Genomic DNA, 57,671 nt, shown 5'->3' with positions numbered 1-57,671 from the left:
TCAGCCATACACTCGTTGAAATTTCATTAAAGATATTTCCTGCAATCCCGTCAATCACATGGAATGGAATGCTCAATAAAACGAAGATAAGCAGAATGAAGAAGCCGTAAATAAGCGCATCTCTTTTTCCTTTTGCTTTATTTTTATTTCCCTTCGTAAAGAACGAAACCGTTAATGGAATCATTGGGAAAACACATGGTGTCAGCAAAGCAATTAAGCCTCCGATAAAACCTAAGAATAAATAGGTCCAGTAGTTTTCATCTACTTTAGTGGATCCTGTTCCGCAATCTGTTAATGGATTTTTAAAGTCTAACGTTTCAATTTTTAGTTGCTTAGGATCTAATTTAGAAGCTTCAGTAATGGTTACTTCTTCCTTCTTAGGATTTTCAGTAACTGTTTCAACTGCTTTTACAGAGTCTTTTGCAGGAGCTGCGGTCTCTGCAGCAGTCTCTTCTGTGACTCCCTTCGGACTTATTTTTTGATTAAACTCTAAGGTATTTGGAGCCAGGCAAACTTTGTCATTACAAGTCTGGTAAGTGATTTCTGAAGTAACCTCTGCGGGTTTTGCAGGGTCTTTTAATTTAAATTTCTGTTTGAAACCGGCTGTGTTGGAATAAAAAACAATGGTTCCTCCGAATGCTTCTGAAAATTCTTCATGTTTTTTTCCGACTTCAGTAAACTTTCCGATCAGCTCGATATTTTTTCCTGAAACTTTATATTCTGTCGGAATTCCTGTTTCCTCAGGAAGATCCTTTGAATAAATATGCCAGCCACTCTCCATAGTGGCATTCAAAACTGCCTCATACTGGTTATTCCCCAGATCATTGATCGCAAATTTAAACTTTACGGGATTTTTTATTTGCGCATTAATCCCTGTTGCTAAAAATAGCAGAATTAATAAAAACCAATTTCTAAATTTCATTGTTCATTTCATTAAAAATTTTAAGACTCCACTCAGTCTTCTCATTCTTTGCATATCTTCTATCCTGTCTGAAAGGGATGATCCCAAGTACAGAATCATTACTGTCAGTTATTATCCAGATTTTTTGCCTCGCTAAAATAGATAATTTTTCGTCCCTAAAAAATTTAGAAACTTTCTTTTTCCCTGAAAAACCGGAAGGGTAAAACTCATCACCCTCCTTTTGTTTTCTTAAACACAGTGGAAACTGAAGTTTTTCCGCATCAAAATCCCAATCAAAACTTTTATTGATTCCATCAATGCTTTCCATATAATCTACGAAATTGATGTTGATTTGGTTTTGGGAAAAATCAAAATGATCAATCAGTACTATTTCCTCTTTAATTTCCGGCTTCACATTCTTATCCATAAAGATCAGTTCATTGCGGTTGACAATCAATCTGTATTCTTTGGAAAAAAAAGAACTGTTGTTTTCGGCTTTAAAAATTTTGGAAATTTCTTCCTTCCGGCAGAATCCGTATTTTTTTAAAATTTCAAATTTGACGAAATCGCTTTCCTGATCCAGCTTTTCCTTTGATAAGATTTTACAGTCCGGGTTAAATATACTAAGACGATTTTCTATTTCCTGAATTTGTTTCCGGATAAAATCCTTGGTTTGATTCAGGTATGAAGAGCTTTTTCTGAAGTTTTCCAGAAAGTGGTCGTTGGTTTCCATCAGCATTGGAACGATCTGATTTCTAATTTTGTTTCTCAGATAATCATTTTTTTTATTGGAAACATCTTCCCGGAATTCGATATTGTTCTGCTCCGCGAACTGATAGATTTCTTTTTTTGAAAAATCTAAGAAAGGTCTGAGGATATAATGATCACTGGATGGGATTCCGCTCAGTCCGTTGATCCCTCCAGCCTTTGAAAGATTAATAATGAATGTTTCCAGCTGATCATTCAGATGATGGGCCGTAACAAGATATTCCAGTTTTTCTTTTTCCTGGATTTCCTTAAAAAAACGATACCGAAGCTCTCTGGCCCAGAGCTGAATGGAATTCTCCGGTTTCTTATCCTGTTCAGAAACTTCATAAAGATTGAATTTTATATGATTTTTCTCACAAAAATACTGAACAAGTTTCTGATCCATATCGGAATCCTTCCCGCGAAGTTTATAATTGATATGAGCGATCTGAAACTGAAAAGATGTATTTTTATTTTCGTTCTTAAAATCCTGAAATAATGAGGCTAAAACCATAGAATCAGCCCCTCCGCTCACGGCCAGAAGATAGGTGTGTTTTTCAGGCTCTTGAACGAGATTTTTTAATTGTTGAATGAAGCTTGATTTTTCCAACATAGATGTTGAGAATTTCTTTTGTGCAAAGATAATCTATATAATTCAATTGAATTTTCCTAACTTTGATTGATCTAAAAATGATTATTTATGAAGATTTTAAAAATTTTAGCAGTTTCTGCAGTGGCACTGGGAATGACTTCTTGTGTGAGCAAGAAGCAATACGATGCGCTAAGCACAAACTATAAGCAGTGTATTGAAAATATAGGTGAAAGACAAAGAGAAATTCAGGATTTGAAATCTCAGAACTCAGCATTGGCAGGTGAAAATAATTTATTAAAAAGCCAGCACGATGCTTTAAAATCATCATTAGATGCCTGTTTGTCGAATACCGGAAAAAGCTCTTCTAATATTGATAAACTGGTAGGTGAGATCAATGCTTCGAATTCATATATCAAACAATTGATTTCCAGTAACGCTAAAAACGACAGTCTGAACCTTGCATTGTCTAATAAACTGAAGAGATCTTTAGATAATGTTTCAGATCAGGATGTTCAGGTAAAAGTATTGAAAGGAGTGGTTATGATCTCTCTTTCAGATAAAATGTTATACAAAACAGGTGACTACAACATTTTGCCTGCTGCACAGGAAGTTTTAGGAAAGGTTGCTAAAGTTATCAACGACTACGATAAATATTCTGTATTGATTGAAGGGAATACGGATAATGCTCCTTTAAATTCTCCAAACTTACCGAGAGATAACTGGGATCTTTCTGCATTAAGAGGAACTTCTGTAGCAAAGGTACTTCAGACTCAGTTTGGAGTAGATCCGGCTAGAATTACTGCGGGAGGACGTTCTGAATACAACCCCAAAGCAACAAATATGAGCGTTAGCGGCAGATCTGAAAACAGAAGAACGGAAATTATTATCATGCCTAAACTTGATGAGTTTATGAAACTGATGGATATTGCTCCAAAGAAATAAGATATATAATAAAACACATAAAAAAAATCCCGAATTTCTTCGGGATTTTTTCTTTAATCAAATTAATTCTTCTTTTTTCAATAAAGAAATAATTCGTTGCAAAAATGAATTGGATATTTCGTTTTTAGTTTTTCTTACAGAAGAATCTGTATTGCCTTTCAGCAAAATTTTTTTTTGATTCTCGCGGTTAGTTTGTTTTTCTCCTGCAATCATTTTGTTTCTCTTAGTGTTTTTACCCGTTGTTCTTTCGCAAAATTAATGCTAATATTAAGATCATACCATCCGTATTTTCACGGTATTTTATACGGGATTTCCCCTGAATGATTCTTTTTTTAATTTATTTTTCAGGTATAATGAGTTGATTAGTAAAAGAATATGTATATTTAAATCTCTATTGAAGGAAATAAAAAAGAGATGTCCGAAAATCTTAAAGAGTAGGAAATTAATACTAAACCCAATCATTATGAAAAATTCAAAAAAACTATCAAGAGGAGCAATGAAAAATGTAAAAGGTGCAGCAGCAGACTGTAATCCGCAGATTATCTGCCAAAAAACTACAGATTGCTGTCCGGGATGGGTATGTGCATCCAAAGGACGCTATTGTGTAGCTGTATAATAATGATTTTTCTGCTTATCGGCGGATATATCGGAAAGGAGAGAGTAAGTTCTCTCTTTTTTTATGCAGAATGCAGAACAGCAGTACTCAAAAAGAAGTTTTAAAATCCTTAAATTTGTTTAAATAAAAAAAATATGAGTTTTTTTGAAGAGAAAAATCCTGAAATGGATAGATATTTGGAAGCTCATGCTTCTTCGGAATCTGAAATTCTGAAAAAACTGAGAAGAGAAACTTACCAGAAAACAACACAGCCCCATATGATCTCGGGATATCAGCAGGGAAGACTACTGACTATTATATCCCAAATGATGAAGCCTAAAAATGTGCTTGAAATAGGAACATTTACAGGTTATGCTACTTTATGTCTTGCCTCTGGCTTAGCTAAAGACGGAAAAATTACGACATTAGATGTGAATGAAGATCTTGCTTATTTGCCCAAAAAATATTTTGAATCCAGCGAATATGCCAGTCAGATTCATTTTAAACTTCAGGATGCTAAAGAATTTCTGAAAGAAACTGAAGAGTTTTTTGATCTGATTTTTGTAGATGCTGATAAAGAAAATTATGCAGAGTATTTCAGATTGATTAAACCCAGAACCCAATCAGGATCTGTGATTCTTTTCGATAATGTTCTCTGGTATGGAAAAATATTGGAGGAGAATCCAAAACTTAAATCTACGCAATCTATTAAGGAATTAAATGATTTAGCGGCAAAAGACGAGGATTTCGAAAATCTTATTTTACCTTTGCGAGATGGAGTAAACTTCCTTCGCAGGAAGTAATAAAATATTTGGAGATAAAAGGATCTTATGGTATCACATCTTTTAATCTTTAAATCATTGATTAAATCTTTTAATCTTAATACATGAATAAAGGAATTTGTATAGTAACGGTAGCACCGGTTCGTGCTGAAAATTCTGACAGAGCTGAAATTGTTACGGAAATATTGTTTGGGGAAAGCATGGATATTTTAGAAGTGGATAAAAACTGGACTAAAATAAAAATGCATTATGACGGGTATGAAGGCTGGATGGATACAAAACAGATCAAACCGGTAACCGATGAAGAGCTGGCTAAAAGAAAAGTTACGGTCGTTACTGAAGACTTTTCTTCCGTATTAATGAATGATGGAAAGACGCTGCTTTCGATAGGATCTGAGGTAGAGTTTCCTGTTGTTGCTTCAAAAAGAAGTCATGATGTTCGGGAGAGTATTGCTTTAACGGCAAAAGAATTCCTTAATGTTCCTTATCTGTGGGGTGGTAAAAGCTTTTTTGCTGTAGACTGTTCCGGTTTTACACAGTTGGTTTATAAGGTTCATGATATTAAAATTCCAAGAGATGCTTCTCAGCAAGCGGAGGTAGGAGAGCCTTTAACTTTTGTGGAAGAGACTCAGCCCGGAGATCTCGCTTTTTTTGAAAATGCTGAAGGAAAAATTACACATGTAGGAATTATGCTGGAAAATCAAAAAATCATTCATGCTTCGGGAAAAGTAAGAATTGATACGCTGGATTCTACCGGAATTTTTAATAAAGAGATGAATAAACATACTCATAAACTGAGAGTGATTAAAACCTTACTATAATCTTTTAAATGCCCTCTGAAATGGAAAATATTTTCTTTGTAATATTTGATGTTTTTAATTTTGGGCTGGTGGCTTTTTTGTGGTGGCTGACAATAAAACATTATAACGATTTACCCCAAAGAATTCCTATTCACTTTAATATTATAGGAAAAGCGAACAGGTTTGGGGATAAAATGTATTCTTTTTTTATACCTGTATTAGGGCTGCTTCTGTATCTTGTATTTTTATACATCACAAGACATCCTGAAAATTCTAATTTTCCGGTAACTGTTACAGAGCATAATAGAGCGCTGCAATACAGTATGATGAAGATTTATCTGCGATGTCTGTTGGTGTTGGTTATCCTTACTTTTTTGAATACCCAGGACTATGTGTTCAGGTATTCTCCGGAAAATAATATAAAACCAAGAGTTCCTATATTTATTACCGTTTTGGCTATTATTATAAGTGTTCTTGTTATGTTTATCATTAGTAATTCGTTGAAATGATTTATTCTAAAAATAATTCGGAGCATTATACCTGGGGAAATTTTTGTGACAGCTGGATTCTTAAGGATTCACGAGGGTTATCCGTCAAACAGGAGAAAATGCCTGCAGGATCTTCTGAAAAAGCACATTTTCATCAGGTATCGGAGCAGTTCTTTTATGTTTTGAAAGGAGAAGCTGTTTTGTATATTGATGAAGAAAAGTTTGTGATGCAGCAGGGGGAATCAATTTCTGTCCGTTCGGGGGCGAAGCATTTTATTTCCAATGAGTCAGAAAATGAAGTGGAATTTTTAGTGATATCCAGCCCGTCTACTTATAACGACAGGATTGAAATTTAAAAAAAGCAGAATGGCTTTTCTATACAATATATTTATCAACCTTCTCATCTTCGGAATGAAGGTATTTTCATTATTTAATTCTAAAACTAAAAAAGGAGTTGAAGGAAGGAGGCAATCTCTACACAAGGTTAAATCTGTATTTTCAAAAACAGATAAAGTGATATGGATGCACGCCGCAAGTTTGGGAGAGTACGAACAGGGACTGCCTGTTTTGGAACAGTTTAAAGAAAGTTTTCCTACTCATAAAATTCTGGTGACATTCTTCTCTCCTTCGGGCTATGAAAATGTAGTTAAAAAGAGTCATATTGCTGATCTGATCTGTTATTTGCCTTTTGATAAAAAAAGCCTGGTAAAAGACTTTATATCACAGTTTAATACTGAACTATACTTTACGGTAAAGTATGATTACTGGTATAATCTGCTTTCAGCACTCAAAAGCCAAAATACAAAAGTCTATGTCATTTCAGCCTTATTTTATGAGAGACAGTCCTTTTTTACTTCTTATGGCAAATGGTTTGTAAAGCAACTCCGGAATAATGTTGATTGGTTTTTTCATCAGACCCGGTTTTCTCTTGCTCTTGCCAAAAGTGTAGGGCTCGTGAAGGCTTCAGTGACGGGTGATACGAGATTTGACCGTGTAAAACAGCTTCGTGAGCGAAATAATCACGTAGATCATATCTTGGATTTTAAAGGTGGAGAACGGGCTGTTGTTTTTGGAAGTTCATGGCAGGCTGAGGAAAAGATGGCTGAGATGATCTCCAGAAAGAATAAAGCCGTTAAAATGATCATAGCACCACATGATCTGAAAAGAGTGGAACACCTGCAAAATATCTTTCCTGATGCTTTGTTGTATAGTGAAATACAAAATAGTCAACGTTCAGATTTCAATACTCAGGTTTTAATTATAGACAGCATCGGGTTACTGTCAAAATTATATTCCTATGCTGATATAGCAGTCGTAGGAGGTGGGTTTCATGACGCGGGACTGCATAATATTCTGGAAGCTGCTACTTTTGGAGTTCCGGTGGTTTTTGGAAATCATTACAGCAAGAATCCTGAAGCTGACGGACTTATTGAGGCAGATGGGGGCAGATCTTTTACAGATGAGTCCGCGGCAGCTGAATTTGTTTTATTTCTTAGCAACCAGGACCATAAAGAAGAGTGGGAGACCATGTCTGCCAATGCAAAAAAGTTTGTTGATGAAAAGCCTGATTCTACGGCAATGATTCTCGAGAAGATTTTATCGTAAGTATCCCTGAGTTTTCATTTCTTTCATAAGTCTATCAATATCTTCCGGAATCTGATCGCATTCAAGCCATTGCAGATCCAGTCCGTTATTGATGCAAAGTTTTTGAAGATAATGATTTTCAGAGATCTTTTTTCGGGTGTCCTTCAGAAATTCATCAATTTCAATCCAGTAATCTTCATCCAGTTTTTTAATTAAAATCAAGGATTTGAAAACCTTATTGATGAGGTAAATATATAGCTTGTAGACATTGTCAAATCTTTGTCTGCTGAGGTCATTATTGTATTCTAAAATGGCATTGATCATAAGAAGGTTCAGAGAAACATCCCCGAATTTATCGGTAGTGATCTTAACATGTTCGGTAATTTCTGCACTTATCTTTCGGATAACCGTCAGGAAATATTTAGTATTTCCAATATATTTTGAAGCCAGAAGCACCTTTTCCGACACTTCTTCTTCCATAGCATTTCTTTTATCATCTGTGGTTTCAGGATCGATCAGTTCGAAATACAGCTTTTTAGACAATAACTTATCCTTTCTCAGAAGTCTGAATATAAGCTTGTCTTTCTCTGCTCCGGAAAATGCACTTAGTGCCGCTTTGAATTCTTTTGAATACTCCATTAATTGAAAATTTTAGAATATTTTAAAAATCCGTTTATTGCCCAATTAACGGTATAATATAAAGAAGTTAGGGTAGAAAAGCCCATGAAATCTTTATACACAAGATACTGGTCTTTGATAATGTTTTTTTTCTTTCTGGAAACACTATTCTCACGCATTCTGTATTTTGCCATCGTTTTATTAACAGGCATTCCCTTTGGGATTACTTTCAGTAGATTCAGCCACATGACATGATCTTCACGTTTGCTTTTTATAGGAAATAAAAATTTTCCGGCTCTTTTGGTGTCATACATTGTGGAAACCGGAGCCAGTCGGCATGTTTTCAGTAAGTTTGAAAAAGTGACTACCTTATCCGCCACGAAATCTTTTAAAACAGGCTGCAACTGCTCATTACATCTGGAATAATTACAGTAAACAAGTTCTGCCTGATGTTCTTCCATATAGCTGGTCATAGTTTCCAGATATTCAGGGTACCAGTAATCATCGGAATCAAGAAAAGCAATATACCTTCCGCCGGCTCTTTCAAGGCTATTGTTTCTGGCATTGCCTGCGCCACCGTTTTTTTCCAGTACGATCAGTTTTATTCTCGGATCGTTATATCGTCTGAGAATTTCTACCGTATTGTCTTTAGAGAGATCATCAGTAATCAGCCATTCCCAGTTCTCGTAAGTCTGGTTAAGTACTGACTGTATAGTTTCTTCAATAAATTCTGCGGAATTGTAACAAGGGGTAATAATGGAGACCAGGTCTTTCATTTATGCTTTTTAAATATATTCAAAATTATAAAAATCTTTTTTCATAAAGGTGCCATGAGCTAATTCCTATCCCAATGACAACGAGCATGCATATGACACTCATTACATAGGGATTGTAATCATCAAACAGGCCTAACGTCTGGAATACTCTGATGACAGGGAAATGGAATATATAAATTCCGTAGGTAAAGTCCCCGTATTTTCCGAAATTATTCAGAAATTTAAAAGAATAGGCAATGTACATAACGATAATGCTGATCATTATCGGAGAGAATAGTTTGATCTTGAAAATAAGATCGATCCATACGGTGAGGATGGCAATGATAAAGAGAATGTTCTTATGCTGAATAAACTTATTAAAGTTAAAATACAGCAGCATTCCGCCGATAAAATAGCATAATGAACCGGGCAATTGTCTTGAAATAGCTGCTCTACCTGTCATTTCAAAATAATTAAGGAAAATTAAAGAAAGAAAGTAGAGGACAATCAGACTGGTGTTTCTGTATTTATTATTTTTTCCAAACAGTAAAAACAGGAAAGGAACAGCGATGTAATAACACATTTCTATTTTTAAAGTCCATAATGCACCATTGACTGCCTGATTACCGAATACTCCCGGGAGTGACGGGGCTTTGAAATTCATGAAAAGAGAATTCCAGAACAGGTATTTATAAACCTGGGTATTGCTGAAATATTCACTAATGGGAAGCGTACTTACAAGGCTCAGTAAAGTGGCACAAAGAAACACCACCAATAAATAAGCCGGAACAATTCTGTTGAACCTCTTTTTTGCATAGCTTTTCAAACTGGAGGATCTCTCGTAGCTTCTTGCAATTAAAAAACCACTGACAATAAAAAAACCAAAAACAGCTACTTCTACCGGGCTGTGCATCAGGAAAGCCAGCTCAGGGGTGGCGCTTAATACGCCCAGATGTCCTACGAAGACAATAAAAGCGAGGAGAACACGGATGAAGTCAAAATTGTTTTTCGTTATATCTTGCATTGGTTTTGTTTCCTACAAAAATAACTTTTTTAATAGAATGTAAGAATTTTAGTGTGCTCAATATTTGTTAAATAAAGGGAATACCCCCTGTTTGTGTTTAAAATTATACATAAATAAATGTTCACTTAATAATTTTTCATAAAAAATAGTGATATAACTCAAAAAAATTATAATTTTAGCGCTTGAAAAAATTGATCTATGAAGAAATTACTACTATTATTTGCAGGTTTATCATTACTGGTAACTACAGGATGTAATAATGATAACGATACTATCAGGGAAGCACCGCTTATCGGTTTATGGCAGCCGATCAAAGAAGTGGTAACTGTCGTTGAAACCGGAGAACAGCCGGTCTCGGATCAAATTACATATTCAACGTGTCAGAAGACCTCCAGATGGTGGTTCAGTAATGAAACAAACGGAAAAAGAATAGATGTATCAGATCCTACCACATCAGGAGGATTATGTGTTATTTCTCCGGATAAAAATTTTACATATACTTACGATAAGTCCAGTAAAAATGTTGTCATGAAATACCAGGGAATTGTAGAGCCGGTTACCGCAAAGGTGGTTACACTGGATGATGTTACCCTCAATCTTGCTGTAAGAGAAGAGACTCAGGATCCGACTGTATTTAAAACAAGAACCTATACTTTTAAAAGAGTAAACCCTCAGCAATAATAAGTATACTTCAATATATAAAAACAGATCTCATCCCCGGATGAGATTTTTTATTGTGAGATGAACCGCAATTAATCATAATTTAAATTTCTATTTCTTTTAAAATCATTATTTTTGTGAATCTTGTTAAAAGAAAAAAACAATTCAATATTTAAAGTCTAACATATAATACATATAAAGTGTTTTACGATCATCAGCAGATAGAAAAAAAGTGGCAGAAATACTGGGAGGAAAATCAAACGTATAAAACTTCCAATAACACAGATAAACCTAAATTTTATGTACTCGATATGTTTCCGTATCCATCCGGAGCAGGGCTTCACGTAGGTCACCCGCTTGGATATATTGCATCAGATATATATGCGAGATATAAAAGACATCAGGGGTTTAACGTTCTCCACCCTGTAGGGTACGACAGCTTTGGTCTTCCTGCTGAACAGTATGCAATCCAGACAGGACAGCATCCGGCAATCACTACAGAACAAAATATCAACAGATATGAAGAGCAGCTAAGAAAAATAGGATTTTCTTTCGACTGGAGCAGAGAAGTGAGAACTTCAGACTCTTCTTATTATAAATGGACCCAATGGATCTTTATCCAGTTGTATCATTCATGGTATAATAAAGATACGGATAAGGCAGAAAACATCGATACCCTAATCAGACATTTTGAAGAAAAAGGAACAGATGGGTTAAATGCCAATCAAAACGACGAATTAAATTTCACCGCAGAAGAATGGAGCAATGCTTCTGATCTGGATAAGGAAGATATCTTATTAAATTATCGTCTTGCTTACAGAGCGGAGACTACCGTAAACTGGTGCCCTGCTTTAGGAACCGTATTGGCGAATGATGAAATAAAAGACGGAAAATCTGAAAGAGGAGGGTTCCCTGTATTCCAAAAGAAAATGATGCAGTGGAGCATGAGAATCTCTGCCTATTCCGAAAGATTATTGCAGGGGCTTGCTACTTTAGACTGGCCGCAGCCGTTGAAAGATTCTCAGGAATACTGGATCGGAAAATCTCAGGGAGCACAGGTTCAGTTCCATGTAGAGGGATATGACGAAATTGTTGAGGTATTCACTACAAGGCCTGATACCATCTTTGGAGCTACATTTATGGTCCTGGCTCCGGAAAATCCATTAGTAGAAACCATTACTACAGATGCTCAAAAAGCAGAAGTAGATACTTATATTGAAGAAACTTCCAAGAAAACCGAAAGAGACAGAATGTCTGACGTGAAAAATGTGAGTGGAGCATTCACAGGAAGTTATGCAATCAATCCGTTCAGCGGAGAAAAAATGCCGATCTATATTTCAGACTATGTATTGATGGGATACGGAACCGGCGCTGTAATGGCTGTTCCTGCGCATGATGAGCGTGATCACAGATTTGCAAAGAAATTTAACCTTGAAATTAAAAAGGTGGTAGAAACAGAAGAAGATGTTCAGGAGAAATCTTTTGATTCTAAAGACTCTGTTTGTGTTAACTCAGATTTCTTAAACGGATTAAATTACAACGATGCCAAATCAAGAATAATTTCTGAAATTGAAACTAAAGGAATCGGTCACGGAACAACTAACTACAGACAGCGTGATGCCATTTTCTCAAGACAAAGATATTGGGGTGAGCCTGTTCCTATATATTATAAGGATGGAATGCCTTACACATTGCCGACATCTGCATTGCCTCTAGAACTTCCTGAAGTTGAAAAATATTTACCGACAGAAGACGGAGATCCGCCACTAGGAAATGCAAAAACATTTGCCTGGGATGAGGTGAATCAAAAAGTAGTGTCTACAGACTTAATAGATGATAAAACTATTTTCCCGTTAGAATTATCTACTATGCCGGGTTGGGCAGGAAGCTCTTGGTATTTCCTTAGATATATGGATCCGAATGATCAGGAAACTTTTGTTAAAAAAGAGCTGGCAGACTATTGGGGACAGGTAGATTTGTATATCGGAGGTAGTGAGCATGCAACCGGTCACTTATTATATTCCCGTTTCTGGAACATGTTCTTAAAAGACAGAGGATATATCAGTCATGATGAGCCTTTCCAAAAACTGATCAACCAGGGGATGATTTTAGGAATGAGTGCTTTTGTATACAGAATTGAAGGGACTCATACATATGTGTCAAAAAAATTAGCAGGCGAATATCAGACTCAGCAGATCCACGTTGATATATCTTTATTAAAAGGAACATCTGATGAATTGGACACTGAAGCTTTCAAAGCATGGAGACCCGATTATGCAGATGCAGAATTTATTTTGGAAGATGGAAAATACATCACAGACCGTGAAGTAGAAAAAATGTCCAAGTCCAAATATAACGTAGTGAATCCTGACGATATCTGTGACGAGTACGGAGCAGACGGATTAAGATTATATGAAATGTTCTTAGGACCATTAGAACAATCCAAGCCTTGGAACACTCAGGGATTAAGCGGAGTTTACGGATTCCTTAAGAAATTCTGGAACCTTTACTTTAACGGGGACGTATTTGAGGTTTCTGATGAAGAACCTACAAAAGCAGAATATAAAGTATTACATACCTTAATCAAGAAAGTAGTATACGATATTGAAAATTTTTCTTTCAATACTTCTGTATCTTCCTTTATGATTGCTGTGAATGAGCTTCAGAAATTAAAATGCAATAAGCGCAATATTTTAGAACCGTTAGCCGTTATCATTTCTCCGTATGCTCCTCACATCTGTGAAGAATTATGGAATTTATTAGGGCATAATACCTCTGTTGAATTTGAAAAATTTCCGGCCCTGAATGAGGCATATTTAGTGGAAGATGAAATTGAGTATCCGGTAAGCGTAAATGGTAAAATGAAGTTCAAAATTTCGCTTTCAGCTCAATTATCTGCTAAAGAGGTAGAAGATTTGGTGATTTCAAGTGAGAAAATGCAACAGATTTTGGAGGGAAAAACCCCTAAAAAAATCATTGTAGTTCCTCACCGTATTGTGAATATCGTAATTTAAAAAAAAATTAACATTGGGAAATCAAAAAAAATGAAGGTCTTATTTTTTTGATTTTTTAATTCAAATGTTAAAATTGGGGAAAATAAATAAAATATCAAAGAATAATTATTATATCAAAATCGTATTAAAATTTCTTTATCAAAAAAATGCAAAATGTTTAATTAAGACTCTTGCATTTTAATTAATTTTGCCTTTAATTTACACCCTGTAAAATTTTAAAACAATATAATTTAGTTAAATATGGAAATGAATGTTTCAAAAAATGATGAGCAAGTAGTTGCTAGAAAGGCGGGAGGTTTAAATCCAGCTGTTATTATTCCTATTCTATTTATTATAGGAGTATGTATTTATTTATTCGTTCTTGGTAGCCCAGGAAACTTTAAAGATGCAGATAAACTAGGAAGTGGTTCTGTAGCCTTTTCAAGTGTTGAAGGAAAAGACATTCACCCAGAATCGTTTTTAGGTATTATCTACAAAGGAGGGGTTATCGTACCAATCTTGATTACTTTCATGATTACTGTAATCGTTTTCTCTTTTGAAAGATATTTCGTTCTTGGTAAAGCTGCTGGAAAAGGAAACTTAGACAACTTCGTTGTACAAGTAAGAAGCTTACTAAACCAAAACAAAATTGACGAAGCTATCGAAGAGTGTGACAGACAACAAGGTTCTGTTGGTAACGTAGTAAAAGAAGGTCTTACTACTTACAAAGCACTTGCTCACGATACTACATTAAATAAAGAGCAGAAAATGGTAGCACTTAACAAAGCTATCGAAGAAGCTACAACTCTTGAGATGCCAATGCTTGAGAAAAACATGATGATCCTTTCTACTTTAGGTACTGTTGCAACGTTAGTAGCACTACTAGGAACAGTAATCGGGATGATCAAGGCGTTCTTTGCATTAGGTTCAGGAGGTGGTACTCCGGATGCTGCTGCTCTATCTACAGGTATCTCTGAAGCCTTGATTAACACAGCTTTAGGTATTGGTACTTCAGCTATCGCTATTATCCTTTATAACTTCTTTACATCTAAAATTGATGGATTAACTTATAAGATCGATGAGATCTCTATGAGCATCCAGCAGTCTTTCGCTGAATTCAACTAAGAATTAGCAAGAAATTTGCATTAGCAATTAAAAGAAGTTTAATTAAAAATATTTTATAATAATGGCGAGAGTCAAACCAAAAAGACATGGAGTAGTGACGGACATGACCGCAATGTGTGACGTTGCGTTCCTACTTCTTACGTTCTTTATCTTGACCACTCAGTTTAAGAAACCTGACGTGGAGCAGATCAAACCGCCATCTTCAATTTCGGAAAAATTGCTTCCTGATGCTAGTTTAATGACTATCAACGCTACTCCGGACGGAAAATTCTATTTCCAGCCGGTAGAAAATGCATCAGAAAGAGTTGCTCTTTTGGAAAAAATGGGACAAAAGTATGGAATTACTTTTGACAACAATCAAAAAGCAGCTTTCCAGAAAGTTCAGGCAATTGGAGTTCCAATGAACCAACTTAAAGGGTACTTGGATATGCCTGGAGATGAGCAGAAAAATTATAAGAGTCCTACAGGAATTCCTATGGACAGTACAAATAAGCAATTAATTGACTGGGTAAAAGAAAGTTTGAGCGTTAACCCTGACTATAAGTTAGCGATTAAAGGTGACGTTACAACACAGTACCCTAAAGTTAAAAGCCTGTTTGAAGGTTTAAGAGATATTGATTTTCTTAAATTTTGGTTGATTACATCACAAGAAGGTAAACCTAACGAATAATATCGATAGAAATGGCAGAAGTACAAGTACAAGAAAAAGGCGGCAAGGGCGGCAAGGTTCGTTCCAAGAAGCAAAGTACCAGAGTCGATATGACTCCGATGGTGGACTTGGGTTTTCTATTGATTACCTTCTTTATGTTCACAACTACATTCAGTAAACCGAATGTTATGGATTTGGGGCTTCCGGCTAAACCTAAAAAAGATCAGCCGAAACCTCCTCCAACAGAAATTAAACTTTCTAACTCGATTTCTATCTTATTAGGAAAAGACAACAGAGTATTTTGGCACCAACAGGATGCTACTTCCTTGAATGACCAAACGCTCATGGAAACTACTCTTGACAGAGAGGGAATTAGAAAAGTAATTGAGCAGGCAAAATCTAGAGCTGCTGATCCAAGTAAATTTACGGTGATCATTAAGCCTACTGACGATGCTGTATATAAGAACTTTGTTGATATTCTTGATGAAATGGCAATTACCAAAAGTGAGCAGTACGGTGTTACCGATGTGAAGCCTTGGGAAAAAGCTGTTTATGAAAAGAAAATAGGTGGTGCTGCGGCGCCGGCTGCTACAAAGTAATTTAACCATAAAATTGTTATATCTACTATGGCAGATGAAAATGTATACGGTCAGAATCTTACCCTAGACGAGATTGTATTTGAAAATAGAAACAAGGAATATGGTGCCTATGATCTTAGACATCAGTATCCGAGACTTTTAACGAAGTCATTTATCATCGGAACGGCTTTATTCCTTTTGGCAGCTTTGTCTCCGTTCATCTATCTTACGATTAAAAATCTTACAGCTCCGCCAAAACAGGAAGTGAAGGCAGATCTAGTAGACATCATCGAAGATGAACCGATCATTGAGCAGCCTAAAGACGAAGAACCACCTCCACCACCTCCTCCAAAAGAAGAAGAGAAAATTGAGGTTATTCAGAACGTTGTTCCTGAGCCTGTAAAAGCTCCGAAAATTGAAACGCCACCACCGCCGATTTCTAAACAGTTGGAAACAACAACTGGTTTGAATAATCAGGAGGGGGTTAAAGCTCCGGCTTATACACCACCGCCACCACCACCATCTACAGGTACAAAAGCTACAACAGTAGAGGTGAAAGCGAATAACCCTAACGAAATCTACAAAGATGTAGACCAGTCTGCAGAATATCCTGGAGGTATGGGTGCATTGAGAAAATTCTTAGGTGATAACTTCGATACTTCCCTAATGGAAGGAGGTGAAGGTACTCTTAAAGCTAAGCTTAAGTTCGTTGTAGAAAAAGACGGAACTGTTTCAAATGTTACCATTGAAGAGAAATCTCCAAATGGCGACTTCAACAGCGAAGCAATGCGTGTAGTTAAGAAACTTAAAAAGTGGACTCCTGCTAAGAGAAACGGAGAAAGCGTTAGATCTTACTATAGCGTACCATTTACTATGAACTTCGAATAAGACTATTTATTCAGAATATAAATAAAAAAGAGAGGCATATGCTTCTCTTTTTTATTTTTTTTGGTATTTTTGTTACATGATGTTCAATTGGTTATCCCTGGTTACGGGATTGTTTTATATCGTTTTAGGAATTGTAGTCATTTTCTATAAGTTCTTTTTTACAATTTTGGAACCTGCTATTGCCTATGCATTAGGCGCAGTCCTGATTATTTACGGAATATTCAGAATCTACAGAGCGATTTCAAAAATAAAAAAATCAAGAAATGAAGAATAGTTTTAAGATTGCAGCTGTTTTTATCCTGTGTATTATCCTGACAGGCTGCAAAAAGGATGATAAATCCCCGTCTTATCATAAAGGTGAGCTGACAATTTTTACTGACGAATCCTTTCAAAGTGTTACAGAAGCATTAGCCGACGGCTATATGATCAACTATCCTGAAACTCACATTAAAGTAGCTACAAAAAAAGAAGATTTAGGCTTTCTGGATCTTTTAAAAGGGAATGCCAAGGTAGTGGTGATGTCAAGAAATCTGAGTCCTGAAGAAGTAAAAACCTATGAAGAAAGAACAGATCTGAAGTTTCTTCCTGCTAAATTTGCTGCCGATGCCGTTGTTTTTGTTGTTCCTAAAGATTCTCCGAAAGAAAGTATCTCGATGGAAGAGATTAATGCCGGACTATTGTCTGATAAAAAGGAATTTATTTTTGACGGAACCAACTCCAGTAACTTAAATTTTGTAGCTGAAAAACTTAAAAAACAACCCAAAGATCTTCAATTTTCCATTATCCCGGGAAATCAGAAAATCATCGAAGAATTAGGAAAATATCCCGATAAAATAGGCGTTATAGGCCTTAACACCTTCAGCCGTCCCTATGATAAAACCTCTGTAAAACTCAGAGAAATGGTTAAAGTACTTCCTGTTGTAGATAAAGGAAAACAATATAATGCCGATTTTGAAGGACTGCGTTCAATGGAATATCCCTTCACAAGAGTCTTGTATTTCCTGATTAATGAAGGAAACTTTAATATAGCCAACGGTTTTATCCGATTCTCATGTACTCATTTGGGACAGAAAATTGTTCAAAAGGAAGGATTACAGCCTTATAACTTATATAAACGTGAAGTTCAGATGCGTTAAAAATTATTAAAGTAATAAGATCCTTTATTAAAAAAAACTGATTTGGTCTAAAAATTGTGTAGAATATAACTCAAATATTAGAAAATATAAAATGAAAGATATAATGAATATGAATGTAAAGAAGATTGCTTTTGGAGCAGCCGTGGTATTTTTTACCGGTTTTGCCACTGCACAAACATTGCAGGATGGTATTAACAGTATAGACAGTGATAAATTTGCTCAGGCAAAAACCAATTTCACTGATATGATCGCTAAAGAGCCTACTGCTGATAACTACTTCTATTTAGGGAATACTTTCTTAAAACAAGGAGAACCGGATTATGTAAAGGCTACGGAAAACTTTAACAAAGGAGTTGCAGCTGACGGAAAAAACTATCTTAACAGAATTGGTTTAGCCACTGTGAAACTTGGAAAAGGAGATAAAAGTGCCGTTGCAGAAATCCAGAAAGTAGTAGCTGACTCTAAAGAGAAAGATCCTGAAGTATTATTCAGAGCAGCAGAAGCTTTAACTTTATTTGAAAAAAACAGCTCCCCGGATTTAGCAATTCAGTTTCTGAATAAAGCTATTGAAAAAGCTGAGAAAAAAGGAGTTCCTGCACATTTCTATTATACATTAGGAGATGCATACAGATTAAAAAGAATGCCGGGTGAAGCTATGTCCGCTTATGACAAAGCATTACCTACAGCTAAAAATAAAGCCTCTGTTTATACCAGAATGGCCACTTTATGGATGGCTGCTCAACAATGGCAACAAGCTAAACAAAACATTGATAAAGCCATTGGCGTAGACCCTACTTATGCACCTGCATATAAAGCATTAGCAGGATATGATATCAGATATCAGCAAAATGCAAAAGCTACACAAGACCTTATCAACTATACAAAATATGCTGACGAAGATCCGTATACTCAGTTGGAAATTGCAAAATTATACTTCACAAACGAAGACTATGCAAACTCTAAAACAGTATTAGATAAAATCTTTGATAAAATTGATGATCCTATCAAATTCAAATTAAGAGCTTATCAGGATTATGCAGATAAAAACTATGCAGGAGCAAAGCAGAATATGGATACTTTCGTCTCTCAGGCTGAGAAAACAAGAGTACAACCTGCTGACCAAGGGCTACAGGGACTTATCGCTGCAGGTTTAGCAAAAGATGAAAAAGATGCTGCCAAAAAATCTGCTTTAATGACCGAGTCTCAGCAAAAAGTAGCCATTGCAAAAGCTGCAAAAGACGAAACAATGAAGTGGGATTTAGAACTTGCTAACATCGCAGGCGGAGGAGGTGCTTCTCAGGCAGAAGCTGATAAAGGACCTACCAACCCTACTATTGAAGGATTGAAAAAACAGGTCGCTGCAAATGCTCAGGACTCTGATGCCCTGTTCAAATTGGCAACAGCTTATCAAGATGTTAAAAACTGGAACGGAGCTATTCTTACATGGCAAAAAATGTCAGCTCTTCTTCCTGACTGGGCTCCGGCATATTATAGCCAGGGATATTCTTACCAGCAGGCAGGAAATAATGATGCTGCAAAAATTGCGTATGAGAAATTCATCAGTACGGTAAAACCTGCTGAGCAGGAAGCCAACAAGCAAACCCTTGCCTATGCTTACTTTGCAGTAGCATACATGAGCAAAGACTCAGACTTGGCAAAAGCTAAAGAGTATGTAGCAAAGTCTTTACAGCTTGACCCTACCTATGAGGATGCAGTAAAATTAAATGCTGCCATCAATAAGTAATTTAAAATTTAAATTATACCTATTAAAACTTCCCATTCATAATGTTTGGGAAGTTTTTATTTTAAACTTATCTTTGAGTATATGAAAACTGATATATTAGCTTTTGGAGCACATCCTGACGATGTTGAATTAGGATGCGGTGGAACTATTGCCAAAATGGTTTCCGAAGGAAAAGTATGTGCTGTCATCGATCTTACTAAAGGAGAGCTGGGAACCAGAGGTACAGATGAAACCAGAAAAGCAGAGGCGGCAGATGCCGCTAAAATCCTGGGCCTTGCTGCAAGAGAAAATCTGGGAATGAAAGACGGCTTTTTAGTCAACTCTGAGGAATATCAGATGCGAATTGTAAAAATGATCCGCAAATACCGCCCGGAAATCGTCTTAGCCAATGCAATTGACGATAGACATCCGGATCATGCAAAAGGAGCGAAATTAGTGTCGGATGCGTGCTTTTTGTCCGGGTTGAGAAAAATTGAAACGGTATTGGAAGGGGAGAGCCAGGAAGTCTGGAGACCAAAACATATTTTTCACTACATTCAGTGGAAAGATATTAAACCGGAATTTGTAATAGACATTTCAGAATTTCTGGATCAGAAGATCGCCTCATGTATGGCTTATAAAACTCAATTTTATGACCCGACTTCTAAAGAACCCGAGACTCCGATTACCACAAAAGACTTTTATGAGAGCTTAACCTATCGCGCACAAGATTTAGGGCGATTATCGGGAGTCGCTTATGCTGAGGGCTTTACGTCAGAAAGATTAATTTCTTTGAAAAATTTTGACGGAATTGTTTGGTAGTAAAGAAAAATGTCCTATATTTGCACTCAGAAAAACGGTGATTGTAGCTCAGTTGGTTAGAGCGTCGGATTGTGGTTCCGAAGGTCGTGGGTTCGAGACCCATCATTCACCCAAAGAAAGTACACTTTTTAAAGTGTACTTTTTTATTTTATCCCTGTTTCAACCGGAAAATCACTTTACCTATCTATTATTTTTCACAGAAGCTTTTCCCGCTATCCGCTCATACTCCTCGCGCCAACGCTTAAAATAGACATCGCCTGCTGCGGGGTAACCGCTTCTATCGGGGCTAATTTATTCATGATCGCTAATCACTGACATTGTTTTTCGGGAAACGATCTTGATAGGTCTACTGAGCATCTGACCGGATATGAACTTCCTCAATAAGATCCGGCCCGTTTACAAAAAGGTAATACAGTCGGGCAGGTAAAGCCTGAATTTAGATATCGCAGGCCGCTTACGGAATACATAAACTGGATATTCTCTTTTCAATATTTGAGAAACAGCTGTTTACAGGACGATTTCCGTAATTTCAGGGTACAAAAAAAGCATCTTTTTCAGATGCTTGTGTTTTTAGATATTCTTTTTTTTTAAACTTCGTCGTCAGAGTCGATTGTATAGGATCTGCTTTTGAAGTCTTTGTCATGTTTTTCTGATATTACATCCTCACCCTTTTCATTAATGATGAAATCTGTGGACTCATTAAACATCTCCTGGAAACTTTTAAAATCCTCCTTATAAAGGTAGATTTTATGCTTCTCGAATGTAGCTTCCCCATTCTCTCCGAAATTCTTCTTACTTTCAGTGATTGTAAGATAATAATCTCCTGCTTTCGTCTCGCGCACATCAAAGAAATAAGTTCTTCTCCCTGCTTTTAACACCTTCGTGAAAATCTCATTTTCATGGCGTTCCTTGTATTCACTCATTGTTAGATATTTTTTAATCTTGTTAAGAACAAATATAAAAGTTTTCTTTTAATCACAAAATTTTTTTTATGATTTATTTAACAATTGAGAACGAAACGGCTATGCGGTTACAGAATTAGCAATTTCTGTAAGGTTGATGATTTTGTCTGCTTTTTGAGCGCTAGACTCTCTGTGTGTGATAATTATGGAGGTGGCATTGTTGATTTTTTTGTCGATATTTTCGAGAATATTCTGCTCCGTTTCCGTGTCCAGAGCAGACAGAGAATCATCAAAAATAATGATGTTCGGGTCCTTTATCAGAGCTCTGGCGATACAAATTCTTTGCTTTTGCCCTCCCGAAAGCATTACTCCGCGTTCACCTACCAGTGTTTTATATTGCTCTTTAAATCCAATAATATTTTTGTGAACATCGGCAATCTTGGCATACTCTACTACTTTTTCATGAGACGGATGATCAATGGCAAAACCAATGTTGTTTTCAATAGAATCTGAGAATAAATAGCTTTCCTGAGGAATGTATCCTATAAAGTTTCTGTAGTTGTCGAGGTTGTGTTCTTTAAGATTCTTACCATCTATAAGAATTTCTCCTTCCGTAGGATCTATCAGTCTGCATAAAAGCAGTGCTATTGTAGATTTTCCACTTCCTGTTTTACCCATAATGGCAAGAGATTCTCCCGCATTGATGGTAAAACTTAGATTGTCCAGTGCCTTGATACCGGTATTGGGATAGACATACGAGACATTCCTGAATTCAATACTTCCTTTAATAGGGTAGTTTTCAAAATGAGTGTTCACAATTTCTGATTTTTTATCCATGAATTCATTAATTCTCTGCATGGAAGCTTCAGCTCTCTGGTTCACAGAAGTTACCCAGCCTACCATAGAGAATGGAAAAATCAGAGTATTGATATACATGAAAAAATCTGCAATTTTACCTATACTCAATTCCCCGGCAATATATTTTTGTCCGCCGATCCAGATGATGGCCACGTTTAATAATCCGATTACAAATAAAATAATAGTAAAGAAATATGCTTCTGTTTTTGCTAAGTCCAGTGCTTTGTTCTGATAATCAGTTACTTTTATTCCGTAGTTTCTTTCAATGTACTTTTCTTTTGCAAAAAACTTGACCACACGAATGCCGGAAAAACTATCCTGAACAAAAGTTGAGATGGCAGACTGGCTTTTCTGCATAATCTTTGACTTTTTATTGATAATTGAACTTACCTTATAAATTGCATACGATAAAATAGGTAAAGGAAGCAAAGTCCATAACGTCATGGAAGCATCCGTTTTCACCATATAGATCGCAGTGATCAGGACAAGGACAATGAGGTTGGCCACATACATGACACCAGGTCCGAGATACATTCTTACCGCAACAACATCTTCACTTAGCCTGTTCATTAAATCCCCGATAGTCGTTTGCTTATAATCGGTTAATGACAGTTCCTGATAATGCCTGTAAATTTTATTTTTCAGTTCGTATTCTATTCTTCTTGATGCTACAATAATGGTTTGTCTCATCATAAAGGTGAAAAAACCGGTTAAAAGGGAACATCCGACAATAATAGCCACATAAATAAGCACCTGCTTATTGAACCCGAGATTTCCGCCCTTGGTAAGCTCATCAACAGATTTACCTACAAACTGAACTTTATAAATATTAAAAAAATTACTGGCAATGATAAATAGTACCCCCCAAAACAATAGTATTTTGTGTTTCCAAAAATAAGGGTTTAAGGTTTTTAGAGCTTTCATATAGTTTGGCAAAATTACAAAAATGTCATCAGACTACGAATTTCATCAATTTTAAATTTTGTATCTTTGCATCCATAAAAAAGCTCTTTGAATGTTAGGAAGACGACAAATCCGTGAAAAAGTGGTACAAACAGTGTATTCGTACTATCAAAATCCTGTAAAGTTTGATGTTTTAGAGAAAAACATGTTTGCCGGAATAGAGAAAATCTATTATCTCTATATCTATCAGCTCAACTTTTTGGTAGCCCTGAAAGATCTGGCAGAACATCAGATTGAAATCGGGAAAAATAAATACCTTAAGACCGATGCTGACCTTAATCCTAACCAGAAATTCATCAACAACCAAGTATTAATTAAGCTGGAAGAAAATCCTGAAAGATTATTTTTTACAGGGCAACATAAGCAGTTGAAATGGGATTTGCATGATGATTTGTTGGTTAAAACTTTCCAAAGAATTACAGCCGGAAAACGTTATCAGGATTTCATGAAAGAAGATGGATACTCTTTTGAAGAAGATCAGAAGTTTATCGGAAAATTATTCTTAAGATATATCGCAGAAAATGAAGATTTTCATGATTATTTAGGAGATAAAGAACTTTCATGGTATGATGATATTCATATTGCCAATTCAATGGTACAGAAAACAATCGGTTTCCTGAGAGAAGATGAAGAAAGCAGAACTTTAATTAAAATGATTAAAGATGAAGATGACAAAACTTTCGCAGGCAAATTGTTGAGAGATACGCTGAACAATTGGGAAAATAATGAGAAGAAACTGGAAGAAAGACTTGAAAACTGGGATTTGGAAAGAGTTTCTTTAATGGATAAAGTTATTTTATCAACCGCAATAGCAGAGCTGGATAACTTTGCTTTTACTCCTTCAAGAGTTATTATAAATGAATATATTGAAATTGCAAAAGTATTTGCTACGGACCGTTCCAATATCTTCATTAATGGTATTTTAGATAAATATTGTAAAGATCAAAATAGAATATAAAATGAAAAAGACGTTATCAATTATCGCCTTGTCAATCATAGGCTTTGGTTTAGTTTCATGTAAAAAAGAAAACAAAGAAACTCAAAGCGCTGAAACTGTAACTACTGATTCTGCAGCTGTTGCAGCTCCGGTAACAGCAGATTCTACAGCAACTCCTGCAACAGGTGAAGCTGCAGCTCCTGCTTCTAACCAGCCATCTACTTCTCTTGCTTTATCTGAAAGCAACTTCGATTTTGGAAAGATTAAAAAAGGGGACAAAGTAGAGCATGTATATGAAGTAACCAATACAGGAAAAAATCCTTTGGTCATTTCTGAAGTAAAACCTGGATGCGGATGTACTGCTCCTGACTTTACAAAAGAGCCTATCATGCCTGGTAAAAAAGGAAAAATCACTTTGCATTTTGATTCTTCAAACTTTGACGGAAACGTTCAAAAGTATGCTGATGTATATGCCAACGTAGAAAAATCTCCAATTAAATTAACGTTCACAGCGAACATTCAACCATAATCGAAAAAAAATGTTAACAGTATTTTTACAGGCACAACAAGGATCTTCCTCAATGATGCTGATCATGATGGGGGTGATGTTTGTGGGGTTTTATTTTCTGATGATCAGACCTCAGATGAAAAAACAGAAGCAGGAAAAAAGCTTCCAGGAAAACCTTAAAGTAGGAACGAGAGTAGTTCTTACATCAGGGCTTCACGGAAGAATTGCCCAGGTTCAGGAGGATGGTTTCGTGATCGAAACATTATCAGGAAAACTAAAATTCGAGAAAGCCGCTGTATCCAGAGAAATGACGGAAAGTCGTTTTGGAGACAAAGCAAAAGCAGCAGACAAAACTGCTGATAAAAAAGAAATAGAAACTGAAGAGAAAAAATAATTCGGTTTAAAAATATCTGATTTCGGCGGGTGAACAAAGTTCACCCGCCGATTTTTTTATAAAGGTTATATCAACAAAGAAAATATGAATAAAGTAAATGTTCAATAAAGAATTATCTTTGTTTCATGAATCAAAGCACAAACAAAACTGTTCTCATTTTAGGAGCCAATTCAGATGTAGCCAAACAATGTATCAGGCAATATACGGCCAAAGGTTTCTCGGTCATTGCTGCTTCCCGGAATACAAAATCTTTGGAAAATTTTATTGAAACTTATCAATTGGACCATGCGCAAATTACTGTTTTGTATTTCGACGCGGCTGATTTTGATTCTCATCAGAGATTTTATGACGCACTTCCCATAAATCCCCATATTGTAGTATATGCTGCCGGCTTTTTAATCGACAATCAAAAAGCATTATGCGGCTTTGAAGGTGCAAAACAAATGATGGAAGTCAATTATATGGGGGGTGTTTCTATTCTGAATATAATTGCCATGGATAAAAGCAATAAAAACCTTGAGAGAATCATCGGGCTATCTTCATTATCAGGAGTAAGAGGAAGAAAAAGCAATTTTGTATATGGAAGTACTAAAGCTGCCTTTACCCAGTATCTGGCCGGATTGAGGCAGGAGTTAGCTTCCAGAAAAATAATTGTGAATGCTTTAGTTATCGGCTATATTCGCACGAAAATCAATGAAGGTTTAGAGCTGAATGAATCTTTAATCATGGAGCCTGATTATGTAGCGGGATTCATTGTGAACGCAGGAAATTCCTTTATCATTGTTCCCAATTTCAAGTGGAAAATTATTTATCATATTCTGAGGCTGCTGCCGGAAAGTCTGGTCGCAAAACTGCCTTAATATTTTATTCATCAAGAGATGTTTTTTTATAAAAATTAAAGTTCGGTACCCTCTTTGCTATAAAACCAAAAAATTATTTCTTCTCAGCAGGATTCAATTTCTAAAATGATCATTGGTAATGCGGAACATTCTGTTCTGCCGATCATCTGTTTTCATTAATAATAACCATCTGTACTTTAACCCTCAAGATTTAAAGTGCATTTCTTTTGGAAACAGCCGACTGTTCTGCTGCATTTTAAAAATGACTGCTGTGGAAATAGATGAAGCGGATACAAATGTTAAAATAAATAGCGATAAGATGAACGATTTAGAATTAAGCAACATTCAGCAGCATTGGGATACTTTAATCTCTTCAGCAATTTCATGGACCCCAAGAATTATTACGGCAGTGATTTCTGCAGTGTTAATTTACCTTATCGGTTCATGGATGATCAGAATGATTAAAAAGCTTGTTGAAAAAGCTTTTAAAAAACGTAATATGGAAGCTTCCCTGCAGCTTTTTCTTTTAAATATTATCAATTGGGGACTTAATATTCTGCTTTTTATTGTCGTGGTGACTCAATTGGGAGTGCAAACCTCAGCGTTTGTAGCGATGATCGGTGCGGCAGGTCTGGCGGTAGGTCTGGCTTTACAGGGATCACTAACTAATTTTGCAGGGGGAATCCTGATTTTATTATTAAAACCGTTTAAGATTGGTGATTTTATTTCTACCAGTGGCGGTGTTTCAGGAACCGTACAGGCGATTGATATTTTTTATACCAAGTTAATTACTCCCCAAAATCAGCTTATTGTGATTCCGAACGGAGTGGTTTCCAATAACAGTATTACCAATTTTACCCAGCTGGGAACACGTAGAACAGCACTGGATATCGGAGTGGCCTATGATGCAGATCTGAGAAAAACCAAGGATATTCTGATGACTGTTATTAAAAACAATCAGTATGCTCTCACTACGCCAGCGCCACAGGTGGTGGTGACAGAACTGGGAGATAGTGCCGTAAATGTATCGGTGAGAGTAAGTACTGCTACAGAAAATTTCTGGACGATGAATGAAGAACTGATCATCAGCTGTAAAGAAGCCCTGGATCAGGCAGGAATAGGAATTCCTTTTCCACAGAGAGATGTACATCTTTACAATACATAGTATGGGTCACGATTTAAAATTATAAAAAACTCCTGCATTTTCGATGAATGCAGGAGTTTTTTTATGGTGAAATTCCGGGCTGGAAATATTTATTTTTCTTTGTGGGAATATTGTTGAACAAAATTCAGTAAAGTTTTATATTCGTTCTCTTTACATTGAGCATTGGTGAAAATAAGTCTGATTCTGTTGTCAAGCATCGTTACGATAAGATACTGATCTATTATTTTATAATTTGTTTTTTCCCAGCTGCATTCTATTGTTGTCAATGGAAATTTAACAGTAATATGATTCGGATGAAGTAGGATGTCATTGCTTTGATCTTTCATATTTTTAAAATCATCACTCTGCTTTTTTATTAAACTATAGGCGTTCTTTTTGCTGGTGAAATATTGATAAATGAGTAAAGAAATGTAGCCCACAAAAACAAATGTGCCATATTTGAAAATAATGGAAACAGGACCGAGATCAATTGCCTTTAAAGGAACAAAACCCAATATCAGGAACAGGACGGTATATAAGGCTGCTTTTTTGATTTCAGCGATATGCTTTTGCCAGATGTACCGGAAAAGAAGGTCTGATTTTCCCATTCTGTTTTTTCATTATAGTAAAGCTGAAGTCTTATTGATTCATCCATAATTAAAAGTTTGCGGGCAAAAGTAAGGAAATTAATCAGTATCCTGTAATGCCTCCAGCGCTTTCATCATATCAATTCCCTTTCCCAGAACAGGTTTAAACAGATCTCCTTTTTCCTTAACTCTTTCCGGAGCATTATGGATATTAAAATCCGTGGGTTTTACTCCTGGTTTTAGCTCTTCCCAGTCCAGTGGCATGGAAACTGAAGCGCCCTGCTTGGGGCGCAGACTGTAAGCGCTTGCCAATGTTTGTCCCGTTCTGTTTTGAAGGTAATCAAGATAGATTTTATTAGAATCTCTTTTTTGAAGGCTTCTTTCCAAAGTGGTTATTTCAGGAAGTTTTTCATTCACCTGTTTCATTAGAATATGAGCAAAGTCTTTCACCTGGTCAAAATCATAATTTCCACCCATCGGAATATAGATATGAATTCCCGTACTTCCTGATGTTTTACAGTACCCTTTAATCCGGATGGCTTTCAGCACTTCATTCACCTGTAATGCGGTTTCAATTACCTCATCAAATGTGTTTCTTGCAGACGGATCAAGATCCAGAACCAGATAATCAGGATGTTCAAGATCCGGTAATGAACTGTTCCATGGATTGAGGTCTATGCATCCGAGATTATTCAGGTAAGCAAGGGCAGCTTTGTCATTACAGTAGATATAATCTATGTATTTATCGTTGGATTCGGAATAGACCTTTGTTGTTTCTATCCAGTCCGGAATATGATCTCCGGCGTCTTTCTGATAAAATCCTTGTTTTTCAATGCCGTTAGGAAAACGGTTGAGAGATAAAGGGCGGTTTTTTAAATAAGGCAGTATATATTCTGCTATCGATTGATAGTAATCAATGACATCACCCTTGGTAATTCTATCTTTAGGAAAATAAATTTTATCCATATTGGTAAGCTTTACAATATGCCTGTTTAGAGTGATTTCTTTATCTGTTCCAGAGGTTTCAGTCTTTTTTGCGGATGCTTTAGCTTTCATTGTTTGGGATTTTTTTGATTGAATAATATGATGTGCTGGATTCTTTACTTCTTCGGGTTCTTTATCTTCACGGATACCCATAAAAACCGGATGCCTGAAAATACCATCGTTGGTAATTTCTGAATATTTGATTTCACAAACTAATTCTGGCTTTACCCATGTTACCGGCATATTGGTTTTAGGGGTGGTTTCAAACGGTGGTTTTTTGATGATTAATTGCTGAAGCTTTTGATACAACTGTTTCAATGAGGTACGAGTAAATCCTGTTCCGGTATGTCCGCAATAGATAAGTTCACCATTGATATATTGCCCTAGAATAAGAGCACCGAAACTTTCTCTGGATCCTCTGGGTTCAGTAAAGCCGCAGATAATAGCCTCGTCAGTATTGGTGAATTTTATTTTTAACCAGTCGCTGGTCCGGTGATTTTCAAGGTAGAGGCTGCCTGTCCGTTTGGCTACCATTCCTTCCAGCTCCAGTTTTTTCATCTGTTCAAAAAAATCAATGCCTCTTTCTGAAATATGGTCGCAATAATGGATGGTATCGGTTTCAGTTAAAGCATCTTTTAAAAGTTCCTTTCTCTGAAGTAAAGGAAGTTCTTCTGTGGAATGTCCATTCAGCCAAAGGAGATCAAAAACCTGATAAACAACTGGGATTTCAGGATGATCCATGATCTGCTGTAAAAGCTGAAAATCAGGTTTCCCCTGATGGTTATAGGCAACTATTTCACCATCCAGAATCATCTGTTGTTTTTGTTTTTCAAAATCCTGAACAACATTGTTGAATTTTGATAAGAATGAGATCCCGTTTCGGGAGTAGAATAGGGGTTCTTTATGACGGAGGTCTGCAATAGCTCTATAGCCGTCCCATTTTATTTCAAAAAGCCAGCCTTTATCATTAAATGCTTTATCAAACGGCTTGGCAAGCATTGGTTTAATGAAAGATTTAAGCTTTTTTTCATTGGTTAAAGGATTGAAGCTTTTGAATGTTTTTTCCGAAGTTATGACTTCTTTTTTTCGTTTGTTTTTAGGCTTTTTTTTTCCTCCATAAATTTTGTAACCAATGATTTCGATGAAGTATTTTCTTCAGCGTCGTAGGGACTTTCAGCAAATTCATCTTTATGTTTGATCAGGAGCCATGCGTTGTTTTCTGAGTTTTTCATTTTCACTAAAGCAAACTCACCTTTCAGTTTTTTACCATGAAGCCTAAATTTTAAAGAACCTGCATGCAATTCTTTTAACAGCTCTTTTTCATCAGAAACTTTGCTGTTTTCTTCTAATGGTTCATAAGTTCCGCTGTCCCATACCTCCACTTGTCCTGCTCCGTAATTACCTTCCGGAATATTACCTTCAAAATCTTTATAATCATAAGGGTGGTCTTCCACCATCATGGCCAGACGTTTATCCTGAGGGTCTAATGAAGGTCCCTTAGGAACAGCCCAACTCTTTAATACCCCTTCCATTTCCAGGCGGAAATCGTAGTGAAGCCGAGTTGCGGCATGCCTTTGAACAACGAAGATGAGTTTATTTTTACTTTTTTTCGTTGTTCCTTTAGGTTCACTGGTTTCATCGAATTTACGTTTCTGTTGATAGTCTTTGAGAGCCATTATGATGCGGATTTTGATTTAGAAGTATTCAGACTGGCTTTTAGCTGAGCCATAAGATCAATCACTTTACCTTCTTTCACAACAGGAGCTTTTCGGGTTTTAATATTTTTACCTTTTGCTTTCCGTTTGATAATTTTCAAAAGTTCATCAGAGTAGGTATCTTTATACATAGCCGGATCAAAATCTTGAGAAAGCTGCTTGATAAGACTTACCGCCATTTTTAGTTCTGCGGGCTTAGGAGCTTTATGAGCCGGGATTTTTAAATCTGTATAATTTCTTATTTCCTGATTAAATCTCAGGCGATTTAGAACCAGTATATCGTCATTGTAAGGACGAATCATTCCGATTGTTTCGCTTTCACGAAGCACAAATGTCCCGATTCCCACCATTCCTGTCGCTTCAAGAGCGTTCAACAGAAGTCTATAGGCATTTTCGCCATTTTTCTGTGGTTCGAGATAATAAGGAGTTTCAAAATAAACACTGTCAACTTCTTCTTCCTTGACAAACTGATCGATGGAAAGTATTTTTGTCTTTTCAGGGCTTGCTGCTTCATAGTCTGCCTCGTCAAGAACGATATATTGATCATCCATGAGATAACCTTTGACAATGTTTTCCCATTTTACTTCTTTTCCTGTACTTTCATTAACTCTTTTAAACCGGATATTAGAAAAGTCCGATTTATCGAGCATATCAAGGTCCAGTTTGCTGGTCTCCGTTGCTGAGTAAATTTTAACAGGAATATTTACTAAACCGAAGCCAATGGCACCATTCCAGATTGCTTTCATTGTCTTACGTTTTTAAAAATCAAGCAATTAACATGCCGCCTGAACGGTGTGTGGTATGTATCTGAAGGTTTTTGTCAAATGGCAATTGTTTTTACCTACTACTTTTATACCTTTATCTTTCCGTAATCTGTGGATAAAATAACATGGAAGAACTTTTTAATTACATCAAAAAATTTGGATTACTGAATGAGCAGGATGAACTTCTGATTAAAGAAGGAATCCAGGAAACCTCTGTGAAGAAAGGAGAGATTTTCGTAGAGGCAGGAAAAGTAAGTCAAAAGATTGCCTTTGTAAAGAAAGGGGTATTCCGGTCTTTATATTACAACAAAGAAGGAGATGATTTTACCCGTTATTTTATTTATGAAGGAAGATTTATCGGAGACTTCCAGGGATTTACAGATCAGCTTCCTGCCCATGAGTATATAGAAGCCATCACTGATGCTGTCCTACTTGTTATTGATCTCAGTCATTTTAAAGTATTGGAACAGAAAATTAGTATATGGCCGGTTTTATTTGCGCGAATTCATGGATTTGTAGCTGAAAATAAGCTTAAAGTGGCGAGTATTATGCTTAATCAGGATGCAAAATCGAGATATATTCATTTTCTTAATCATTATCCGGGGCTTGCAAACAGGGTTCCACAGTCTATGCTGGCTTCTTATCTGGGAGTGACACCTTCTTCATTGAGCAGGATCAGAAGGAATATTAATGAGTAGAGTAAAGACTAAATAAAATAAGTTATCTATACTACCTATCAAATATTCAATAGAAACGGGCTTTAGCCTGTTCTGTCATTTAAAACCCTTCCATTGGCTTTAGCCAAAACCTAACATACAGTCTAAGATAGAAATTGGCTTTAGGTGAATAAATATTTGCATTATACATTCATACAAATACGTTTTTGTCAAATGGCAATGGTCTCCTTTTCAAACTGTCATAGCTTTGCACCATAAAATAGAAATTATGAATATGGATATTGTACTGGGATTACAATGGGGTGACGAAGGAAAGGGAAAGTTTATTGACCTGATCAGTGAAGATTATGATATTACAGCCCGTTTTAACGGCGGTTCTAATGCAGGACACAGTATAGAAAGAAACGGCAAAAAAATTACGCTTAAAATGATTCCGTCCGGTATTTTTATGAAGGAGGTACAAAATGTCATCGGAACAGGAACCGTTCTTGATCCGGTAAGTTTTAAAAAAGAAATTCTGAATGTAAAGCAGTTTGATGAAACACTTCAGCCGGAGAAAAATCTGATTATTTCTAAAAAAGCACATTTTGTATTGCCTACTTATAAGCTGTTGGATGTTTTCATGGAAGAAAGCCCTGCTTATACGACCATTGGAACAACGAAAAACGGAATAGCTCAGGCATATTCAAATAAAATTCTAAGACAGAATGTACGGATTGGTGATATGTATTCACCCGATTTTAAGGAGAGGGTAGAACGTATTCTGGAGAGAGACTATCAGTTTTTGACTGATGCAGGTATGGAATTACCATCTTTAGAGTCAATTTGTGAAGAGTTTTTTGATGCTGTAGAATTTTTAAAGCAATTCGACTGTACAGAGACCGAGCTATTCTTAAACAAAGCCTTAAAGAATAAGCAGACCGTTTTGGCTGAAGGATCTCAGGCTGCATTACTTGATATTGATCATGGGACTTATCCTTATGTAACGTCTTCTTCTACTACTGCTTCAGGGGCTTGCAGCGGACTGGGAATTTCTCCGAAAAAGATCGGTGAAATTTTTGGTATTGCCAAAGCGTACTGTACAAGAGTAGGAAACGGGATATTCCCAACAGAGCTTTTTGATGAACTGGGGGATGAAATCAGAATCAAAGGAAATGAATTTGGTTCCAATACAGGACGCCCAAGAAGAACCGGATGGTTAGATCTTCCGGCTTTACGATATGCTGTAATGATCAATGGGGTTACTCAATTGGTTCTTACTAAAGCTGATGTTCTAAGCGGATTGAAATCCGTGGCAGTTTGCACTCATTATGAATGGGCAGACGGAACTATTGAAACCAATGCCGGAACACTTCCTGAGAATGCACAACCAATATTCAAATGGCTGGCTGGCTGGGAAGCTGATTTTTCAGTGATTAAAGATGCTTCTGCACTTCCGGATGCATTAAAGGATTTCCTTTCCTTTTTGGAGACTGAGTTGGAAATTCCTGTGGGATATCTTTCTACTGGTCCGGGAAGAGAACAGATATTGAAAATGAAGTAGAGGAGCTAAGGGGTATTGAGATCTCCGGAATCTGTATTATTTATGATATGATCAAGCTCTGATGTTGTTATAATTCCAATACTGACATTCTCTGAGTATTTTCTGGAAACAATGATGTACTGATTTTTCTCATAGCAATGCCGGATAATTTCAATGGGAGTTGATTCATTATTTTCAAAGGTAATGATACCCGGATAAGATTCACAATGATAACGGCCGGGGTCATATTCTAATTTTGAAAACATTTTGGTTGCATCTTCCCGACCGAAGAAAAAGCCATTGACTTCTACGGATTCGATCTTGCTTTCTTTCAGGGTTTTGCGAAATTCATACCTTATGATTTCTTTACTCCCTAGACTGGAAATAAAGCATAACGGAAGGCATGCTCCTAATAACGGGAGGTATTGTGAAGTTTTTTTATCAGTTTTGTTGGTACTTCCGGGAGGAGAGTATATTATTTTTTTCAATAATATAAGTATTATAAATACTCCCAACCCTATGGCTGTCAAAAAAGTGATTACAGAAAGAAACTCAATTAAAATTTTCATGGTAAAAAAAAGCGGGGCCAACACCCCGCTTTAAATTTATGCTTTTAAATCTAATTTTAACTCTAACTCATCGAGTTGTGCATCAGCAATGGATGCAGGCGCATCAATCATGACATCACGTCCTGAATTGTTCTTAGGGAATGCAATATAATCTCTGATTACTTCATTTCCATCTAAGATCGCTACCAAACGGTCAAAACCAAATGCTAAACCACCATGTGGCGGTGCCCCGTACTTAAATGCGTTCATTAAGAATCCAAACTGAGCTTCTGCCTCCTCTTTTGAGAACCCTAGAAGGTCAAACATTTTAGACTGAAGATCTTTGTCAAAAATTCTGATAGATCCACCTCCGATTTCGTTTCCGTTAAGAACCATATCGTAAGCATTAGCTCTTGCTTTACCAGGATCAGTTTCCAATAAGTGAATATCTTCAGGTTTTGGAGAAGTAAAAGGGTGGTGCATTGCGTGATATCTTTCAGTATCTTCATCCCATTCCAACAGCGGGAAATCAACAACCCAAAGTGGTGCGAATACATTTCCTTTTCTTAATCCCAAACGGTTTCCAAGCTCCATTCTCAATGCAGAAAGCTGAGCTCTTACTTTGTTTTCATTTCCGGAAAGGATTAACATTAAGTCACCTTCTTTAGCTCCGAATTTTTCAATGATTTTCGCTAAGTCTTCTTCGTTGTAAAATTTGTTGACCGATGAGGTTTTTACGCCATCATTCTGGAATTTAGCCCAAACCATTCCTGAAGCTCCGACTTGCGGACGTTTTACCCAGTCTACAAGCTCGTCAATCTGCTTTCTCGTATAGTCTGCACATCCTTCTACATTGATTCCGACAACCAATTCGGCTTCATCAAATATCTTAAAGTCTTTTCCTTTTACAAGTTCATTAAGTTCCACGAACTCCATTCCGAAACGGATATCCGGTTTGTCATTTCCGTATTTTCTCATCGCATCTGCGAAAGTCATTCTTGGGAAACTGCCAAATTCCTGACCTGTAATATCTTTGATAAGCGTCTTGGTCATTCCTTCGAAAACGTTCATGACATCTTCCTGCTCTACAAACGCCATTTCACAGTCGATCTGTGTAAATTCCGGCTGTCTGTCAGCTCTTAAATCCTCATCACGGAAACATTTTACAATCTGGAAATATTTATCCATTCCCCCTACCATCAAAAGTTGTTTGAAAGTCTGTGGTGATTGGGGCAATGCATAAAATTGTCCCGGGTTCATTCTGCTTGGAACCACAAAGTCTCTTGCTCCTTCAGGAGTAGATTTAATTAAAACCGGAGTTTCTACTTCAATGAACCCTTCATCAGATAAGTAATTTCTTACTTTCTGAGCCATTTTATGACGGAAGATCAATTTATCTTTTACCGGATTTCTTCTGATATCCAGATAACGGTATTTCATTCTTAACTCTTCTCCACCGTCTGTTTCATCTTCAATAGTGAAAGGCGGAAGCTGAGAATCATTCAGTACTGTGAGGTTGGTTACTAAAAGTTCAATTTCTCCTGTAGGAATATTAGGGTTTTTACTTACCCTTTCAATTATCTTTCCGGAAACTTGAATCACAAATTCACGGCCTAGTTTTTTTGCCTCCTCCATTAATTGTGCTGAAGAACGTTCCTGATCAAAAACCAGCTGAGTAATTCCGTAACGATCTCGAAGATCTATCCAAATCATAAATCCTTTATCACGGATAGTCTGTACCCATCCTGACAGTGTAACTTCTTCATTCAGATTTTTTAGAGATAGCTCTCCATTGGTGTGTGATCGAAACATAATTAGTTGTTTAAAGTTCAATGTTTAAGGCTCCTATCTGAACCTCGTTTTTTTCGTTGGCAAAGATAAGGTTTTTACAGGTTTTATAAACAAAAAAACTTCCTTTCGGAAGTCTTGTTTATTTTTTGTGGATTTTTAATTTTTAACTGCGCCGCGTTGCATCAGGTATTTTGCTGTTTCTTCGCCTTTTCCTGTTTCTGCTAAATCCAGCGGTGTTTTATTGTTACATTTCTTATTGATATCCACTTTATTGTCAAGAAGGAATTTGATGATATTCTTACTGCCGTATAGTGAGCTGAAGCCAAGCGGGCTGTAAGACTCATTGCCTATCGTAAAACACTTATTGTAATCTCCCGGGGCAAATTGCTTTTTAAATGTTGTTACATTATCAGAGTTGATGGCTTTCATTTTTGCCTGGGTAAGTTGTTGAGCAGAAAGCATACCGGCTGATAATAACATTCCAAATAGAAAAAGGGTAGAGATTATTTTTTTCATAAGAATTATTTTTTAAGAATATACAAATCTAAATTAAATTTTATTACCAATTGCTAAGTTTTGCTAATAATTGAATCTGTATTTTTGAACTTATATAAATTATTAATTAAAAAATGGCAAAATATATTGGTTTTTTGAAAAAAGCATTCAATGGTGAAGAAACCGATTTTACGAAAGTAAGTATCCGGACTGCTGTGCTGCTTCTGGCTATTCCCATGATGTTGGAAATGGCTATGGAATCAGTATTTGCTTTGGTGGATCTGTACTTTGTAGGGCATCTGAAAGAAAGTGGTTTTGCAATTCAGACGGTAGGGCTTACTGAATCGGTCCTTTCTGTTATGTATTCCATCGCCATCGGGATGAGTATGGCTGCTACAGCACTGGTTGCAAGAAGAATCGGAGAAAAAAATCCGGAACAGGCTTCCAGAAGCGCAGCACAGGTGATGTTGGTGTCATTTATCATCACATTTATTTTGAGTGTATTAGGAGTGCTCTATGCTGAAGAAATTTTAATTCTGATGGGTTCAAAACCCGAGGCTGCGGCTTACGGAAAGAATTTTACAAGAATTATGATGGGAAGCAGTACGATCATTATGCTTTTATTTTTAATCAACGGAATCTTCAGAGGAGCAGGAAATGCTATGATTGCAATGAAAAGTTTATGGATTGCCAATATTGCCAATATCATACTTTGTCCGCTATTGATTAAAGGATTGGGCCCGGTTCCGGCGATGGGACTTACGGGTGCCGCGCTGGCTACCACCATAGGACGAAGTATCGGGGTGATGTACCAATTGTACCATCTCTTGGTTGCTGATACACAGATCCGGATTAAACCGGCTTATTTTAAACCGGACAATCACTTAATCCGGTCTATTATTAAAATTGCAACTCCGGGAATTTTTCAGTTTGTCATTGCTTCCTGCAGCTGGATTTTTCTGGCGGAACTGGTTGCGACGACGGGGGGCGAAAATGCTTCAGCCGGCTATCAGACTGCTTTAAGGCTGATGATGTTCTTTTTGCTTCCCGCATGGGGGCTAAGTAATGCCGCATCTACTCTGGTAGGACAAAATATGGGTGCTAATGAAATGATAAGAGCAGAACAGTCTGTCATGAAAACAGTGAAATATAATGTAATTTTCATGGTAACGGTAAGCCTGATATTTATTTTACTGGGAAACTTTCTGGTTGGATTTTTTACCAGGGAAGCTGAAATCAGGGATTTTGCAAAGAATGCACTTCACATCATGAGTACAGGATTCATTTTTTACGGAATAGGGATGGTGATGATCAATGCATTCAATGGAGCAGGGGACACCTGGACGCCGACATGGGTCAATCTTTTTGGATTCTGGATGTTTCAGATTCCCTTAGCGTATTGTCTGTCAAAATACTTTGAAATGGGACCCAAAGGTGTTTTTATTTCTATTCCGGCTGCAGAGACATTGATTACGATAATCGCTTTTATCTTGTTTAAAAAAGGGAAATGGAAGACGATTAAAGTTTAAGAGAGGGAAGATGGAAGGTGAGATTTGATGAAGGTTGCAATACAGATGGTCATCTTTATCATAAATTGATCAGAGCAGTATTGAATTGGCGGGTGAGAGAACTTCTATTTCCGGTCTTATAAAAATTTTAACAGCGTAAAGAGTTGGATTTTAGTGGTATATTTTCTAAATTCGTAATAACAACAAACATTATTAGTATGGGAAAAGGAGACAAAAAATCAAGAAGAGGAAAAATTAATTCCGGTAGTTATGGAAAAAGAAGACCTAAAAAAGCTTCAAAAAACTACGTTGCTTCAGAAGAAAAATCTAAAAAGTAACCCCTAATAAAAAAGACCGGAGATAATTTCTCCGGTCTTTTTTTATAACAAATTAAACTAATTATTTCCCAAAAATATTTCCAAGGATACTTCCTAATCCGCCTCCCTGTTGTTGATTGTTGGCTCCGCCACCAAGTACTTTTCCTAAAATATCATTTAAAGGATTTCCTGATGTCTGAGATTGGCCGCCTCCTAAAACACTACCCAAAATATCATTTAAAGGGCTGGATTGCTGAGTCTGAGCCTGGCTTGACGCATTTCCAAGGATTCCTCCTAAAAGATCTCCAAGACCTCCTGCTCCTACATTGCTTTGTTGCTTTTGCTGTCCGATGTATCCCATTACAACAGGAGCAAGCATCGCAAGTACCGGACCTATTTTATCTATTGAGATTCCCGTGTTTTGTGAAAGCTGATTTTCTACAGCACTTTTTTCTCCACCGAAAATATGAGTCAGAATTGAGCTGCCTTCAGCTTGTCTTGTTTCCACTTGTGAAGCGTCGTTCAGGATACTTCCATTGTGATCTTTATCTAAGGCATTATTTAAAGCTTCCGCTTCTTTAGCATCCTGAGATTTGTTTCTTAAATAAGAAATAATGAGAGGGGTGGCTACAGCCAAAAGGGCAATGACCTGATTTCTGCTGATTCCAAATTTGTTTTCAGCCTGTTCTGCAACCTGGTTGCTTGTGTTCCCTGTAAGTAGGTCGATTAAGCTCATTTTTTGTGTTTGTTTAGTATTAAGTGTATCAAAGTTATCAAAAAATATGCCTCACAAAATGAACAGGATTCATAATTATTGTTAAAGTTTTCTGATCTCTTCTTCGGTATATCCTTTAGACTTAAGCAGCTTAATATATATTTCTGCCTCGTTAGTCATCCAGAATATAGGATCCGGAGCCTGTTTCTTGTCTATAGTGAATTCCAGAATACCTGCATTATTATTCATCCATGGAAACATATAGTAATCCATTCCGCCTTTATACTTTTTATACTGGTCAAAATCCTTTCCTTTTTGAGTAGACAAAGCGGCTGTATGAGCAAAAAAATAGAATAAAGGAATACAAAGGCTCAGCCATGAAAGTTTTTTTATCCACGGAGATTGTATCTGAGACATTCCGTAGCCTATGGACAAAGCAAAAATGATATTGAAAGGGAGAAAGAAAACATAGTTATCCGTAACCGCATAAAAAGTTGCAAAGCCGTATACACACAAAGAAGCCGTAAAGAAAACGAAAAACATTTTCCTGTTAGACTGATATAGGAAATAAACTCCTGCAAGCCCTAAAAGGGCAAATACGTTAAAATTGTATGCGACATATACTACAGATTTAATCAGGTCCTGAATATATTCTGCAAAAGTCTTCTGGAATGATTTGGAAAGCCATTCTCCACGTTCTGAAAAATACGGGGAACTGAAAGGTAAGCCATGAGAAACATTAAGAAAAGTGATGCCTCCGAAAATAAGTAAAAAAAGCAACAGAGATGAGTAAATATACTGAGTTTCTTTCCTGAAATAATAGAGAAATAAAATAAATGCCGGAATAAGCAGAATATTCTGAATGTGTACCCATAAGCTGATTCCGAAGAATAATGCAGCTAATGGTATATATATCTTTTTATGCGCTGTGAAAGTTGTAATGACGGAAAAGAAAAAAAGACTCAGCCATAAAGAATTATAAGTATAAACCTCTACAATTTCTGCATTTTTCCAAAAAGTAAAACTAAACCCGAAAATAAAGGCCGACGCAACGGACGCCCATTTCAGTTTTGTAATACTCTTTACAGTAAGATAAATAACCGAAACAGTGAGTGCTGCTGAAATAATAATTAATAATCTGCTTGCTTCAATAGCATTAAGACCCGTGATATTTTTTATAAAAATAGCAGTGTTGACATATAAAAAATGAGTAGTAGCTGTTGCAGTAGGCTCATATTTACCAATTTCTACCGGTAATACAAAACCAATGGCATCTGCAAAAGGAATTCTTGTGAAACTGCCTGCATAATACATCACTAAGAAAATAAAAAACAGATAAAAAGCAGGTAAATTTTTACTCATTCTAGTTCTTTATGATAGGAACGTTGGAACAGGCTTCTCCGAACATCAGAGATTTTACCATTGGCTTTAGTTGTTCCACCAGTTCAATATAAGCATTTTCCGGAATCTCTTTGTCCGAACATCCTTTTACCAATACTCTTTTACCTCTCATTTCTTCAAAATCATAAGTTTGAACAGCATTATGCATCAGGATTACTTCAAGATCTTCACGATTCCCGAAAACTATTTTTTTGGCTACATCCGTAAGCTTAGCTGTCAATACAAAATAAGCCCAAAGCGGAATAATAGTATCTACAGAATTGTAGATGTAGATATAAGCATCTTTATAATCTTCAACATTGATGGCTTCTACTTTTTCACGGAAATCTTTTTCTTTCAGGATCATTTCCTGAAATAGAAAATCTTTAAGGTCAATTCCTTTTCTTTCTCCTTTAGGAAGGAGCGTTGTAAGGTCAAAATTGATAAGGCCGCTTTCTGCAACTTTATTTCTGATTTCAAATTCTTCTGACATTTTTTATCGTTATCTTTGAACAAATTTACAAATTAAGATCAATATAAATTTTAATTTGTTCTCTATCCTTACCATAGAAACCAACCATGACACGATTTATGTTAATGAGAGGGTTACTAACGGTCATTGAAACCAACTTATAAAGAATTTCGGAAGAAATGAAGTATTACATTATTGCAGGAGAAGCTTCCGGTGATCTGCACGGGAGCAATTTAATGAAAGCCTTAAAGCAAAAAGATCCGCATGCGGAATTTAGATTTTGGGGCGGAGATCTCATGACCGCTCAGGGTGGTACACTGGTTAAACATTATCGTGATTTAGCTTTTATGGGATTCCTTGAAGTGGTTATGAATCTGAGAACAATTCTGAATAATATTACATTCTGTAAAGAAGATATCAAAGAAAACAGACCGGATGTTTTAATTCTTGTCGATTATCCGGGGTTTAATTTGAGAATTGCCAGATTTGCCAAGGAATTGGGAATTAAGGTGATATATTATATTTCTCCTCAGCTTTGGGCCTGGAAAGAAGGAAGAGTTGAAATTATTAAAAAGTACGTGGATGAAATGATGGTTATTCTTCCTTTTGAAGAAGATTTTTACAGAAAACATGGCGTTCATTCCCATTTTGTAGGACATCCTTTGCTGGACGCTATTTCCGATCTGAAAGAAATCAATATTGAAGAGTTCAGGAAAGAAAGCGGGCTAAATGACAAAGAAATTATAGCCCTTCTGCCGGGTTCCAGAAAACAGGAAGTTGAAAAAATGCTTGAGATCATGTTGTCTGTACGGTCTCATTTTAAAAACTATCAGTTTGTTATAGCTGGTGCTCCAAGCCTTCCGAGAGAGTTTTATGAAAAATATGTAGACGATAATGTGCATTTTGTATCCAACAGAACGTATGACTTATTGAGGTGTTCAAAAGCAGCTCTTGTAACTTCGGGAACAGCTACCCTGGAAACCGCTTTATTGAATATTCCTGAAGTTGTCTGTTACCGTGGCAGTAAAATCTCTTATGCGATAGCAAAGAGACTGGTGAAAAATATTAATTACATCTCCCTGGTTAACCTGATTATGGATAGAGAAGTGGTTAAAGAACTGATTCAGGATGATCTGAATACCAAAAACCTTGTGGATGAACTTCATAAAATTCTTGAAGGAGAAAAAAGAAAGCAAGTGATGGATGATTATAGCCTTTTAAGAGAAAAACTAGGGGGCAAAGGAGCCAGTGATCATGCCGCTGAGGTGATTTTAAAAACCTGATTCTGAAGATTTATCCTTCAAATATCCGATCAATAGGTTTTTATGGTGTAATAAAAACTTTTTATACGAACTTAATTTTCATAGTAAAAAAATAAGCGCTCTGTTAATCTCTGTGATGAGGTTTTGAGCGTTTTTTAGCAATTACAGAGTTGATATATAAGGCGTTAATTTACTATTTTGTAAAAACAAAAAGTAACAATTGAACAAACAGCCTCTTTTTATTCTGACTCTATGCTTTATTCTTGGAATTCTTTTTCAGGATCAGTTTTTACTGAATAAGGTTTCTGTCTGTTTCAGTATAGGCGGTTGTTCGGTAATTCTGATTATCCTCTTCTTTCATTCTTATATTTTGGGTAAAATAAAACCCTTCTTATTGGGACTGCTGTTCTTCGGTTTGGGAATCATATTCCATTTTTTCAATACCTTTTCACCGGACCCGAGATTTGTCTTGAATAAAAAAGAACCTGTTGTATTTGAAATTTCCCAAAAATTAAATTCAACAGAAAAATTCAGGAAATATGAAGGAATTGCGGAGTCGGGAAATAAGCGTTTTACTACGATAGTTTACGTACCCAGGAGTATAGATGAACTTGATTTTAAGCATTATTATCGTGCTGAGGCCTATATGGGAAAAGTAAAAACTCCCCCATATGATTTTCAGTTTGATTATGCCCGATATCTGAAACGGAAAAATATTGAATATCAGTGCCATCTTTCAAAAGAAATTGAATCTGCAGAAAAGCTGCATTTAAGTTTTGCAGATAAGCTCAGGCAGCAAAGACTGGAGATTTTGCAGAAGATGGGGCATTCAGTAATGTCTGAACAAACACAGGCATTTTTAAAAGGGATTATTCTGGCAGACAGAACAGAGATTGATGAGGAAATCCTTCAGGATTTCAACCGATCCGGACTTATCCATTTTCTGGCTATTTCCGGAACTCATATTATCGTGATCTTCGGTATGTTTTATTTCGTATTGATCAGGCTTATACCTTTACGTTTCAGAAAATATGCAATTATTCTTAGTCTTGGATTTATCTGGTTGTTTGCGGCATTTATCGGTTATGGAAACTCCGTACTAAGATCCTGCATTATGTTGAGTGTATATTTTATTTATGTATTGCTTCAGCGCAAATCAGATGTTCTTCACTCATTGGCGCTTTCTGCGTTTATCATTCTTATTTTCGATACACAACAGATTTTCGATATAGGCTTTCAGCTGAGTTGTGTTGCCGTCCTGGGGATTTTTTGGTTAAATCAGCCGCTTTTAAGACTTTTTCCGAAGCGGAATCATTATTTAAAAAAACTGCTCTTCAATACCATTTCAATTTCCATAGCCGCACAATTGGCAACATTGCCATTGGTTTTGTATTATTTTCACCAGTTCTCTTTTATTTCGTTTATAGCCAATATTGTTATTGTTCCTTTCTCTGAGCTAATTATTGTATTTTCTTTTCTGATGACTGTATTTGTGGCTTTTCAGATCAATTTCAGTGTTGCAGATATAAGCTATGATTTTGTTATCCGGATATTGTTGAAGGGAATCCATGAGTTTGCCGGAATTGATGCTTTGTATATTGAAAATATTTCAATGAATATTTTAGAAATATTGTCAGTATGGGGAATTATATACTTTTTAAGATTTTTAATACTAAAATGTAATTTTAAAAATTGTATGAGATTGAGTATGGGGGTGATGCTTTTTCTTTTAGTAAGAACAGGATCTGATATTTTTGAAAGCCAAAGAGATGAGCTTGTGGTTCTGAATTTTTATAAGAGCCGGATATTGGGTGTAAAGAACGGTAATAAAGTTTGTTTCTGGATTTCGGATATAACAGATCAAAAGAAAATGATCAGGTATTTTATTAATCCTTATTGTTCTTCCCGGAGACTAGATTATTTTGAAATAAAAACCCTCCCGTCCGAGGTGCAAAAAGTTGTTTTTCAAGGCCGGATTTATGACTTAAAATAACCTGATCTCCCGTTTTTAAATTTCCTTTATTTATAACGCCTTGAGTCTTATTTAGAAAGATTACAAACTGGCTAATTGTGAGATTTCTCACTTTTCGATATTGTTAACATTTCTTAATTTTGTGGAAATTCAAATTTAAACTTATATGGCAGGTTTAACGAGTTCTACGATAGGTAGAAAATACGCTATGGCATTATCAGCTATGTTTTTGCTGATTTTTCTTATACTGCATTTGACAACCAATTTGTTATCAGTCCTGAACAAGGATGCTTTCAATACAGCATCTGAATTTATGGGCTATAATCCTTTTGTGCAGTTCTTAATGCAGCCTATTCTTGGTTTTGCAGTAATTTTCCATTTTGCGATGGGATTTGTGCTTGAAATTAAGAATAATAAAGCGCGTCCGGTAAAGTATGAATCAAACAATGCAGCTGTAAATTCTACATGGATGTCCAGAAATATGATTATTTCCGGAGCTGTTGTTTTGGCTTTCTTGGCGCTTCACTTATATGATTTCTGGCTACATGAAATCAACTACAAGTATGTACAGGGAATTGCTCCTGATGCAGAACGTTTCTGGCCGGAACTTCATGAAAAATTTGCAGACATCTGGAGAGTAGCGCTGTATGTAATTTCTTTTGTTCTATTAGGATTACACTTAGCACACGGATTCCAGTCTTCGTTCCAGTCTGTTGGAGCAAGACATCCAAAATATACGCCGGTGATTAAAGCTGTTGGAACATGGTATTCAATCCTTATTCCTGCTGGATTTATTTTCATCGCAATTTTTCACTTTATAACTCAATAATATCAATATACTAGTATGAGTAAGTTAGATTCAAGAATTCCAGCAGGTCCTCTAAAGGATAAGTGGAAAAATCATAAAGACCATATGAACCTTGTTGCACCAAACAACAGAGATAAGATTGATATTATTGTTGTAGGTACAGGTTTGGCAGGAGGTTCTGCTGCAGCTACTTTAGCTGAGCAAGGATACAACGTAAAAGCGTTCTGCTATCAGGATTCTCCAAGAAGAGCTCACTCTATTGCAGCTCAGGGAGGTATCAACGCTGCTAAAAACTATCAGGGTGATGGTGACTCTACCTACAGATTGTTCTATGATACAATCAAAGGAGGTGACTACAGAGCAAGAGAGGCTAACGTTTACAGATTGGCAGAAGTTTCTGCTAATATTATTGACCAGTGTGTTTCCCAGGGAGTACCTTTCGGAAGAGATTACGGCGGTCAGCTGGATAACCGTTCATTTGGTGGGGTTCAGGTAAAAAGAACTTTCTATGCAAAAGGACAAACCGGACAGCAGCTATTATTAGGAGCTTATTCTGCAATGAGCCGTCAGATCGGTAAAGGTAGAATTAAGATGTACAATCGTCATGAAATGCTGGACCTTGTTATTGTTGACGGAAAAGCAAGAGGTATTATCGCAAGAAACCTTGTAACAGGGGAGATTGAAAGACATTCTGCTCACGCAGTGGTAATTGCTTCAGGAGGATACGGAAACGTATATTTCCTTTCTACCAATGCTATGGGATCAAACGTTTCTGCAGCTTGGAAAATTCATAAAAAAGGAGCATACTTTGCAAACCCTTGTTATGTACAGATTCACCCGACTTGTATTCCGGTTCACGGAACTCAGCAGTCTAAACTGACTTTGATGTCTGAATCATTAAGAAACTCCGGAAGAATCTGGGTTCCTAAAAAGCTAGAGGATTCAATAGCAATCAGAGACGGAAAGTTAAGACCTGAAAACATTAAAGAAGAAGACAGAGATTATTATTTAGAAAGAAGATACCCTGCATTCGGTAACCTTGTCCCTAGAGATGTTGCGTCAAGAGCTGCTAAGGAAAGATGTGATGCCGGATACGGAATCGAAAATAATGATACTAAAGAAGGTGTTTACCTGGATTTCTCTACAGAGATCATGAAAAAAGGTAAAGAATCCGCTATCGAAAAACATATTCACAATCCTACAGATCAGCAAATTTATGATCTTGGTAAGAAGTGGGTTGAGGAAAAATACGGAAACTTATTCGTAATGTATGAAAAAATTACGGCTGATGATCCTTATAAAACTCCAATGAAAATCTATCCTGCGGTTCACTATACAATGGGTGGAGTTTGGGTTGACTACAATCTTCAGTCTACTATTCCCGGATGTTTCGTAATTGGTGAGGCTAACTTCTCTGATCACGGAGCAAACAGGCTCGGTGCTTCCGCACTAATGCAGGGTCTTGCAGACGGATACTTTGTATTACCTTATACTATTGCAGATTATCTTTCTGCAGATATCAGAACAGGTGCCATTCCTACCAATTCAGGAGCGTTTGACGAAGCTGAAAAAGGAATTAAAGAAAAAATTGAGTTCTTCTTAACTAATAAAGGAACCCATTCAGTAGACCATTTCCATAAGCAATTAGGACACATCATGTGGAATAAAGTAGGTATGGGAAGAACTCCTGAAGGGTTAAGAGAAGCAATCAAAGAAATTGAAGAAGTAAGAAACAATTTCTGGAAAAATGTTAAAGTACCTGGTGAAGGAGAAGGAATGAACACTGAGCTTGAAAAAGCTTTCAGAGTAGCAGACTTCCTTGAATTAGGACAACTTATGGCTATCGATGCTCTACACAGAAACGAATCTTGTGGAGGACACTTCCGTGAAGACCATTCAACTCCGGATGGTGAAGCGGAAAGAGATGACGTAAATTACAAATACGTCGGAGCTTGGGAATATCAGGGTAACGATATCAACGCCGAGGTGTTGCATAAAGAAGAGCTGATATATGACAACATCGAGGTTAAAACTAGAAGTTATAAATAATCTCCAACCTATAAATATAAAATTATGAGTGCAAAAAAAGGCTTACATCTTACGCTGAAAATTTGGAGACAGAAAAATAGTAAAACTAAAGGTCAGTTTGAGACCTACAAAATATCAGATGTTTCTACAGATTCTTCATTTCTGGAAATGTTGGATATTCTGAACGAAAACTTAATTAACGAAGGAAAAGAGCCGATTGCTTTTGACCATGACTGTCGTGAAGGGATCTGCGGTATGTGTTCTCTTTACATCAATGGTAGAGCTCACGGTCCTGATACGGGAATTACTACGTGTCAGCTTCACATGAGAATGTTCAAAGATGGTGAAACCATCGTTATCGAACCATGGAGAAGTGCCGCTTTCCCGGTTATTAAAGACTTAATGGTAGACAGAAGTGCATTTGACAGAGTAATGGCTGCAGGAGGTTTCGTTTCTGTAAACACCTCCGGAAATACACTGGATGCTAATGCTATTCCGGTTCCTAAAGAAGATGCTGACAGAGCAATGGATGCTGCTGCTTGTATCGGTTGTGGAGCTTGTGTGGCTACATGTAAAAACGGATCTGCCATGTTATTCGTTGGAGCGAAAGTTTCTCAGTTTGCTTTACTTCCTCAGGGTAGAGTAGAAGCGAAGCGAAGAGTTCTGAACATGGTGAAAGCTATGGACGAAGAAGGATTCGGTAACTGTTCAAATACGGGTGCATGTGAAATAGAGTGTCCTAAAGGGATTTCTCTTGAGAATATCGCCAGAATGAACAGAGAATATATGGCTGCTCTTGTAGATCAGGGATAGAATAGATTCAAATATAATAAAAGTCGTCTTCGTAAGGAGGCGACTTTTTTTATGTCAAAATGTTTTTGCTGTTAAAGTTTGTTAACTTATTAATATGCTTTGGGATACTTTACTTAATAAGTCTATATTTGGTGGGTAGTAGAATTGTTTTAATAAATATATTTGAAAAAAATTAAAGAGATCCGCCAGAGATCAAAAAAGCGGTAAACACTCTTTAAATAAAGGAAAATAAATTTTTTAAAAAAAATAATTACTGTGAATGAAGAAGCCCTAAAAAGCGTATTTTTGTGTAATATTAAAAATTGAAATGAAAAAATATCTTTTATTGTTTATCATCGCGATTTTCGTGATGTCTTGTTCAAAAAAAGTAGAAGTAAAAGGAAAAATTACTGGAAGTTCACCATTGGAAAGAATTGAGTTTGTAGAAGCTTCAGGAGTGGGAACTTTGCCTTTAATTAATATAGGTTTAGATAAAGACGGTAATTTTTCAGGTAGCTTTGAAGCTCCTAAAGATGGAATGTATGTTATTAATTATGCCAACAGACAAAACCTGATCTATCTTGAAAGAGGACAAAATATAAATATTTCCGGAAACGGAATGACTTTTCCTAACGAATATGTGATTACAGGAGATGCTAAAAAGAATAATGATTTCCTTCAGGGAACTCAGAAGTTTTTAGGAGAATACGGGAATAAAGTTAACTTAAATCAGTTAATGGCTTCAGATGAAGCTACTTTCCTAAAAGGAATCCATAAAGTGGAAGCGGATATCAATAAAAATGTTGATGATCTTGCTGCAAAAAATAATCCTAGTAAAGCACTTTTAGATTGGAAGAAGAACGATGTAAAAGTAACGATCCTGAATTTACTGGCAAATTACGAAATGTCTCACGGTCCAATGTCCGGAAACCCATCATATAAAACATCTAAAGCTTTCAAAGATTATGAAGTGAAGCTAGAAGATGATAAAGAGGCAATGGTAAAAACAATTCCGCTTTACAGACAATATTTACTTGTAAAAATGACTCCTGATTTCCAAAAGTATGCGGAAGCAAACAGCAAAGGAAAAACAGATATTACAACTTCAGAATTGTTTGCACAGTATTTAAAGACTAAAAAAGATCTTTCTCAAACAGCAAAAGATTATCTTTTAGCATTTGTAATGGCTCAGGCGGATATTCACCCAACGACTCCGGCCAATAGAATTGATAAAATCAAGAAAATTATTGATACAGATATTAAAGATGCTACCATTAAAAGTGATCTGCTTAAAATGCAGGTAGCTATTACGGGGCTTAAAATCGGTGAAGTAGCTCCTGAGGCTGCGCTGGTAAAGCAGGATGGTAAGGCTTATAAACTTTCTGAAAATAAAGGAAAACCTTATATGTTATTTTTCTATGCATCTTGGAATCCTTATATCGGGGAAGCTACTGTGCCTGTATTGAAAGAAGTGATTAATTTTTATAAATCTAAAATGAACTTTGTGTTTGTCAATGTAGATGATACCAAAGATCAGTTTGTAAAAACGAGCAACTCTTTATTAAAAGGTATTCAGGGAATGAATGTATACGGAGAAGGGGGGATGGAATCCGATATTGCTAAAAAATATGGCGTGTATGGATTTAAATTGCCTTGTTTTGTTATCGTTGATAAAGACGGTAAAATTGCCAGCAGATCTTTTGTGAATCTTGGGGAACAGGAACTGGTAACAATTCTGGATAAAGTGACAGGGCTTTCAGCTCCGAAAGTTGATCCGAATATGCAAATGCAACAAGGATTACAAATGGATCCTTCCGCACAACAACAGGCTCCTCAACAGGCAAATCCACAGCCTGCGCCCACAAAATAATAAACTTTAACATAGTTGAAAACCTTATCTTCGGATAAGGTTTTTTTTTATTGTACTTTTGCAGGATGGAACTGAGAGGTTTCATATAGAAAAAATAGAATTTGTGGAATGAGAAAGAAGAAAAATATTATTCTTGAAAATATTAAACTATTAACGGCCGGAGCAAAAGGTGTAGCTATTGGTAAAACAGAAGACGGTAAAACAGTATTGGTTTCCGGTGCTATCCCCGGCGATGTGGTGAATGTAAAAGTAAAAAAAGCCAAATCCAAATATTTTGAAGGAGAAGCTACAGATGTACTGGAAAAATCTCCTTACAGAACAGAGCCCAAGTGTATCCACTTCGGAACCTGCGGGGGATGCAAGTGGCAGAATATGAGCTATGAAAAACAGCTGGATTTTAAGCAGGAAGAAGTTTATAACAATATCAAAAGAATTGGAGGAATTGATGATTTTGAAACCGTATCAATCCTGGGCTCTGAAGAACAGTATTTTTATAGAAATAAAATGGAGTTCTCTTTCTCTAATGCAAGATGGCTTACACAATATGAAATAAGCTCTGAGGAAAACTTTGGAAGCAGGGATGCGTTAGGATTTCATATTCCCGGAATGTGGAGTAAAATTCTTGATCTTAAAGAATGTTTCCTTCAGGAAGATCCTTCTAATGCAATAAGGCTCGCTGTAAAAGACTATGGTGTGAAAAACGGATTAGACTTCTTTGATGTCAGAAATCAGGAAGGTTTCCTGAGAACTTTAATGATGAGACAAAACTCTAAAGGAGAGTGGATGGTCTTATTCCAGCTATACAGAGAAGAAAAGGAAAACCGGGAAAAACTTTTTGAATTCCTGCTTGAAAAATTCCCTCAGATCAAAACATTGGTATACGCTATTAATCCAAAACAAAATGATTCTATTTATGATTTGGATATTAATATTTATTTCGGAGAAGGATATCTGATGGAGGAAATGGACGGACTGTATTTTAAAATCGGGCCGAAATCATTCTTTCAGACTAATTATAAACAAGCTTTAGAGCTCTATAGAAAAACGTTGGAGTTTGCTGATTTAAAAGGAGATGAAGTTGTTTATGACCTTTATACCGGAACAGGCACTATCGCACAATATGTAGCAAGGAATGCAAAGCAGGTAATAGGAATAGAATCTGTACAGGAAGCAATTGATGCCGCTATTGAGCATGCTGCTTTAAACGGATTGACCAACTGTACTTTCTATTGCGGTGATATGAAGGATATTTTTAATGATGAATTCTTAGCAAATCATCCTAAAGCTGATGTTCTGATAACAGATCCTCCAAGAGACGGAATGCATCAGAAAGTGGTAGAACAGATCTTGAAGCTTTCTCCTGAAAAAGTAGTGTATGTAAGCTGTAACTCGGCTACGCAGGCAAGAGATCTGGCGTTGATGAAAGAACATTATACCCTGGTGAAAATCTTACCGGTAGATATGTTCCCGCAGACTCACCATGTTGAGAATATCGCATTGCTTGTTAAAAAATAAAATTTATTTAAATTTGAATTTCAAATCTTAATATGAAACGTCAGTCCCATCTGATTACAAATAAAAATATACGGATGAAATACTTTAAACTTCTCATCATGTTCTGCTTCCTGGGTGTGCTATTTTCCTGTGGCGGAGATGATGATATCTGTGAAAGCGGAGAAGGAACACCAAGGATGAGAGTGGCATTCAGATCAGATGCATCGGGGAAAGCAATGACTCTGGATTCTTTGTATGTATCTGTAGATTACGGTGCCGGAAAAATTCCGTTTGGCTGGGTGACAAAAGTAGACAACAGCCTTATTCCGTTACGGGTGGATGACTCCCCTTATACGGATGTGTATTTTAAAGTATCCACTAAAGGAACAGAATCTAAGGTAAGAGTGAGTTATACTACTAAAACAGCTTATGTTTCTCCAGGATGTGGTATTAAAAAATCTTATGAGAATTTAACTTCAGAATTAATAACGCCGAATCCTGTTAAAGGGCTGGATGCCGGACAAAACCAAATAGAGAATGAAGACAAGATTAATCTTTACCTTCTTTTTTAGTATCATAGGAGTGCTCACCTTTGCACAACAGGATAAGCAGGGTAAAAAAGAAGAGAAAAAAAAGGATCATTGGAAATATGAACCGAACTTTATGGTTGGTCTTGATGTCCTTAATACGGGGGCAGCTTTTTTTTCAGACAGAAAATTGTATCAGGGATTTATTTCATCAAAGATCAATGGCAATGTACATGCTATTGCTGAAGCAGGTTTTGAGAAAAATGTGTATCAGAAAAATGGATACGATGCAAAAGTAAACGGCCCTTTCGTTAAATTAGGAGGCTTTTATATGCTGGCAAAAGATCCTGAAAATGAATTCAATGGATTTTATGTGGGAGGTAAAGTGGCCGGATCATTTTATAAGCAGGAATATATGGCAATTCCGGTACGTGGTTTTGGGGGAAGTAATTCTTCGGTAGCTTTTCCTTCATCATCACAGTCTTCTTTCTGGTTGGAAGGAACTATCGGAGGAAGAGTGCAGCTATTTGATTCCAATTTTTATATTGATGTTAATATGCAGCCACGTTATCTGGTGTATACTTCTAAACAGGAGAATATTGCTCCTATGATCGTTCCCGGATTTGGTAAAAGCTCATCCAAATTCAATATGGGCTTTGCATGGAATATAGCATACAAATTTTAAAAAAATCTATTTAATAATAATGGGGTTTATCCCATATCATACCGTACCGGCATTTATGTCGGTATTTTTTGTTTTATTGATATTTATGTTTTTTTATGGATCAATACCTGTAAAATATGTTAAAAAAATATATATTTGCGGGATTAATTAATAATATCATAAAATGAAGAGAAAAATTACTTTTAGATTTTCTTTCTTATTTCTTTTGATAAGTTTTTGCTCTGTGTATGCACAAAAGGATACTCAGGATAAAATTGTTTTTGGAAAGAAATATACGCTGGAAGAATTAAGAAAGACAAACGGATTTATTAGATGCGCATCATCGGAATATGAAAATATGCTGCAGCAAAAGGATCCGAAAAGAATGACTGATGCCGAATTTGAAGCATGGATTGCTCCTTTGATTGCCAATGCAAAAAGCAATCAGAGATCACAAAACGGCGGCGTGATTACCATACCTGTTGTAGTGCATGTTATTCATAGCGGGCAGGCTTTGGGAGTAGCACCTAACATTACCAATGCTCAGGTTCAGTCGCAAATTACAGTGATGAACAATGATTACAGAAAGGCAGCCGGCACCCCGGGATTTAATACGAATCCTGTAGGAGCTGATACTATGATTCAGTTTGCATTGGCAAAAGTAGACCCGAACGGTAATCCTACTGACGGGATAGATCGTGTAAATCTTTGTCAGACGGCCTGGGCTACCTCTGCTATTGACAGCTATGTGAAACCTCTTACAATATGGGATCCTACGAAATATATGAATATGTGGAGCGTGAGATTCTCGGATGGTCAGCTGCTTGGCTATGCTCAGTTTCCTTCCAATTCAAATTTACAGGGATTAGATCCCAATGGAGGATATGCTGATACCGACGGGGTAGTTGCTAATTATTCTACATTTGGAAGCAGTGCTTATAATGATGGTACTTTCCTGCTGAATGCTCCTTACGATCGTGGAAGAACAATGACTCACGAAGTCGGACACTTTTTAGGATTAAGACATATTTGGGGAGATTCTGTTTGTGGTGATGACTATTGCGCGGATACCCCGGTTCACAGAGCATCCAATGGAGGATGTCCTTCCCATCCCAAACCAAATAGCTGTAATACCGCAGATGAAATGTTTGAGAACTATATGGATTATACCAATGATTTATGTATGAATATTTTCACCGTGAATCAAAAAGATAGAATTACCGTGGTAATGAGTAATTCTCCAAGAAGAATGGAGCTGGTAACTTCTACGGCGGATCTGGCTATTCCGTTATTTGCTAACGATGCGGAATTGAAAGCGGAAAGAAATTGTAGTCAGAATGCATGTACAGATTCTCAGCCTGCAATAAACGCACAGTTTTCGTTATATAACAGAGGAACTAGCCCGCTTACGGCTGCCGTAATTACTTATTCTGTAAACGGCGGTGCATCGCAGACGATCAACTGGTCAGGTAATCTTACTCAGGATAAATATGTAATCATTACTATTCCTTCAGGTGTTTCAACAGGTTCTGTTTCTGCTCAGATTACTTCTGTAAATGGAACTTCAGATCAAAGAGCGGGAAATAACTCTTCTGTTGCGGTACTTGGAAATATAGTACCTGTGACTAATACTAATTTTACATTTGAATTACAACAGGATTATTACGGATCAGAAACTACATGGAATTTGAAAAACAGCGCAGGTACAATACTATACAGTGGAGGTCCTTATGTGGATACAGACCCTGATTTCCCGGCGTTGCTGACGCAAAACTGGGTGCTTCCGCAAAATGACTGTTATACATTCACGATTAATGACAGTGAAAGTGATGGTATTTATGAGTATGATGGGTATTACAGAATTTTAAATTCTTCAGGAGTAGTGGTTGTTGCAGGAAATGATTTTACAGCTTCTCAGCAAAGAGTGTTCAAAGTAACAGGAGCATTAAGTACCAAAGAGAATATAAAAGAAAAAACGGCGATAGGTATATATCCAAATCCGGTAAACGATATCTTAAATATTACTAAAGCATCTCCTAAAGCAACTTTTGAAATTTATAATGCAGTAGGGCAGATTGTAAAAAAAGGATCGATTGATAATAATAAGGTAAATGTGGTTGAGTTATTAAAAGGAAACTATATTATCACAATAAATGATAATAATATTTCTGAAAACTTTAAATTCATTAAAAAATAAGATTATTTTACATAACGAAAAATCCCCGGCATAAGCCGGGGATTTTGTTTTTATACTCAGAATGTGTTGGTATTTAATTATTTGAGTTATATGGTGTGAAAGCTTTAATGATGGGTGTTTTTAGGTGTTAATTGTGTTTTTGTTTTTCAATGATTGTTCTTTATTTTATTCATGTTTGTGGTGTGTTTTTCTCTGTTATTTAACATATTTTTTAAATTGTTTTAAAAAATTTATTCTTTTGTGCATTTTATTGTTAATGTTTTTATAGTTTTGTGAAATGTGAATTTAAAAAAAAATAATTTATGAGAAGACTACTTACTACTTTGATGTGTACGTTAGTAGGAGGGGCCGCTTTTGGACAATGGACACCCGCCACTGCTAAGGTATACAGCAAGAAAAAAACAGTGGATATGAGGGCCACTAGCATGGAATCGCATTTCAAACTGAATATAGATTTACTAAGATCTCAATTGAAAGGAGCGCAGGAAATGGGCTCCAATGCTAGACCGGTTGTTATTTCTATACCTACTTTAAGTGGAAAAATCGAAAGATTTAATGTGTACAGTTTCCCTGTAGTTGTAAAAGAATTGGCAGATCAATATGAGCTTGGTTCTTATATCGGAACTTCAGTTGATGACCCGACAAGACAGATCAGATTCTCTGTAGCACCAAATGATTTCCAATCAATGTTGTTTAGCGGAGGGGATTATGAATTTATTGATCCCGTAGATAAAGCTAACGGTTTGTACTCTGTACACCCTAAAACGAACAAAACAGCAGGAGGAAATAAACCTTTTGAATGTGCTACAACAGAAGATCCTGCTGCCGTAAGAGATATGCAGGAAATGTACAATACTGCAAGAAATTTTTCTCACAATTCAGGAACATTTAACAGAAGCTCAGATAAAAAATACCGTACAATGAGATTAGTAGTCTCTACTACGGGTGAGTATACTCAGAAATTTGGCGGAACAACTGCCGGTGCATTAACGCAGATTAATGCAACAATGACAAGAGTAAACGGTGTTTTTGAAAAAGATTTTGCACTACACTTAAACTTACAGAATTATCCGGGAGTAATCTACTTAAACGGAGCTACCGATCCTTATTCTGATCCTAGTGTAGGAACAGCATCTGCTAACGCAAGTAATGCAAATGGATGGAATATTCAGCTTCAGAGAACTTTAAGTGTAAACGTAGGAAGTGCTAACTACGACATCGGTCACTTATTCGGAGATTCCGGAGGTGGTGGAAACGCTGGTTGTATTGGTTGTATTTGTATTGATCCTTCCACTTCACCTACACCGGCTACTTCACTTTCTAAACAAAAAGGTTCCGGATTTACTTCTCCTGCTGATGGTAACCCTTCCGGAGATAGCTATGATATAGACTATGTTGCCCATGAAATGGGACACCAGCTTGGAGCTAACCATACTTTCTCACATGGTATTGAGCCTTACAACATGAATGTTGAACCAGGTTCAGGTTCTACAATTATGGGATATGCAGGGATCACAGGAGCTGCTACAGATGTACAGGCACATTCTGATCCTTACTTCCACAAAGTAAGTATCGGACAGGTTCAAACCAACCTGATTGCCAAAACTTGTGATGTTGAAACTTCTGTTAACAATAGTGCCCCTATAATCGGAGCTCTTTCTAATTACGCGATTCCTAAAAAAACAGCGTTTGTATTAACGGCCAATGTAACGGATCCTGAAAATGATCCGATGACTTATACATGGGAAGAAGTTGACAGCCCTACTTATGATCCTGTTAACGGATCTGTTACGATTAACAAAACGAACCTGGGAACAACTACGGTAGGAGCATCATTCAGATCTGTTTTACCAACGACAAGCCCTACAAGATATTTCCCTAAGTTTTCTTCAGTGCTTGCCGGCGTTTTGGATAATTCATTGAATACCTGGGAGTCTACTTCACAGGTAGCAAGAACCTCCAATTTTGCCATTACGGTAAGAGATAATAATCCTGATGTAACGCAACAGCAGACCAATACGGCACAGCAGACTATTACAGTAGGAAATGACGGGCCGTTCCAGCTTACTCAGGGATACCTGTTTACCAATGCTGCTTCAAATTTAACTTGGGATGTTGCGAATACTACTGCAGCCCCTTATAGCGTTGCTAATGTTAAAATTGACTATTCTTCAGATAACGGAACTACATGGACTGTTCTTTCAGCTTCAACACCTAACGACGGTTCTGAATCTTATACAATGCCTGCAGCATTGAACGGGCAAACTGTTGTGATGAGAATTTCTGCCGTTGGAAACGTTTTCTATGCTGTTAAAAAAGTATATGTATCTGCTCAGGTAGCTTGTGGAAGTGTACCGGTAGGGCTTCTTGCAGATAATATCACGATATCAGGAGCTACTGTTAACTGGGCGCCTGTAAGCGGAGCTTCTTCATATGCTTTACGATATAGACTATCAGGTAATACTACATGGATTCAGGCAACTGCATCAGGTAATTCTTATGCATTAGCAGGATTGTCAGATTGTAAGTCTTATGAAGTACAGGTGGCAGCAGTTTGTGGTGGAACTACAGGAACTTATTCTCCATCACTTACATTCTCAACAACTTGTGTTACTTACTGTACAGCATCTGGTACAAACCCGGTATATAACTATATTTCTAATGTTACTTTAGGAACTCTTAATAATACCACTGGTGCTACAAGTTATAGTAACTTTACAGCCAATACAGCGCTACAGCCAACACTGATTGCTAATAACACATATACAGTAAGCGTATCTCCTACTATTACAATCGCCGGAGCAGCGTATAACGGTCTTGTAGCCTGGATAGATTTTAACAAAAACGGAGTATTTGAAGATTCAGAATTGGTTCTTGATGTACCGGTAACATCATTCCCGGTAGGAGCAACTCCTAAAACAAATACATTTGTAGTACCATCTACAGCAGTTCTGGGAAGCCCGTTGAGAATGAGAGTATTATTAATGTATGCCGGAGCATCTAACGCAGGAGTTTATTTACCAAGTGATTATGCTTGTGGAGATTTCCCTAACGGAGAAGTTGAAGATTACAACGTGCTTATAACAAATAACCTTGCAACTTCTGAAACAGGTATTAAAAACGACGGTATTCAGATCTATCCAAACCCTGCAAGTGATGTTATCAACGTAACTAAAGTTTCAGATAAGGCAGCTTATAAAATTTACAGTGCTGCCGGTCAGTTGATAGACAGTGGAAATATCAGCAATGGAAAAATTAACGTTTCATCTTTAATTAAAGGTGCATATGTAATTACAGTTGATGAAAAAGGCGCTGAACAGTTCAGATCTAAGTTTATCAAAAAATAATATAAATGCTTATAATGTTAAATCCTCAGGTTTTCCTGGGGATTTTTCATTTTAAATCATATAATGTATTATTGTGAAATTTTTTCAAAAAAACATTTTAACAGATGTATAATAATGAAAAAATTATTAGATTTGTGTAATTATTAAAATATTAGCCTATGAATTGAAAATTACTTATTTACTACAGATTGTCTGTAAAAGGGAATGTTTTTAAGAAAAACATTGAACATCCGAAATAGGAAACTCCTATTATTCTTTTACTATCGTTATCACTATTAAATTTTAAAA

General features: G+C 36.5%; 55 protein-coding genes and 1 tRNA gene (1 of these 56 only partly in view). 38 read left to right on the top strand and 18 right to left on the bottom strand.

Annotation, left to right across the window (positions count from 1 at the left end):
• Positions 1-922 carry the 5' end (the start) of a thioredoxin family protein gene (locus JO178_RS18040; RefSeq protein WP_291938771.1) on the bottom strand. Its footprint begins 1,145 nt before the window's first position, so the window shows 922 of its 2,067 coding nt (coding positions 1-922); it begins with the start codon at positions 920-922; its stop codon lies off the left edge, out of view.
• Positions 912-2,261 (bottom strand): tRNA lysidine(34) synthetase TilS, encoded by a 1,350-nt coding sequence (gene tilS / locus JO178_RS18035; protein WP_291938770.1) that lies wholly within the window; start codon positions 2,259-2,261, stop codon positions 912-914. Before tilS ends, JO178_RS18040 begins: the two co-directional genes overlap by 11 nt.
• Before the next feature lie 87 nt (positions 2,262-2,348).
• Between tilS and JO178_RS18030 the strand changes: the two genes are divergently transcribed.
• Positions 2,349-3,182, top strand: a complete 834-nt coding sequence (locus tag JO178_RS18030) for an OmpA family protein (RefSeq protein WP_291938768.1) — start codon at positions 2,349-2,351, stop codon at positions 3,180-3,182.
• Positions 3,183-3,239: 57 nt separating this feature from the next.
• On the opposite strand, the gene JO178_RS18025 is transcribed toward JO178_RS18030, so the two are convergent.
• Positions 3,240-3,395 carry a hypothetical protein gene (locus JO178_RS18025; RefSeq protein ID WP_291938766.1) on the bottom strand — a complete coding sequence of 52 codons (156 nt, stop codon included), beginning with the start codon at positions 3,393-3,395 and terminating at the stop codon, positions 3,240-3,242.
• Between the two features lie 250 nt (positions 3,396-3,645).
• Between JO178_RS18025 and JO178_RS18020 the strand changes: the two genes are divergently transcribed.
• The 6 genes from JO178_RS18020 to JO178_RS17995 all read left to right on the top strand — a co-directional run bounded on the left by JO178_RS18020 (position 3,646) and on the right by JO178_RS17995 (position 7,452).
• Positions 3,646-3,798, top strand: a complete 153-nt coding sequence (locus tag JO178_RS18020) for a hypothetical protein (RefSeq protein WP_291938764.1) — start codon at positions 3,646-3,648, stop codon at positions 3,796-3,798.
• Positions 3,799-3,932: 134 nt separating this feature from the next.
• Positions 3,933-4,580, top strand: coding sequence for a class I SAM-dependent methyltransferase (locus JO178_RS18015; protein ID WP_291938761.1), 648 nt, complete (start codon positions 3,933-3,935; stop codon positions 4,578-4,580).
• An 83-nt stretch (positions 4,581-4,663) separates the two neighbouring features.
• Positions 4,664-5,380, top strand: coding sequence for a C40 family peptidase (locus JO178_RS18010; protein ID WP_291938759.1), 717 nt, complete (start codon positions 4,664-4,666; stop codon positions 5,378-5,380).
• A gap of 20 nt (positions 5,381-5,400) precedes the next feature.
• Complete coding sequence (locus tag JO178_RS18005) at positions 5,401-5,868, top strand: DUF1648 domain-containing protein (protein WP_291938757.1); 468 nt, start codon at positions 5,401-5,403, stop codon at positions 5,866-5,868.
• Positions 5,865-6,203 carry a cupin domain-containing protein gene (locus tag JO178_RS18000; RefSeq protein ID WP_291938755.1) on the top strand — a complete coding sequence of 113 codons (339 nt, stop codon included), beginning with the start codon at positions 5,865-5,867 and terminating at the stop codon, positions 6,201-6,203. Before JO178_RS18005 ends, JO178_RS18000 begins: the two co-directional genes overlap by 4 nt.
• A gap of 10 nt (positions 6,204-6,213) precedes the next feature.
• The gene (locus JO178_RS17995) at positions 6,214-7,452 is read left to right on the top strand and encodes a glycosyltransferase N-terminal domain-containing protein (protein WP_291938753.1); all 1,239 of its coding nucleotides are present in this window, start codon (positions 6,214-6,216) and stop codon (positions 7,450-7,452) included.
• Here JO178_RS17995 and JO178_RS17990 read toward each other — a convergent pair.
• From JO178_RS17990 to JO178_RS17980, 3 genes are read right to left on the bottom strand one after another with little or no spacing between them, the layout of a single operon-like run.
• Positions 7,444-8,070 (bottom strand): deoxyuridine 5'-triphosphate nucleotidohydrolase, encoded by a 627-nt coding sequence (locus JO178_RS17990; RefSeq protein WP_291938750.1) that lies wholly within the window; start codon positions 8,068-8,070, stop codon positions 7,444-7,446. The genes JO178_RS17995 and JO178_RS17990 overlap by 9 nt on opposite strands.
• A complete protein-coding gene (locus JO178_RS17985; protein WP_291938748.1) occupies positions 8,070-8,825 on the bottom strand; it encodes a glycosyltransferase in 756 nt (251 codons plus the stop codon). Before JO178_RS17985 ends, JO178_RS17990 begins: the two co-directional genes overlap by 1 nt.
• A gap of 25 nt (positions 8,826-8,850) precedes the next feature.
• Complete coding sequence (locus JO178_RS17980; protein WP_291938746.1) at positions 8,851-9,828, bottom strand: acyltransferase; 978 nt, start codon at positions 9,826-9,828, stop codon at positions 8,851-8,853.
• Positions 9,829-10,026: 198 nt separating this feature from the next.
• On the opposite strand from JO178_RS17980, the gene JO178_RS17975 reads away from it, so the two are divergent.
• The 11 genes from JO178_RS17975 (at position 10,027) to JO178_RS17925 (ending at position 20,514) form a co-directional block, all read left to right on the top strand.
• The gene (locus JO178_RS17975; protein WP_291938744.1) at positions 10,027-10,509 is read left to right on the top strand and encodes a lipocalin family protein; all 483 of its coding nucleotides are present in this window, start codon (positions 10,027-10,029) and stop codon (positions 10,507-10,509) included.
• 179 nt (positions 10,510-10,688) lie between these two features.
• Entirely contained in the window at positions 10,689-13,502 is a 2,814-nt protein-coding gene (leuS, locus tag JO178_RS17970; protein WP_291938742.1) for a leucine--tRNA ligase, read from the top strand.
• A gap of 240 nt (positions 13,503-13,742) precedes the next feature.
• Positions 13,743-14,606 (top strand): MotA/TolQ/ExbB proton channel family protein, encoded by an 864-nt coding sequence (locus tag JO178_RS17965; RefSeq protein ID WP_115928630.1) that lies wholly within the window; start codon positions 13,743-13,745, stop codon positions 14,604-14,606.
• A 61-nt stretch (positions 14,607-14,667) separates the two neighbouring features.
• Positions 14,668-15,276, top strand: coding sequence for a biopolymer transporter ExbD (locus JO178_RS17960; protein ID WP_291938738.1), 609 nt, complete (start codon positions 14,668-14,670; stop codon positions 15,274-15,276).
• Between the two features lie 11 nt (positions 15,277-15,287).
• Positions 15,288-15,854: a biopolymer transporter ExbD gene (locus tag JO178_RS17955; protein WP_291938736.1), complete on the top strand. Its 567-nt coding sequence runs from the start codon at positions 15,288-15,290 to the stop codon at positions 15,852-15,854.
• Between the two features lie 27 nt (positions 15,855-15,881).
• Positions 15,882-16,721 carry an energy transducer TonB gene (locus tag JO178_RS17950; protein WP_291938734.1) on the top strand — a complete coding sequence of 280 codons (840 nt, stop codon included), beginning with the start codon at positions 15,882-15,884 and terminating at the stop codon, positions 16,719-16,721.
• 76 nt (positions 16,722-16,797) lie between these two features.
• The gene (locus tag JO178_RS17945) at positions 16,798-16,995 is read left to right on the top strand and encodes a DUF308 domain-containing protein (protein WP_291938732.1); all 198 of its coding nucleotides are present in this window, start codon (positions 16,798-16,800) and stop codon (positions 16,993-16,995) included.
• Positions 16,985-17,857 (top strand): substrate-binding domain-containing protein, encoded by an 873-nt coding sequence (locus JO178_RS17940; RefSeq protein ID WP_291938730.1) that lies wholly within the window; start codon positions 16,985-16,987, stop codon positions 17,855-17,857. The genes JO178_RS17945 and JO178_RS17940 overlap by 11 nt, the downstream gene beginning before the upstream one ends.
• Positions 17,858-17,948: 91 nt before the next feature.
• Positions 17,949-19,601: a tetratricopeptide repeat protein gene (locus JO178_RS17935; protein ID WP_291938728.1), complete on the top strand. Its 1,653-nt coding sequence runs from the start codon at positions 17,949-17,951 to the stop codon at positions 19,599-19,601.
• 81 nt (positions 19,602-19,682) lie between these two features.
• Positions 19,683-20,402, top strand: a complete 720-nt coding sequence (bshB1, locus tag JO178_RS17930; protein WP_291938726.1) for a bacillithiol biosynthesis deacetylase BshB1 — start codon at positions 19,683-19,685, stop codon at positions 20,400-20,402.
• A 36-nt stretch (positions 20,403-20,438) separates the two neighbouring features.
• Positions 20,439-20,514: transfer RNA gene (locus JO178_RS17925), tRNA-His, on the top strand.
• A gap of 475 nt (positions 20,515-20,989) precedes the next feature.
• Here the strand turns inward: JO178_RS17925 and JO178_RS17920 are convergent.
• Together JO178_RS17920 and JO178_RS17915 are read right to left on the bottom strand one after the other, a co-directional pair.
• Positions 20,990-21,325, bottom strand: coding sequence for a DUF3276 family protein (locus JO178_RS17920; RefSeq protein ID WP_002976288.1), 336 nt, complete (start codon positions 21,323-21,325; stop codon positions 20,990-20,992).
• A gap of 99 nt (positions 21,326-21,424) precedes the next feature.
• Positions 21,425-23,086, bottom strand: a complete 1,662-nt coding sequence (locus JO178_RS17915; protein WP_291938724.1) for an ABC transporter ATP-binding protein — start codon at positions 23,084-23,086, stop codon at positions 21,425-21,427.
• Positions 23,087-23,177: 91 nt separating this feature from the next.
• Between JO178_RS17915 and JO178_RS17910 the strand changes: the two genes are divergently transcribed.
• From JO178_RS17910 to JO178_RS17890, 5 genes are all read left to right on the top strand, one after another.
• Positions 23,178-24,083 carry a transcription antitermination protein NusB gene (locus JO178_RS17910; protein WP_291938722.1) on the top strand — a complete coding sequence of 302 codons (906 nt, stop codon included), beginning with the start codon at positions 23,178-23,180 and terminating at the stop codon, positions 24,081-24,083.
• Between the two features lies 1 nt (position 24,084).
• Positions 24,085-24,591 carry a DUF1573 domain-containing protein gene (locus tag JO178_RS17905; RefSeq protein WP_291938720.1) on the top strand — a complete coding sequence of 169 codons (507 nt, stop codon included), beginning with the start codon at positions 24,085-24,087 and terminating at the stop codon, positions 24,589-24,591.
• 10 nt (positions 24,592-24,601) lie between these two features.
• Positions 24,602-24,964 (top strand): preprotein translocase subunit YajC, encoded by a 363-nt coding sequence (gene yajC, locus JO178_RS17900; RefSeq protein WP_291938718.1) that lies wholly within the window; start codon positions 24,602-24,604, stop codon positions 24,962-24,964.
• Positions 24,965-25,089: 125 nt separating this feature from the next.
• Complete coding sequence (locus tag JO178_RS17895) at positions 25,090-25,824, top strand: SDR family NAD(P)-dependent oxidoreductase (protein WP_291938716.1); 735 nt, start codon at positions 25,090-25,092, stop codon at positions 25,822-25,824.
• Between the two features lie 298 nt (positions 25,825-26,122).
• Positions 26,123-26,968 (top strand): mechanosensitive ion channel family protein, encoded by an 846-nt coding sequence (locus JO178_RS17890; RefSeq protein ID WP_291938713.1) that lies wholly within the window; start codon positions 26,123-26,125, stop codon positions 26,966-26,968.
• A gap of 89 nt (positions 26,969-27,057) precedes the next feature.
• Here the strand turns inward: JO178_RS17890 and JO178_RS17885 are convergent, their stop codons facing one another.
• The 4 genes from JO178_RS17885 to JO178_RS17870 all read right to left on the bottom strand — a co-directional run bounded on the left by JO178_RS17885 (position 27,058) and on the right by JO178_RS17870 (position 30,979).
• Positions 27,058-27,555, bottom strand: a complete 498-nt coding sequence (locus JO178_RS17885; RefSeq protein WP_291938711.1) for a hypothetical protein — start codon at positions 27,553-27,555, stop codon at positions 27,058-27,060.
• Between the two features lie 78 nt (positions 27,556-27,633).
• Positions 27,634-29,517, bottom strand: coding sequence for a DNA ligase D (gene ligD / locus JO178_RS17880; RefSeq protein WP_291938709.1), 1,884 nt, complete (start codon positions 29,515-29,517; stop codon positions 27,634-27,636).
• Positions 29,518-29,588: 71 nt separating this feature from the next.
• Positions 29,589-30,194 carry a DNA polymerase ligase N-terminal domain-containing protein gene (locus JO178_RS17875; RefSeq protein ID WP_291938708.1) on the bottom strand — a complete coding sequence of 202 codons (606 nt, stop codon included), beginning with the start codon at positions 30,192-30,194 and terminating at the stop codon, positions 29,589-29,591.
• Complete coding sequence (locus JO178_RS17870) at positions 30,194-30,979, bottom strand: Ku protein (RefSeq protein ID WP_291938707.1); 786 nt, start codon at positions 30,977-30,979, stop codon at positions 30,194-30,196. The genes JO178_RS17875 and JO178_RS17870 overlap by 1 nt, the downstream gene beginning before the upstream one ends.
• Before the next feature lie 143 nt (positions 30,980-31,122).
• On the opposite strand from JO178_RS17870, the gene JO178_RS17865 reads away from it, so the two are divergent.
• Both JO178_RS17865 and JO178_RS17860 read left to right on the top strand, forming a co-directional pair.
• A complete protein-coding gene (locus JO178_RS17865) occupies positions 31,123-31,695 on the top strand; it encodes a Crp/Fnr family transcriptional regulator (RefSeq protein ID WP_291938706.1) in 573 nt (190 codons plus the stop codon).
• Positions 31,696-31,942: 247 nt separating this feature from the next.
• Entirely contained in the window at positions 31,943-33,217 is a 1,275-nt protein-coding gene (locus tag JO178_RS17860; protein ID WP_291938703.1) for an adenylosuccinate synthase, read from the top strand.
• A gap of 5 nt (positions 33,218-33,222) precedes the next feature.
• Here JO178_RS17860 and JO178_RS17855 read toward each other — a convergent pair whose 3' ends face one another.
• The 3 genes from JO178_RS17855 to JO178_RS17845 form a co-directional block, all read right to left on the bottom strand.
• Positions 33,223-33,684 (bottom strand): hypothetical protein, encoded by a 462-nt coding sequence (locus tag JO178_RS17855; protein WP_291938701.1) that lies wholly within the window; start codon positions 33,682-33,684, stop codon positions 33,223-33,225.
• Between the two features lie 117 nt (positions 33,685-33,801).
• Positions 33,802-35,556 (bottom strand): aspartate--tRNA ligase, encoded by a 1,755-nt coding sequence (gene aspS, locus JO178_RS17850; RefSeq protein ID WP_291938699.1) that lies wholly within the window; start codon positions 35,554-35,556, stop codon positions 33,802-33,804.
• 135 nt (positions 35,557-35,691) lie between these two features.
• Positions 35,692-36,051: an ankyrin repeat domain-containing protein gene (locus tag JO178_RS17845; RefSeq protein WP_291938697.1), complete on the bottom strand. Its 360-nt coding sequence runs from the start codon at positions 36,049-36,051 to the stop codon at positions 35,692-35,694.
• A 113-nt stretch (positions 36,052-36,164) separates the two neighbouring features.
• On the opposite strand from JO178_RS17845, the gene JO178_RS17840 reads away from it, so the two are divergent.
• Together JO178_RS17840 and JO178_RS17835 are read left to right on the top strand one after the other, a co-directional pair.
• On the top strand, positions 36,165-37,559 hold the full coding sequence (locus tag JO178_RS17840) for an MATE family efflux transporter (RefSeq protein WP_291938696.1): 1,395 nt from the start codon (positions 36,165-36,167) through the stop codon (positions 37,557-37,559).
• A 197-nt stretch (positions 37,560-37,756) separates the two neighbouring features.
• Complete coding sequence (locus tag JO178_RS17835; protein ID WP_291938694.1) at positions 37,757-37,876, top strand: 30S ribosomal protein THX; 120 nt, start codon at positions 37,757-37,759, stop codon at positions 37,874-37,876.
• A gap of 61 nt (positions 37,877-37,937) precedes the next feature.
• Here JO178_RS17835 and JO178_RS17830 read toward each other — a convergent pair whose 3' ends face one another.
• The 3 genes from JO178_RS17830 to JO178_RS17820 form a co-directional block, all read right to left on the bottom strand.
• Positions 37,938-38,591, bottom strand: a complete 654-nt coding sequence (locus tag JO178_RS17830) for a DUF937 domain-containing protein (RefSeq protein ID WP_291938692.1) — start codon at positions 38,589-38,591, stop codon at positions 37,938-37,940.
• An 81-nt stretch (positions 38,592-38,672) separates the two neighbouring features.
• The gene (locus JO178_RS17825) at positions 38,673-39,932 is read right to left on the bottom strand and encodes a DUF2723 domain-containing protein (RefSeq protein WP_291938689.1); all 1,260 of its coding nucleotides are present in this window, start codon (positions 39,930-39,932) and stop codon (positions 38,673-38,675) included.
• 1 nt (position 39,933) lies between these two features.
• Complete coding sequence (locus tag JO178_RS17820) at positions 39,934-40,443, bottom strand: DUF2480 family protein (protein WP_291938687.1); 510 nt, start codon at positions 40,441-40,443, stop codon at positions 39,934-39,936.
• 158 nt (positions 40,444-40,601) lie between these two features.
• Here JO178_RS17820 and lpxB point away from each other — a divergent pair, with 158 nt between their 5' ends.
• From lpxB to JO178_RS17765, 11 genes are all read left to right on the top strand, one after another.
• Entirely contained in the window at positions 40,602-41,705 is a 1,104-nt protein-coding gene (lpxB, locus tag JO178_RS17815; RefSeq protein WP_291938686.1) for a lipid-A-disaccharide synthase, read from the top strand.
• A 199-nt stretch (positions 41,706-41,904) separates the two neighbouring features.
• Positions 41,905-43,677, top strand: a complete 1,773-nt coding sequence (locus JO178_RS17810; RefSeq protein WP_291938683.1) for a ComEC/Rec2 family competence protein — start codon at positions 41,905-41,907, stop codon at positions 43,675-43,677.
• A 145-nt stretch (positions 43,678-43,822) separates the two neighbouring features.
• Positions 43,823-44,485, top strand: a complete 663-nt coding sequence (locus tag JO178_RS17805; RefSeq protein WP_291938681.1) for a succinate dehydrogenase cytochrome b subunit — start codon at positions 43,823-43,825, stop codon at positions 44,483-44,485.
• A 15-nt stretch (positions 44,486-44,500) separates the two neighbouring features.
• The gene (locus JO178_RS17800) at positions 44,501-46,513 is read left to right on the top strand and encodes a fumarate reductase/succinate dehydrogenase flavoprotein subunit (RefSeq protein ID WP_291938679.1); all 2,013 of its coding nucleotides are present in this window, start codon (positions 44,501-44,503) and stop codon (positions 46,511-46,513) included.
• 24 nt (positions 46,514-46,537) lie between these two features.
• Positions 46,538-47,305, top strand: coding sequence for a succinate dehydrogenase/fumarate reductase iron-sulfur subunit (locus tag JO178_RS17795; protein ID WP_047488931.1), 768 nt, complete (start codon positions 46,538-46,540; stop codon positions 47,303-47,305).
• Positions 47,306-47,612: 307 nt separating this feature from the next.
• The gene (locus JO178_RS17790) at positions 47,613-49,154 is read left to right on the top strand and encodes a TlpA disulfide reductase family protein (protein ID WP_291938665.1); all 1,542 of its coding nucleotides are present in this window, start codon (positions 47,613-47,615) and stop codon (positions 49,152-49,154) included.
• 108 nt (positions 49,155-49,262) lie between these two features.
• Positions 49,263-50,669 carry a 23S rRNA (uracil(1939)-C(5))-methyltransferase RlmD gene (gene rlmD, locus JO178_RS17785; protein ID WP_291938663.1) on the top strand — a complete coding sequence of 469 codons (1,407 nt, stop codon included), beginning with the start codon at positions 49,263-49,265 and terminating at the stop codon, positions 50,667-50,669.
• Between the two features lie 74 nt (positions 50,670-50,743).
• Positions 50,744-51,220, top strand: a complete 477-nt coding sequence (locus tag JO178_RS17780) for a DUF6452 family protein (RefSeq protein WP_291938661.1) — start codon at positions 50,744-50,746, stop codon at positions 51,218-51,220.
• On the top strand, positions 51,186-51,860 hold the full coding sequence (locus tag JO178_RS17775; protein WP_291938659.1) for a DUF6048 family protein: 675 nt from the start codon (positions 51,186-51,188) through the stop codon (positions 51,858-51,860). The genes JO178_RS17780 and JO178_RS17775 overlap by 35 nt, the downstream gene beginning before the upstream one ends.
• A gap of 163 nt (positions 51,861-52,023) precedes the next feature.
• Positions 52,024-54,036 (top strand): M43 family zinc metalloprotease, encoded by a 2,013-nt coding sequence (locus JO178_RS17770; protein ID WP_291938658.1) that lies wholly within the window; start codon positions 52,024-52,026, stop codon positions 54,034-54,036.
• Between the two features lie 302 nt (positions 54,037-54,338).
• Positions 54,339-57,383 carry a reprolysin-like metallopeptidase gene (locus JO178_RS17765; RefSeq protein ID WP_291938655.1) on the top strand — a complete coding sequence of 1,015 codons (3,045 nt, stop codon included), beginning with the start codon at positions 54,339-54,341 and terminating at the stop codon, positions 57,381-57,383.
• The last annotated feature ends 288 nt before the right edge of the window (positions 57,384-57,671 follow it).

The sequence above is a fragment of the Chryseobacterium sp. genome (genome assembly GCF_019236175.1).
Lineage (GTDB): Bacteria > Bacteroidota > Bacteroidia > Flavobacteriales > Weeksellaceae > Chryseobacterium.
This window is presented reverse-complemented; position numbering and strand designations above follow the sequence as displayed.

Excerpts from the sequence above, each read along its gene's own strand:
- tilS (WP_291938770.1), bottom strand. The coding sequence starts at position 2,261 with ATGTTGGAAAAATCAAGCTTCATTCAACAATTAAAAAATCTCGTTCAA.
- JO178_RS18030 (WP_291938768.1), top strand. The coding sequence starts at position 2,349 with ATGAAGATTTTAAAAATTTTAGCAGTTTCTGCAGTGGCACTGGGAATG.
- JO178_RS18025 (WP_291938766.1), bottom strand. The coding sequence starts at position 3,395 with ATGATTGCAGGAGAAAAACAAACTAACCGCGAGAATCAAAAAAAAATT.
- JO178_RS18020 (WP_291938764.1), top strand. The coding sequence starts at position 3,646 with ATGAAAAATTCAAAAAAACTATCAAGAGGAGCAATGAAAAATGTAAAA.
- JO178_RS18015 (WP_291938761.1), top strand. The coding sequence starts at position 3,933 with ATGAGTTTTTTTGAAGAGAAAAATCCTGAAATGGATAGATATTTGGAA.
- JO178_RS18010 (WP_291938759.1), top strand. The coding sequence starts at position 4,664 with ATGAATAAAGGAATTTGTATAGTAACGGTAGCACCGGTTCGTGCTGAA.
- JO178_RS18005 (WP_291938757.1), top strand. The coding sequence starts at position 5,401 with ATGGAAAATATTTTCTTTGTAATATTTGATGTTTTTAATTTTGGGCTG.
- JO178_RS18000 (WP_291938755.1), top strand. The coding sequence starts at position 5,865 with ATGATTTATTCTAAAAATAATTCGGAGCATTATACCTGGGGAAATTTT.
- JO178_RS17995 (WP_291938753.1), top strand. The coding sequence starts at position 6,214 with ATGGCTTTTCTATACAATATATTTATCAACCTTCTCATCTTCGGAATG.
- JO178_RS17990 (WP_291938750.1), bottom strand. The coding sequence starts at position 8,070 with ATGGAGTATTCAAAAGAATTCAAAGCGGCACTAAGTGCATTTTCCGGA.
- JO178_RS17985 (WP_291938748.1), bottom strand. The coding sequence starts at position 8,825 with ATGAAAGACCTGGTCTCCATTATTACCCCTTGTTACAATTCCGCAGAA.
- JO178_RS17980 (WP_291938746.1), bottom strand. The coding sequence starts at position 9,828 with ATGCAAGATATAACGAAAAACAATTTTGACTTCATCCGTGTTCTCCTC.
- JO178_RS17975 (WP_291938744.1), top strand. The coding sequence starts at position 10,027 with ATGAAGAAATTACTACTATTATTTGCAGGTTTATCATTACTGGTAACT.
- JO178_RS17965 (WP_115928630.1), top strand. The coding sequence starts at position 13,743 with ATGGAAATGAATGTTTCAAAAAATGATGAGCAAGTAGTTGCTAGAAAG.
- JO178_RS17960 (WP_291938738.1), top strand. The coding sequence starts at position 14,668 with ATGGCGAGAGTCAAACCAAAAAGACATGGAGTAGTGACGGACATGACC.
- JO178_RS17955 (WP_291938736.1), top strand. The coding sequence starts at position 15,288 with ATGGCAGAAGTACAAGTACAAGAAAAAGGCGGCAAGGGCGGCAAGGTT.
- JO178_RS17950 (WP_291938734.1), top strand. The coding sequence starts at position 15,882 with ATGGCAGATGAAAATGTATACGGTCAGAATCTTACCCTAGACGAGATT.
- JO178_RS17945 (WP_291938732.1), top strand. The coding sequence starts at position 16,798 with ATGATGTTCAATTGGTTATCCCTGGTTACGGGATTGTTTTATATCGTT.
- JO178_RS17940 (WP_291938730.1), top strand. The coding sequence starts at position 16,985 with ATGAAGAATAGTTTTAAGATTGCAGCTGTTTTTATCCTGTGTATTATC.
- JO178_RS17935 (WP_291938728.1), top strand. The coding sequence starts at position 17,949 with ATGAAAGATATAATGAATATGAATGTAAAGAAGATTGCTTTTGGAGCA.
- bshB1 (WP_291938726.1), top strand. The coding sequence starts at position 19,683 with ATGAAAACTGATATATTAGCTTTTGGAGCACATCCTGACGATGTTGAA.
- JO178_RS17920 (WP_002976288.1), bottom strand. The coding sequence starts at position 21,325 with ATGAGTGAATACAAGGAACGCCATGAAAATGAGATTTTCACGAAGGTG.
- JO178_RS17915 (WP_291938724.1), bottom strand. The coding sequence starts at position 23,086 with ATGAAAGCTCTAAAAACCTTAAACCCTTATTTTTGGAAACACAAAATA.
- JO178_RS17910 (WP_291938722.1), top strand. The coding sequence starts at position 23,178 with ATGTTAGGAAGACGACAAATCCGTGAAAAAGTGGTACAAACAGTGTAT.
- JO178_RS17905 (WP_291938720.1), top strand. The coding sequence starts at position 24,085 with ATGAAAAAGACGTTATCAATTATCGCCTTGTCAATCATAGGCTTTGGT.
- yajC (WP_291938718.1), top strand. The coding sequence starts at position 24,602 with ATGTTAACAGTATTTTTACAGGCACAACAAGGATCTTCCTCAATGATG.
- JO178_RS17895 (WP_291938716.1), top strand. The coding sequence starts at position 25,090 with ATGAATCAAAGCACAAACAAAACTGTTCTCATTTTAGGAGCCAATTCA.
- JO178_RS17890 (WP_291938713.1), top strand. The coding sequence starts at position 26,123 with ATGAACGATTTAGAATTAAGCAACATTCAGCAGCATTGGGATACTTTA.
- JO178_RS17885 (WP_291938711.1), bottom strand. The coding sequence starts at position 27,555 with ATGGGAAAATCAGACCTTCTTTTCCGGTACATCTGGCAAAAGCATATC.
- ligD (WP_291938709.1), bottom strand. The coding sequence starts at position 29,517 with ATGCTTGCCAAGCCGTTTGATAAAGCATTTAATGATAAAGGCTGGCTT.
- JO178_RS17875 (WP_291938708.1), bottom strand. The coding sequence starts at position 30,194 with ATGGCTCTCAAAGACTATCAACAGAAACGTAAATTCGATGAAACCAGT.
- JO178_RS17870 (WP_291938707.1), bottom strand. The coding sequence starts at position 30,979 with ATGAAAGCAATCTGGAATGGTGCCATTGGCTTCGGTTTAGTAAATATT.
- JO178_RS17865 (WP_291938706.1), top strand. The coding sequence starts at position 31,123 with ATGGAAGAACTTTTTAATTACATCAAAAAATTTGGATTACTGAATGAG.
- JO178_RS17860 (WP_291938703.1), top strand. The coding sequence starts at position 31,943 with ATGAATATGGATATTGTACTGGGATTACAATGGGGTGACGAAGGAAAG.
- aspS (WP_291938699.1), bottom strand. The coding sequence starts at position 35,556 with ATGTTTCGATCACACACCAATGGAGAGCTATCTCTAAAAAATCTGAAT.
- JO178_RS17845 (WP_291938697.1), bottom strand. The coding sequence starts at position 36,051 with ATGAAAAAAATAATCTCTACCCTTTTTCTATTTGGAATGTTATTATCA.
- JO178_RS17840 (WP_291938696.1), top strand. The coding sequence starts at position 36,165 with ATGGCAAAATATATTGGTTTTTTGAAAAAAGCATTCAATGGTGAAGAA.
- JO178_RS17835 (WP_291938694.1), top strand. The coding sequence starts at position 37,757 with ATGGGAAAAGGAGACAAAAAATCAAGAAGAGGAAAAATTAATTCCGGT.
- JO178_RS17830 (WP_291938692.1), bottom strand. The coding sequence starts at position 38,591 with ATGAGCTTAATCGACCTACTTACAGGGAACACAAGCAACCAGGTTGCA.
- JO178_RS17825 (WP_291938689.1), bottom strand. The coding sequence starts at position 39,932 with ATGAGTAAAAATTTACCTGCTTTTTATCTGTTTTTTATTTTCTTAGTG.
- JO178_RS17820 (WP_291938687.1), bottom strand. The coding sequence starts at position 40,443 with ATGTCAGAAGAATTTGAAATCAGAAATAAAGTTGCAGAAAGCGGCCTT.
- lpxB (WP_291938686.1), top strand. The coding sequence starts at position 40,602 with ATGAAGTATTACATTATTGCAGGAGAAGCTTCCGGTGATCTGCACGGG.
- JO178_RS17805 (WP_291938681.1), top strand. The coding sequence starts at position 43,823 with ATGGCAGGTTTAACGAGTTCTACGATAGGTAGAAAATACGCTATGGCA.
- JO178_RS17800 (WP_291938679.1), top strand. The coding sequence starts at position 44,501 with ATGAGTAAGTTAGATTCAAGAATTCCAGCAGGTCCTCTAAAGGATAAG.
- JO178_RS17795 (WP_047488931.1), top strand. The coding sequence starts at position 46,538 with ATGAGTGCAAAAAAAGGCTTACATCTTACGCTGAAAATTTGGAGACAG.
- JO178_RS17790 (WP_291938665.1), top strand. The coding sequence starts at position 47,613 with ATGAAAAAATATCTTTTATTGTTTATCATCGCGATTTTCGTGATGTCT.
- rlmD (WP_291938663.1), top strand. The coding sequence starts at position 49,263 with ATGAGAAAGAAGAAAAATATTATTCTTGAAAATATTAAACTATTAACG.
- JO178_RS17780 (WP_291938661.1), top strand. The coding sequence starts at position 50,744 with ATGAAATACTTTAAACTTCTCATCATGTTCTGCTTCCTGGGTGTGCTA.
- JO178_RS17775 (WP_291938659.1), top strand. The coding sequence starts at position 51,186 with ATGAAGACAAGATTAATCTTTACCTTCTTTTTTAGTATCATAGGAGTG.
- JO178_RS17770 (WP_291938658.1), top strand. The coding sequence starts at position 52,024 with ATGAAGAGAAAAATTACTTTTAGATTTTCTTTCTTATTTCTTTTGATA.
- JO178_RS17765 (WP_291938655.1), top strand. The coding sequence starts at position 54,339 with ATGAGAAGACTACTTACTACTTTGATGTGTACGTTAGTAGGAGGGGCC.